The following is a 55,364-nucleotide window of genomic DNA, read 5'->3' on the forward strand; positions in this document are numbered from 1 at the left end:
GTCAGTCTGCTGGCGTTCGCGGTTTACGCGATCTTTCCCATTACCGCCGCGTTCACGGCGCTGGCCGCACTGCGAACCGCCGCCGGTGGGTATGAGCACCTGACCACCACGCTGCGCGACCTGCCGGAAATCGATCCGCCCTCCCGCTCGACCGGGGGCGCCGTCGATTCGCCGCGGGGCCAGCGCACCGGGCCGCTGGTCGAGTTCGACCGTGTGGTGTTCTCCTACGGCGCGGTCCGGGTGCTCTCAGACGTCTCCTTCACACTCGGACACGACCAGATCACCGCACTGATCGGGCCGTCCGGCGCGGGAAAGTCGACCATCCTGTCGCTACTGTGCCGCTTCCACGATCCCGACGGCGGGACGGTCCGATGGGAGGGTGAGGACTTCCGCAGCATTCCCCTTGCCGAACTGCGTGGCAAGCTCGGGCTTCTGGAACAGGACGCACCCGTCTTGCACGGCACCATCCGCGACAATCTGCTCATCGCCGACCCGAACGCCGACGACGACGATCTGTGGCGGGTCCTCAAGCAGGCCAACGTGGCCGACGAAATCGCCGGTCTCCCTGGCCTGTTGGACACCCCCGTTCTGGAGCGCGGCCGCAGCCTTTCCGGTGGGCAGCGCCAGCGTCTTGCCCTTGCCCGTGCATTCCTATCGCGGTCGCAGCTCATTCTGATGGACGAGCCGACCGCGCATCTCGACCGCGCGAACGAATACGACGTGATGACCAACCTGCTGCTGGCGCGCGGCACGCGCAGTGTGCTTGTGGTGGCACACCGGCTTTCGACGGTCACCAATGCCGACCAGATCCTGGTGCTTGACGACGGCCGGATACAGGCGACGGGCAAGCATGCCGAGCTTTTGCGGATGCCCGTCTACCGCGAACTCATCGAACACGAACTCGAGGAGCAGTAGAGGCGATGTGCTGACCGGAGTCGCTCGATTCGCCATCGCCGCCCCGCGCCGCGTCATCGCCCTCGCCGTGCTCGTCATGATCGGTACCGCGGTCTTCGGCATCCCCGTGGCCAAATCACTGTCTGCGGGCGGCGGCCTCGATCCGGGTGCCGAATCCTCGCAGGCATCCGCGCTGCTCTCGCAGAAGTTCGACCAGGGCGACATGACCATGCTCGTCACCGTCACCTCCGATACCGGTGCGCGAGGACGACGGGCCAAGACGGTCGGCTCCGATATCGTTCGGCGCCTGCAGGACTCGGCTGTCGTCGGACAGGTGCAGTCAGCGTGGACGGAGCCGCCCGCCGCCGCGCCCTCGTTCATCAGCAGGAACGGCAAGACGGGATTGATCGTGGCCGCCATCACCGGTGGCGAGTCCGATGCTCAACGGAACGCAAAGCGGCTGTATGACGAGCTCGTGCACGACCGGGACGGCGTCACGGTCCGTGCCGGCGGGGATGCCACCGTTTACTGGCAGGTCAACGCGCAGACCGAGAGGGATCTGCTGTTCATGGAGGCGCTTGCGCTCCCGCTGAGCTTCCTCGTGCTCGTCTGGGTCTTCGGCGGCCTGGTCGCCGCCGCGCTGCCGGTGGCCATCGGCATCTTCGCGATTCTCGGCGCCATGGCGTCACTGCACGCAATTTCGCTGTTCGCCCACGTGTCGATCTTCGCGCTCAACCTATGCGTTGCAATGGGTATGGCGTTGGCCATCGACTACACCCTGCTGATTCTCAGTCGGTTTCGAGATGAGTTGGCGCAAGGGCAGACTCGTGACGTAGCGCTGATCCGCACGATGGCCACGGCAGGCCGAACCGTGATGTTCTCGGCGATGACGGTCGCGCTGTCGATGGCGACACTGGTGATGTTTCCTCAGTACTTCCTGAAATCCTTCGCCTACGCGGGCGTCGCCGTTGTCGTTTTCACGGCGGCAGCGTCGATGGTCGTGACGCCTGCGGCCATCGTGCTGCTCGATGATCGACTCGATTCGTTGGACATGCGCCCGTTGATGCGCAAAGCCTTCCGGCGACCGGAGCCGGAATCCGTGCCCTTCGACCATTGGTTCTGGTACCGATGGACGAAATCAGTTATGCGCCATGCGGTTCCGATCACCGTTGCCGTGGTCGTACTCCTGCTCCTCGTCGGCACGCCCTTTCACGACGTGCGGTGGGGCTTTCCCGACGACCGGGTTTTGCCTGCGTCGGCGTCCGCGCGTCAGGTCGGCGACCAGTTGCGCGACGACTTCGCAGGCGGCGGCGCCCCCGCCGTCACCGTCGTACTCCCGGATGCCCCCGGTCTGAGTCGCTCAGGTCTCGACGCCTACGCAGCGGCGCTGTCTCTTGTATCCGACGTCTCGTCGGTGTCATCACCCGGCGGCACATACGTCGAGGGCAGACGGGCAGGACCGCTTTCGGCGCCCAGCGGCATCAAGGACGACAGCGCTTTCGTGACAGTGGCCAGTACCGCACCGCTGTACTCCGCCGCCTCATCCGATCAGCTCGACCAGTTGCGCGCCGTGCCGACCCCGTCCGGCAGAACGGTGCAGCTGACCGGCGCCGCGCAGAGCAATCTGGACAGCATGCATGCGATCGCGTCGCGTCTGCCCATCGTGCTCGTTCTCATCGCACTGATCACCCTCGTCCTGGTGTTCCTGCTGACCAACAGCGCGATTCTGCCCGTCAAGGCGGTGCTGACGAACATCCTGTCGCTGGCCGCGGCGTTCGGTGCGGTGGTCTGGGTGTTTCAGGAGGGGCACCTCGGCGCGCTGGGCACCGCGTCGACCGGCACGCTGGGAGTGCAGCTGCCAGTGTTGCTGTTCTGCATCGCCTTTGGCCTCTCGATAGACTACGAGCTGTTTCTGATATCCCGGATCCGGGAGTACTGGCTTGCGTCACATCGCGGCTGGGGTGCCAGCGACGAGAGCGTCGCGCGAGGCGTCGCCCACACCGCGCGCGTGATCACCGCCGCTGCGCTGATCATGGTGATCTCTTTTGCGGCGCTGATGGCCTCGCAGGTATCGGTGATGCGGTTGTTCGGGTTCGGGCTGACGGTGGCGGTGCTGGTCGACGCCACGCTCGTCCGGATGCTGCTGGTGCCCGCGCTCATGCATCTGCTCGGCCGGGCCAACTGGTGGGCGCCGGGACCGCTGACTCGGCTACATGACCGTGTGGTCAGCCTGCTGCGAAGTCGGGGCAGAGATTCGTCGTTGCCGCGCTGACGAAGAGCGTGCCCTGTCCGCTTGGGAGCGCGAAGATCTCTTCGGCCCGCGACATTTCATCGAGAACCGAGGTGCCACTGCGCAGTTCGTCGCAGACCTGGTATCCCGCTCCCACCGTGTCGTCCGCGTTCGCCCCGGGGATGTAAACGTTCAAGGTCGCCAACTCGTCGAGAAACACGTCGCGTGGCTCAGCGGATGCAACGGGAGCCCCGGCCAAGGCAGCCAAGGTCACTGCAAGCGCAGCCGGTCCCAGCGCCATACGATTCAGAGCCATCGAGGTGACCTTTCGTGTCGCCGCACGTCCATCTCGTGCGACCACCCGAAATGTAAGCCAGCGACGCCGGAGGAGATATCCGGTGTTTCCCTACATATTTCTTGACGCCGCCGTTCGCGTAGTACTACTCACCCGGCGCGGCCCGCGCTTGGGCATGCTTGACCCATGCCGTTCACCACGTCAGTCCCCGACGCCCGCTCGGTAGCCGAGACCACCAAGCCCGACCGAGACCGCGCCGTCGACGTCGCCCGGCTCTTCGCACTGGTCATCGTGATGTTCGGGCACTGTGCACTGCTGCTCGCCACGATCGACTCGAGCGGTCTGCGGATCGGAAACCTGCTCGGCGAGGTGCCTGCACTGGCCCCGATCACCTGGGTTGTGCAGGTCATGCCGCTGTTCTTCCTGGCAGGCGGCGCCGCGGGCGCATACGGCTGGCACGAAGGCACTCAGTGGGGAACCTGGCTGTTCAGTCGGGCGCAGCGACTGTGCCGTCCGGTGTTCTGGTATCTGGCCTTCTGGACGCTCGGTCTCCTTGTCACGTCGATGATTCTCGGCGCGGACTCCGCGGCGGGACTCGGTGCGGAGTGCGTCGCTCTGCTCTGGTTCCTCGGTGTCTACCTGGTCACGCTTGCGTTCGTACCTGTCCTGACACGAATGCGGACGGGGCGCGCCGTCGCCGTCGTGGTGGCGTCGCTTCTCGTGGTCACCGCACTCGGCGACGGGGTGCGGATCGCGAGCGGTATGCAGATGTCGGGCGTGGCCAACTTCCTGATCGTCTGGCTGATCCCGGTGGCGATCGGGGTGGCCTATGCTCGCCGGCTGATCAGGGTCCCTGCCGCACTCGCGGTGGCGGCTTCCGCGTTCGCCGCTCAGGTGCTGCTTGCGGTCTTCGGCCCGTACGAGGTCTCGTTGGTCGTCACCGGGACAGAACACATGTCCAACACCTCCCCGCCGACGCTCCTGCTTGCGCTGCACTGCACCTGGATGTCGTGTGCATTCGTCGCCGCTGCGGGCCTCGTGCGGCGATGGGCTCAGCGGCCGCGTGTGTGGCAGTTCGTCGCCGTCGGAAACGGGGGAGCGATGACCCTTTATCTATGGCACATCCCCGCGATCGCGGTGGCGACCTTTGCGTTGCACGCGGTGGGACTCGACGCCTACCACGTTGATGCACAGGGGTTTTGGGGCATGTTGGCGCTGCGGGCAGTCGTCTTTGCGGTGGTGATGGCTGCGGCGTTCTTTCTGTTGTCGCCGCTCGAACACCGTCGGCTTCCGTGGTGGGACTCTGCGGTCCGCGCAACCGGTGTCCGGTCCACGGTTGCAGGCGTGTTGATCTGCCTCGCCGGTGTCGCGCTCGTGCTGCTTGCCAAGAATGGTTTGGACGGTGTCACGGGTTACACGACGCTCGGTGCGTTCCTGGCCTGCGCTGGGGCGGCGCGGGTGAGCGCCGGTGGGCCGGCCCGGTCGACATAGCGGGCGCTTTAGCCATTTCAATCAGTTCCGTAGGGGGCTGGGCGACACTGTCCAAGTGGCACAGGTCGGACAAGTCATCGAACACCCACTCACCGGCGAGCGCGTGACGTTCCTCGAGACTGCCGCCAGCACGGACGGAGAGAAACTGCGCATCCAAATAGAGATGGCGCCGGGCGGAGCGGTTCCGGGGAGCCATTGTCATCCCGGTGCCGAGGAACGATTCGTAGTCACGGCAGGCAGGGTGCAGATGAAGCGCTCCGGTAGGACATCGATCCTCGACGTGGGCGAGGCCGTGGTTGTGCCTGCAGGGCAGGGGCATACGTGGGGCAATCCGTTCGACGAACCTGCCGCGATCGCAGTCGATTTGTATCCAGCGCTTCGCATGGAGACGTTTTTTGAGACATTGTTCGGCCTTGCCTCGGATGGACTGATCAGCGAGCGGACGAAGCTGCCGAGTTTCCTGCAGGCGGTGCTTCTGCTTCACGATTTCCGTCCCGATATCCACACCCCGCCCGGGGTCGTCGGCACGCCGGTACGCGGACTCGCCGCGATGCTGGCCCCGTTGGCGCGTGCGCGGGGTTATCAATCCGTCTACCCGAAATACAGCGCGCCCGACGCACCGTGAATTCGACCTGCATGTTGACGGTCACGTAAGCATTCCGGATCGGTAACCGCTTGCCCAGTCGGGATGCCAGCCGGGATCACTCGAACTATGCTCCCGTCCAGTGGCCGTTCAACGCGAGCGGCGACGCCGGTTCGACGAGGGCGGGACCCAGCGATTGCGAACAGTAATGGGGCTGTCGAAGACGTCGACCAGTATCGGGTGGGTCCTGGTCGACGGACTTGACGTCGCAGGGCATCCGCTGGACCACGACGCCTTCGACATCACCGATGCGAGCACGTCCGCGCCGGTTGCTACCGCGCGCCGCGTGCGCGATATCGCGACGGCGAGCGGCTACACCGTCGACTCTGTCCACGTCACCTCCAGCGGTAATTTGTCGTCGCTTCGGGATGCGTTGACGGAGGCGGGTTTCGGTGACGTGGTGCCCATATCGCTGGCTGAGGCCACCCGGGCGTGGGCGATGGATGTCGGCCGCGCCAACGATCAGCGGACGATAGCGGTATGCATACTCGGCCAGGACTCGGCTTCGCTGTCGGTGGTCGACACTTCCAGCGGTGCAATAGAAGCCGCGACGACCACCGCGTCTCGTGACTGCGTGGCCCTGTCAGTCTGGCTGAACTCCTCATTCGGTCTCAACGGACCGCAGCCGGAAGCGCTCTACCTCATCGGATCCCGTTCCCAGCTCGGTGCGATCTCCGGTCCGCTCGGCTCGAGCCTCTCGATTCCGGTCGTGGCGACGCATGACGCGCAACTGGCCCTTGCCAGCGGTGCGGCAACCTCGACCGTGCGGCACATCGAACAGTTTGCGGCGGTCAATCGCTCCGGGTTCGCTGCCCAGGCAAGGACTCTCACGGTGGTGGCGGCGGTTTCAGTCGTCTCGCTGTTCACACTGTCCTCTGCGGGGAGCCCGGTCACTCTGGCCGAGAGAAGTGTCGCGCAGCCGGCGCCGCCACCTGCGGCCCTGCCCGATGAGATCCCACCCGCTGCTGCGCCACTCCCACCGCCAGAGGTGCTCCCACCTGCGCAGGCCGCGGCCGCAGAGCCGATGACAGAGGCACTGCCCGCGACGATTTCCGAACCGGTGACAGAGGCACCGCTCGCGACGGTTCCCGAGCCGTCAGCGGTCACAGCCGACCCCGTTGCGCCCGAAGGCGTGCCTGCAGCAGTTCCCGAAACTGTAGACGTCGCGCCGCCGGTGGAACACCTCCCCGACGTGCAGTCCCTCGAGCACATCCCCGAGGCGCAAACCGCGGTGGCGCCCGGGCCGGCCGCTCCTGTCCCGCCTCCGCCGCCAGACCCCCTTGCCGAAGTGCTGAGCCCGCTGTTCAGCGGTCTGCCGTGAGCTAGCGGCGGCCCGCGACAAACGTGGCTGCCTCGCCGACCATTCCGTTCACCGGGTAGAGCGCATGCGCAAAGCTCGGGCCACCACCTGGGGTGCCGTCGCAGATCGTGTCACCTTGAGCGCACAGCTGGATCGTCTTCGCCGTATAGGCGGGGCCGATCGTGATCGACGGCGCGCCGTATTGGCTGGTCCACGCCGCCGACGGCTTACCGAACAGCGCCACCGCAGCGACATGGTCGGCGACCTCGAGCGGCAGCGGCTGCGGAACGAAGGCTGCGGGGATCCCTTCCGGCACTTCGGCCGAGGTCACGAATCCCGCCACTGCGGCGCCCTGCGAGTAGCCGCCGAGCACGATCCGGGTATCCGGGCAGGCGGCCGCCGTGGACTGGACGCGAGCGCCCGCGTCCCTGATTCCGTCGACGACGGTCTGCGCGAACTCCGTCGTGTCGTTGAAGTTTCCGCTGGCGGCGTAGTTGACCGGATACACCGAGACCGACTTGCCGCCCGCCTCAGAGCGCAGTGCGTCGACGAACGACTGCCCGACGCCGCCGACCCCGGGCGGTTCGCCTGTGCCGCGGGCGAAGATCACCTCGAGGTCGGAACACGGCTCGGCGGATGCGGACGGTACCGGTGCGCCCAACAGCCCCGCGCATACGGTCGCGGCCGCGACACCGATCACCTTGCTGACGTTCATGGGTCCTCCCCGCGTTTGATTCGCTGGGAGTACCCAACTCGGCTATGTCTATATCCGGCCCGCGGCAAAAGCAGCGGCGTCCTTGACCATTCCGGTCTGAACATATGCGCCGTGAGCCCGCATGTCCCAGCCGCCCTGAAAGCAGATCGGATCGTTCGGTACGCACATCTCGATCGTCTTGGCCGCGTACAGCGGGCCGACCGAGGGCAACGGACCGGGCGAAAGGCTGTCGGCGAACGTGCTCCTCGCGCCGCCGAACTCGGCTGCGGCCGCCACGTTGTCGGCCACCTCGGCCGGCATGTAGGTGGTGGCCAGATCGACAACCGCAGCGCCTTGTGAATATCCGCCGAGCACCATCCTGGTGTTGGGGCAGTTCGCCGCCATCGCCTGGACGTGTGCGCTCATATCGTCACCGCCTGCGGGGGTACTCCGCGCGAAATCGTTGCTGGCCGGGTAGTTGACTGCGTAAACACCGACCGAACGGCCACCCACCTGCGATCGGACGGAGTCGACGAAGGCCTGCCCGATCCCTCCGACACCGGGCGGCTCGGTGGTTCCCCTTGCGAAGACGACCTCGACGTCGGGGCACGGCGCAGCGTCTGCAACGGGTGCAGCGGCGGTGGAAAGGGGCAATGAACCAACCGCCGCCGCGACCGCACCGATGATGCGGGTGGCCCGTCCCGGGTGCTTGAACTTCATGCTCGTATGTCGCGCGAGGACACGAAGATGTGACACCGGCCCGACCGACGTCGTGCATGCGTGCGATCGCGGTTCGGCCGCCGAACAGCTACCGCGGACTGAGCCGGAACACGGGGATGGATCGGCCGGCCCTTGCCGTTTTCTCGCGATAGTCGGTGAAGCCGCCGTAGTAGCCCTCGGCGAGGCCGAACAGCCGGGTGTATTCGCCGGGCTCGATGACTTCCTCGGCCAGGAAGGCCTCGTCGCCGAGCCGGCACTCAGGATGCGCGACCAGGTTGTGGTACCACTGCGGGTGCTTGTCGCCGCCGTAGTTCGAGGCCATCACGATCACGTCGCGCCCGTCGTGGAAGTACGCCACCTGTGCCTCGCGCACCTGGCCGCTCTTGGCGCCCGTCGTGGCCAGCGTCGCCGAAGGCACGTTGAACATGCCCCAGCTCACCCTGCCCTTGGTGGCCCGGTTGAGCCACGGGTCGGTCTTTGCCGCGAAGCGTTTGCCGACGAGCTGGCCGAACCGTGATCGTGCGGAACGATTCAACAGGCGAACGGCCACGGAGGGCCTGCGCGTGGGGTCGATGTGACGCAAAGGCACGAGAAGACCTTATGCCGTGTGGACGCCCCGGTACGCTAACCGTCGAAGCCGGTCCATAGCGGAGGGGACGAAGAATGAAGCTGATGGCTGCACTCGTACTGGCCTGCGGGGTTACCGCTGCGCCGCTGGCGGCCGCCGGTACAGCATCCGCGCTGCCAGGAACGTGCGACGGCGTCGACTGCGTCCCCTACGTGAACCGCAACATCACGCCCGCCGACCCTTGCCAGTTCAAGTCCCGGTACCCCCTGGGTCTTGACGCGACGGGCAACACGTTCGTCTGCTCCGCGACGAACCAGTGGGTGCCGGTGGCCCCGCTCATCGGCGTTCGCACGATGCGGGCGCCGTGCGACGAGAAGGTGCCCGGTGTCGCGCAGACACCCGCGGGCCAGCTGATGAACTGCGAGGGTCAGGCCTGGACCGCGTATAACGATGTGCTCTATTACGGCTGACCGGCCGCGCGCGGAATAGATGCGGCGGTATCAGCCGCCGTTGGAAACGGGATTCGACGACAGCGTGATGATCTGTCCGTTCTTCCACACGCACCACCGCCCGCCCCAACCGGTGGTCCAAACCACGGGCTCACCCAACCAGTAGTCGGCGGGTTTGCGCGGCGCCCAGTCCGGAACGGGATCGCCGACCGCGGCCCACGGCGGATTGGGCGGCGGGGGAGGATCCGCGCTTGCCGAAGCGGCGCCCACAAGAATCCCCGCGGCCAGCCCGCCGGCGACTGCGAAGGCAGGCAGTGCCCTGGCGAGGATCACGTCCAATCCCAGACCGTCGGATCGTTCGGAGGGTAGTTCATGCACACGTCGGTGCCATGGGCGGCGACGCCCTTGTTGTTGAAGAACAGCTTCGCCCAGTTGCCCCAGTGAGTCGCCATCTGCTCGTAGTAGACGTTGGTCGCCGTGTCCTCCGAATACTGGCGCCGCCCCGCGTAGTCCAGCGAGAAGAACCAATAGATGCGATCGCGAGCGGCATCCTGAACGTCGACCGGCCTGTTGTGATAGTCGATCATGTAGCGCTGGTAGTAGATCGGGTCGGTGTCACGTGTCGCGGCCATGTACTGGTCGACCGTGCAGGTGGTCTTGAGTATCCGGTTCGGGATCGGATAGTCGTCCGTCGCGTCTGCTGACGCGACCGCTGGAATCGTCATTGCGACCATGCTCATCGCGGCCGCCGCGATGCTCGCCTTTCCCAACATCTCTTGGTCCCTTCGCTACTGCTCGGCTGCCAACGGTGGTCCCACCGGCGCAGGCGGCGTGTCCGCCCCGGGCGCCGGGTGTGCCATTTGGGTGAGAATCGGCAACTTTTCCGGACAGTACGTCCGATACGCAGCACCAAGGAACTGATACGCCTGCTCGGTGGTGGTGTCCTTGTCCAGCTGCCGCTTGACGAATTGCGCGGACTGGTTGGCATCGTGGTCGAGGTTGTTCCACAGCCGCTTGCACGCGATCTTGCCGATCCAAGCGTTGTAGTCCTTCTCACCGTAGATGCCGTAGATGTGCAACTCGTTGTAGAAGTCGGTGTCCGGGTCGGCATGCGCAGGTATTGCCATTGCGAGCGCGGGCACCGCCAACGCCATTGCCGCCACGACGGTCGAAGCGAGCCGTTTCGTCATCATCATCGTCACCTACCTAGTTCGGACTTATTGGGCCCGTAGGGCTTTCGTCGTGTGCGTGCCTGCCGGGCGCGGAACCGACCGGTTCCGTTTCAGTCTTGGGTGCCGGCCACGGCTCGGGGACCGGTCGTTGACGCACCCGTTGCGGCCACCAGAACCATTTGCCGAGCAGCGCCGCGATCGACGGCGTCATGAACGACCGGATGATCAGGGTGTCGAACAACAGGCCGAGACCGATGGTGGTGCCCACCTGGCCGACGACGCGAAGGTCGCTGACCACCATCGACATCATGGTGAACGCGAAGACGAGCCCGGCTGACGTGACTACCGAACCGGTTCCACCCATTGCCCTGATTATGCCCGTGTTGATGCCCGCATGGATCTCTTCCTTGAACCGCGAAACCAGGAGCAGGTTGTAGTCCGATCCCACCGCCAACAGGATGATGACCGACATCGCGATGATCATCCAGTGCAGGTGCATGCCGAGGATGTACTGCCAGATCAGCACCGAAAGGCCGAAGGAGGTGCCCAACGACAGCAGCACAGTGCCGACGATCACCGCGGCAGCAACCACCGCACGGGTCAACAACAGCATGATGATGAAAATCAGGCACAGCGAGGCGATTCCGGCGATCAACAGGTCGAAATTCGAGCCGTGCTGCATGTCCTTATAGGTGGACGCGGTGCCCGCCAGGTAGATCTTCGAGCCTTCCAGCGGTGTGCCCTTGATGGCTTCGAACGCGGCGTTTCTGATCTGATCGATGTGCGAAATGCCCTCAGGCGAAGCGGGATCGTGCTCATGGGAGATGATGAACCGGACCGCCTTGCCGTCCGGTGAGACGAACATCTTCAGCCCGCGCTGGAAGTCGGGGTTATCGAACACCTCGGGCGGCAGATAGAACGAGTCGTCGTTCTTGGACGCGTCGAATGCCTGGCCCATCGCAGTCGAGTTCTCCTGCAGGGCCTTCATCTGATCCTGCTGACCCTTCTGGCTCTGGTACATGGTCAGCGTGATGTTCTTCATGTTCTTCATCGTCTCGATCATCGACGGCATGATCGCGACGAGCTGCGGCATCAGGGTGTCCAGCCGCTCCAGCTCTGGCACCAGTTGCTGGACGTCATCGGTCAGCACGTCGATGCCGTCAAGTGTGTCGAAGATGGCGCGTATCGAATGGCAGACCGGGATGTCGTAGCAGTGCGGTTCCCAGTAGAAGTAGTTGCGGATCGGCCGGAAGAAGTCGTCGAAGTCGGCGATGTTGTCCCGGACTTCGCCGATGTCGACGGCCATGTTCTTGGTCTTCTCGACCATGGCGTGCGTGGTGTCGGCCATCTGCTGGGTCAGGCTCTGCATCCGCGTCATCGTGTCGATGGTCGTTTGCATGTCGTTGGCCTGGGTCAGCATGTTCTCCATGACCTTGTCCATGTAGTCCTGGTTCATCTGCTGGGTGGTGCCCTGCATGCTGATCTGGAACGGAATGGACGTGTGCTCGATAGGTGTGCCGAGCGGACGGGTGATGGTCTGCACACGACCGATACCGGGAATGTGGAAGACAGCCTTGGCAATTCGGTCGACGACGAGCATGTCTGCTGAGTTGCGCACATCGTGGTTGGTCTCCACGAGAAGCATCTCCGGATTCATCCGTGCCTGCGGGAAATGGCGGTCGGCGGCGGCGTATCCGACGTTGGCAGGGATGTCGTCCGGCAGGAACTCGCGGTCGTTGTAGCTCGGCACGTAACCCGGCAGCGCAAGCAGGCCGACGAGCGAAAGCGCGATGGTGGACACCAGAATCGCTCCGGGCCACCGCACCACGGCGGCACCGATCTTGCGCCAGCCGCGTACCTGCGTCGTCCGCTTCGGGTCGAAGAGTCCGAATCGACTGCAGACGGTCAGCAGTGCCGGTGCCATGGTCAGCGCGGCGATGACAGCGACGAGCATGCCGATGGCCAACGGGATGCCGAGGCTCTGGAAATACGGCAGCCGGGTGAAGTGCAGGCAGAAGGTGGCGCCCGCGATGGTCAGGCCGGAGCCGAGGATGACGTGGGCGGTGCCGTGATACATGGTGTAGAACGCGGTTTCGCGGTCCTCACCATTGTTTCGTGCTTCGTGATATCGGCCGACGAGGAAGATCGCATAGTCAGTCCCCGCCGCGATCGCCAACGTCGTGAGCAGGTTGACGGCGAATGTCGACAGGCCGATCAGTTCGTAGTAGCCAAGCGTCGCAACGATTCCGCGGGCGGCCGCCAGCTCGACGAACATCATCACGAGGACGAGCAGCACCGTCACGATCGAGCGGTAGACGAACAACAGCATCACGAAGATCACAGCGATGGTGATCATGGTGATCAGCTTGATGCTGGAGTCGCCTGCGTGATGCTGGTCGCTGGTCAGCGCGGCGGGCCCGGTGACATACGCCTGCAATCCTGGCGGTGCCGGCGAGCTGGCCACGATGTCGCGGACGGCGGCGACCGACTCGTTCGCGATGGTCTCGCCCTGGTTTCCCCTCAGGTAGAGCTGGACGTAGGCGGCCTTGTTATCGGCGCTCTGCGATCCGGCCGCGGTCAGCGGATCACCCCAGAAGTCCTGGATGTGCTCGACGTGTTCCTTGTCCGCTTCGAGCTTGTCGATCAGGCCGTCGTAGTACTTGTGGGCTTCATCGCCGAGCGGCTGGTCACTTTCCAGGACGATCATCACCGAGCTGTTGGAGTCGAATTCCTGGAAGTCCTTGCCGATGCGCTGCATCGCCTGCATCGACGGCGCGTCGGTGGGTGCCAACGACACCGCGTGGGCCTCGCCGACCGTTTCCAGCTGCGGCGCGATCACGTTCACCAGCACCACGAGTGCCAGCCAGCCAAGCAGGATCGGCACCGAGAAGAGCCGGATGAACCGAGGGATTATCGGATGCGCGCCGATGTGCGTGTTGCTCATGCGGACTTCACCAGGCAGAACGTCTGAGCGTTCAGGCCGTCGGTCTTATTCTCGTTTTTCACCACGCCGTCCACGGTGATCCGGCAGCTGATGGTGTCGCCGTCGCTCTGCGCGACAATGTTGGGGCTGGAGGCCGGGGCGGTTGTGGTCAGCGTCAGCGACCATGGCAGCGGCACGTTCACCGCCTTCTGCGGCTGGGCGTCCAGGTCGAGGTAGTTGATGGTGGCGATGGCTCCTGGCACTCCGTCGATCTCGTACTTCACGACTTTGGGATTGAACGGCGCCGGGTCGTTGACCAGGCCTGCGCCGGGCCTGGTCAGCTCCGTTTTGCCGAACACGCCGCGCAACCGGTCGACCATGAAGAAACCGAGCAGAACCACCGCGATGATGAGCAGCGGAACCCAGGCGCGCCTGACCGTCTTCAGCACGGGAAGCCTCGCCGGCCGCACGCTAGGGTGACGATTTCCACCCGACCCATTCAACTTCTCCCTAAGATGTTGGCCCCTGCTTAACTTAGCCCATATAACTTCTCCTGGCGCAACAGGCTAGCGCAAAGTTTCCGGGCCCCCGCCGCCTACCTGGCGAATCCGCAAAAATCCGCGGCGAACCGTCGTAATCTTCGGCCTAGGCCGGGGGCGTGGCCAAGGGAGGCAGCGATGGCCTTCGTCGAAAATTGGTCCGGCGGTTTGCTCCGCCGGTTGAGTCTCGCGGCGCTGGGCGCCGCACTGCTGGCCGGCGTCTGGGGGCCGCAACCAGCGGCGGCGTTCTCGAGTGTGCCCGTCGAACAGCTCACCGTCCCGTCGACGGCGATGGGCCGCGACGTGCGCGTCGAGTTCCTCGGCGGCGGCGAGGGCGCACCCGCGTTGTACCTGCTGGACAGCATGGAAGCCGGCGACGACTTCAACGGGTGGGATATCAACACCCCCGCGTTCGACTGGTATAAGGACTCCGGGATATCGGTCGTCATGCCGGTCGGCGGGAAGTCGAGCTTTTACAGCAACTGGTATGCGCCTGCGGCCGGGAACGGCGGAACGTACACCTACAAGTGGGAGACGTTCCTGACGCAGGAATTGCCTGCCTGGCTCGCGACCAACAGGGGCGTGCCGCAGACGGGAAACGCGGTCGTGGGGTTCTCGATGGGCGGTTCCTCGGCGCTGATCCTGGCCGCCTTCCACCCTCAGCTATTCATCTACGCCGGATCCATGTCGGGCTTCCTGAATCTCTCGGCAGACCCTGGCCAGGTCGGCATCGCGATGATGTGGAACGGCGGCTTCAGCCGCGAGGCGATGTGGGGTCCGCCGGGTGACCCGGCATGGGCCCGCAACGATCCCACCGTCCAGGCAGGCAGGCTGGCGGCAAACGGCACGCGATTGTGGATCTACTGCGGCAGCGGCAGACCGACCGATCCCGCTTTGGCCAGCCCGGACGCGCCCATCGGCGGCCTCGGCTTCCTGGAGGGAATGGCGATCGACTCCAACCACGCCTTCGTCGACGCCTACATCGCCGCGGGCGGAAACAACGGCGTGTTCAATTTCCCCGACGGTATTCACGCCTGGGGTTATTCAGGCCAACAGCTACAGCAGATGAAGCCGGACATCCAGCGGGTGCTGGGTGTCACACCCGCTGGATGATCTACGACAACCGTTCCCGCAGTGAGCGTTTCAGGACCTTGCCGTAACTGTTCTTCGGCAGTTCGTCGATGAACTCGTACCGTTTGGGGCGCTTGAAGCGCGCGATACGTTCGAGCAGGTGCACATCCAGCTCGGCAGGCTCCACGTCGCCGACGATGTAGGCGACAACGACCTCACCCCATTCCTCGTCCTTCGCGCCGACCACGCCGGCCTCCACCACGCCGGGGTGTTCGAGCAGCGCCTCTTCCACTTCGCGCGGATAGATATTGCTGCCGCCGCTGATCACCACGTCCTTCGACCGGTCGCGCAGCGTGAGGTAACCGCGCTCGTCGAACGAGCCCATGTCTCCGGTGTGCAGCCAGCCGTTCTGCAGAGTGGCGGCGGTGGCCTCGGGGTTTCTCCAGTAGCCCGCCATCACGACGTCGCCTCGGCAGACGATCTCGCCGATCTCGCCGATGGCGGCCCGGCGGCCGTCGTCGCGCAGCACCGCGACGTCGACGCCGGATCGGGCGTGACCGACGGATCCGAGGATGGTGTCGTCGGCGCCCATGTGGTCGCTTCGGCGCAGTCCGGTGATCGTCATTGGCGCCTCGCCCTGGCCGTAGAGCTGGACGAAGATCGGGCCGAACGCCGCCATCGCCTTTTTCAGGCTGTCCACGTACATCGGGCCGCCGCCATAGACCACCGTGCGCAGGTTGCGGGGACATGGCCTGCCGGTTTGCACAAGCCGTTGCACCATCGTCGGAGCAAGGAAGGCGCTGCAGCCAGGATGACGATCGCAGAGATCGAGGAACTCCTCGGGCTCGAAGGCGGCCGACGCCGGTATCACCTGCCGCGCCCCGCGCAACACATAAGGCGGAATGTAGAGGCCCGATCCGTGCGACATCGGTGCACCGTGTACCAGGCTGCAGTTCTCGTCCGGTGAATCGAAATCCGCGAGATGCGCGACGGTCATCGCCATCAGGTTGCGATGCGACAACATCGCGCCCTTGGACCGTCCGGTGGTTCCGCTGGTGTAGAAGAGCCACGCCAGCTCGGCGGGATCGGTTGAGGGCGGTTCCGCCGGTTCGGCGGCCAACCTCGACCCGTAGGGCTGCGCGCCGATCACCTCGAGGGGTGTGTCGGTCACCGGCGCCAGGTCGGCCGCAATCTTCGGCGAGGCGAAAAGCAGTGCGGCACCTGCATCGTCGAGGATCTGCTGCATTTCCCGCGGATGCAACTTGTAATTGATCGGCAGATACACGCACTCCGTCGCCCACACGCCGAACATCAACTCGATGATCTCGGGACTGTTCTCGCTGGCGACCGCGACGCGCGCCCCGGGGCCGAGCCCCCGTAGCGAACCCGCCAGTCGCAATGACCGGTCCCGGAGCTGGGCCCACGTAAGCAGTTGCTGCTCACCGCGATACACCGCGCCGCGGTCGCCGAACCGAGCGGCGGCCTGATCGAGCAGGGTGAAAAGGTTCAACGCGCCACCCAGTCCGAGTTCAGCGCGAAGTCGGACAGGTACTTCGTGGAGCTCCAGCCACCGTCGACGACGATCGTCTGGCCGTTGATGAAACCGGCACCGTCGGAGCACAGGAACGCCACCGTGCTCGCGATGTCGTTCACTTCGCCCAGCCGCGGGTACGGCGTCATCTCCGTGTTGATCTTCTTGAACCGGTCGTCCTCCAGCCGCTGGGCGACCATTGGCGTCAGCGTGACGCCCGGCGCGACTGCGTTGCAGCGGATTCCCTGGGGGCCGTATTGGCAGGCGATGTGCAGGGTCAGCGATGTCAGACCGCCCTTTGCCGCCGAATAGGCGCCGCCACGCAGACCGCCGACCACCGCAAAGGTCGAGGTGATGTTGACGATCGCCGAACCCGGCCGCATATGCGGTATCACGTCCCGCGCCAGCCGGAACGGCGCACGCAACATCAGGCCGAGGAAGTAGTCCAGGGACTCGTCGTCGGTCTCATGCAGCGGCTTGGGACTGCCGACCCCCGCGTTGTTGACGAGGAAATCGATGCGCCCCCAACGCTGCACGGCAAGGTCCACTATGCGGGCGGGCGCGTCGTCGGCGGTCAGGTCGACGGCTATGGTCGCCACCCGCTCGGCGTCGCCGATCGCCTTCTCCAAGTCAGCGAGCCTGTCAACGTCGCGGCCCGTGCCGACGACGGCCATACCCATCTCCGCGAGTTTGGTCGCACACGCGAAGCCGATGCCGCTGCTCGCGCCGGTCACGATCGCTACTGGCATACTCATTCATCCACTTTCGTCAGGGTCGCCCGGATCTGATGCTTCAGTACCTTGCCCGCGTCGTTCTTGGGCAGGCTGTCCCAGATGACTACTTGTTCAGGAACTTTGAACTTCGCGACGCCGTAGTCGGCGAGAAAGTCGCGCAGGCTGTCAACGCCGGGGCCGGGGGAGGCCTTGGGCACGATGACGGCGCACGCACGCTCTCCGGTCCTCGCGTCGGGTAGTCCCACGATGGAGATCTCGACGATGTCCGGATGCCCGGCGAGGATGTCCTCGATTTCCTTCGGCGCGATGTTCTCGCCGCTCCGGATGATGATGTCTTTGGCCCTGCCGGTCACCACCAGGTAGTCGTCGTCCACCCATTGCGCGAGGTCGCCGGTGCGGAAATATCCTTCGTCGTCGAATGCGTCGCGCTCGTCGTCGGGGTTGCGATAGCCGACCAACATCTGAGGACCGCGGGCATGAATCTCGCCGGACCCCGGCGGGGCGGCGTCATTGGCGACCAGCTTGATGGTCGCAATTCCGGGTCGCCCGTCCGTGTCGGCCGCGTAGTCCGGATCGGTCGGCGAGCCGACCGTCGTGACGGGCACCTCCGTAGAGCCGTACACCCGTGTCACGACGGCGTGATCGAAATACGCTGCGGCCCGGCGAATCAGCGGCGGCGACACTGAGGCGCCACCGCAGATGAACACCTTCAGGTCGGGCAGCCGGGTATCGGCGCGCTCGGCCGCTGCGAGCAGGCCTTCCAGGAACGGCGTCGCGCCCGCCATGTGGGTGCAGCGCTGCGAAGCCATGATCGCCACCGCTTCGTCTGGATCCCAACGGTCCATCAGCACGGCCGTGGTGCCCAGGAGAACGGGGCACTCGAATGCGTAGATGGATCCGCCGATATGTGCGATCGGCGATGGCACCAGGAACTTGTCGCCGGGGTCGATCAGCCAGTGGTCACGGAGCTGGCAGATCAGCGCGTGGATCGAGTCATGGCTGTGCAGAACACCTTTCGGGCGGCCCGTGGTACCCGAGGTATACAGGATCATCCGCACGGCGGCGGAGTCAAGCGAAGGGATCTCGGTTGTGTTCTGCGTCTGCTCGAACAGCGCGCTGTACGCGGTGTGATCACCAGCGTCGCCGCGAACGACGACGACCTCGGGCGGGCAGTCCAGCTCGGCGGTCACCCGGGCCACCATCGCGCGATAGTCGTGCTGGCGGAACTCGCTCGGCACAAAGACCATTCGGCTGTCGACGTCGTCGAGGATGAAGGACAGTTCGCGGTCGCGGAGCGAGGGCAGTATGGGATTGACCGCGATTCCCGCCATCGTCGCCGCCAGGTAGACGACAGCGGCCTCATGCCAGTTCGGCAACATGAAGGACACCACGCTGCCGGTCGGCATCCGTGACAGCAGTGCCTTCGCCAAGGCGCGGGCCTGCGCGTGCAGCGTTTCACAGTCGAGGTGGATATCGCCGTCGACCAGCACCACGCGTTTCGGTGTGAGCCGTGCGGCTTCGACTAGCGAATCGGCCAGAGTGGGCATGTCATCAGCCTCTGACCCGCCGCATGGTCATCGAGTGGCGGAACCGCGACGCGGGGTGGGTGTTGACGGTGACCTGCGCGACCTCGCCGTCGGACGTCTTGTAGGTGCGCTGCACCTCCAACGCGGGTGAACCGGGCTCGGTTTTGAGGCCGTCGGCGAGAGCGGACGAGATCAGCACGGCGGCGATCTCCTGGTCCACCTCGACGATGCTCACGCCGAACAGGTCCTCGATCAGCGGGAAGATTGGTCCGGTATGGCGCTGCAGGAGCCTGCCGACCGCGGCGAACGCCCTGTTGATGTAGTACTCGGTTCGGCAGAGCGGGAATTCGACGGCGTCGGACTGCCTGAAACCGCGGACGGTCAACCACTCTTCGCCGCTGCCGAGTCCGGTGCGGGCGGCAACGTCATCGTCGAGCCGAACCATGTTCATGGATTCGATCGCGAATCGGGCCTCGGTCGCGAAGGCCACCAGATCGTTGATCGACATCACGTCGTAGGCATCCGACGTCGACCGCGGCACGACGAGCGTGCCTGTTCGAGGGCGCGACGACACCAGGTTGTCCTCGCGTAACCTGCGCAGCGCCTCCCGTACGGTGTAGCGGCTGACCGAGAAGCGTTCGCACAGTTCGTGTTCGGTCGGCAGTTGTGAGCCAACCGGGTACACGCCGTCGACAATGTCCTTACGCAGGGCACGTGCGACCTGAATGTAGCGGTGATCAGCAGGGGATGTCTCGGTCATTCCCATCAACCCGTCAGGCACTGCGACGCAGCGCCAGCACGCTGCCGTCGGCGTCGGCCGAAACATACAGAGCGCCATCGGCTCCCATCGCGATGCCGGCGAACGGGCCCTGCGGCCCGGAGAACGGCGGCATCCCCTTGAGCGGCTTTGGCTCGACGCCGGGCGGGGGGCCGACCGGCAGACCGGACGCGATCGTGGTGCGGGCCTTTGTGTTCAGGTCGAACAAGACGACCTCCTTGGCGCCTGCATCGACAACGTAAAGCTGACCGTCCCGCACCAGAATGCCCTGCGGTTGCGCCAGGCCGTCCACCACGACGTCGTAGCCGGAGCCGGTCAGCATCACGATGCGACCGGCGCCTGATTCGGCGACCAGCGCCCGCCCGTCGTGATCGAAGGTGACACCGACGGGATCGTGCAGGCCCGATGCCAGAGTTTCGAGATTGCCCGACTGCAGCGCGTGAACCCGGCCGGTGCCGAGTTCGGCGAACACGATCACCCCACCCGGTCCGATCGCGACCCCGTAGAGCTGATCGAAGTCGGCTGCCAGATAGTCGGTCTCGTTCGATGCGGGCCGGTATCGAGCGACTTGGCCGCCGGAGGTGGTGACGACGAACTCACCGTCACCGGCTGGTGCCAGGCCGCGCAGGAAGCCCGGATAGCCCGGCGAGAACAACATCCCCACCGTCTGCAATGAACCGTCGGGTGTCACCACATAGAAGTACGTGCCGTCGGCGACGTACAGCCGGCCGTCGCCGCCGACGGTGAGATCCATCGGCCAGTTCAGCCCGCCGGGCAATACGGCGCTGGTTTCGCCGCCGCTGAGTATCTCGGTGATCTCGCCGGTGAAGTTCGAGACGAACAACCTGCCATCGGCAAGGGCAAGGTTGTCCAGGCCGGGCGCCAGCTGGGCCAGCAGGGTCCGCTCGCCGCTGCGCGGGTCGATGCGAAGCACCTGGCCGCTGGCGACCTGACTGGACACGATGTAGCCGTCCGAGTCGAACTTCACCGCGTCGGGCACACCGAGGTCGCAGGCAACGCGCTGCGGCTCACCGCCCTCGGGATCTACCCGCCAGATCTCGTTGGCCGTCATCAGCGGGTAGTACAGCAGCCCGTCGGGCCCGACCTCCATCGCGTTGGGGGACGGCAGGTTTTCCAGAAGAATCCGCTGAGCGCCGGTGGCCCTGTCGAGTTCCATCAGCCGCCCACCGTCGCGGCATTCGTTGATGAACAGCCGCCCCTGGTGCACGGTGATGCCGTTCGCGCACGGTAGGTCATCGCGCAGGACACGGCTGCGGCCGTCTCGGCGCAGCGCGCTCACCCGGCCGTCCATCACCTCGGTGGCGTAGAGGGTGCCGTCCTGATCGAAGGCCACGTCGTCGGGCGCGATGATGTCGCCGCCCTTGGCGCTGATGGTCTCGAGCCTGCCGCTGCCCACATCCAGCGCGCTGATCTGGCTGCCGGTCACCTGCGCGATATAGACGCGACCGTCCGGACCGGTGCGCAGCCCGTTGGCGCCGAACAGCCGGCTCGGTGCCGTCAGGCGTTTCAGCTGCCATCCGTCGGCGGCGATCGGGGCGGGTGCGGCGTAGCGGGCGTCGTTGCGCGACGTGCTCATGGCCTCGGACGTTATCAAGCCTGAATAGTCCAGACAATAGCCTTCGGAAGACCACACCAGCCCTTGACGTCCGGATTGTGGCTGCGGAATAGTGTTCTTCAATATGCAGAGGATCGTATGTTGTCCGGACAATTAGTGCCATGACTAACCTGCTGGAGCTCGACGGCCGCATCGTGGTGGTATCTGGTGCCGGCGGTGGTGGAATCGGCACGACGGTGACCCGGATGGTCGCCGAGGCGGGCGCCACGGTCGTCGCGGTCAGCCGGTCCAAGGAGAACCTGGACGAACACGTTGCGCCGCTGGGCACGCAGGGCCTCTCGGTCATTCCCGTGGCGGCGGACGCATCCACCGACGAAGGCATCGCGGCGGTTCTCGACCGGGTCCGTGGCACCCAAGGTGATCTCTACGGGCTGGTGAACGTCGCAGGCGGCGCCGAGCCCGCGACGTGGATGCCGTCGACCCGGGTGAGCAGGGAAGACTGGCGCGCACTTTTCGCCGCGAACCTGGAAACGGCGTTCTTCATGAGCCAGGCGGTGGCGAACGAGATCAGGCGCAACCAGAGTGCCGGCTCGATCGTCTCGATCTCCTCGATCAGCGGGATGAACACCGCACCGTTTCACATCGCCTACGGCACAGCCAAGGCTGCGATCGTCGCGATGACCAGGACGATGGCTGTTGAACTGGCACGGCACAACATCCGCGTCAACGCGGTTGCGCCAGGCGTGACGGCGACGGCTGCTTCTCTCACCTATACCGGTGACGACCCCGATCGGGATCATCAGGCGATCGCTATGGGACGACGCGGAACACCGGAGGAGCAGGCGGGCGCCGTCCTTTTCCTGTTGTCGGACCTGTCGAGCTACATCACCGGTCAGACATTGCTGGTGGACGGCGGCCTTGACCTGAAATGGACACACCTCGGGGCGGACAACACGTCACTGTTTCTGAAGGACGAGTCCTTCAGGGCGGCGATCAAGGAGATGTGATGACGGATATCGAAACCTCTGCCGCTGAAGAACTTTCGGAGCCGATGACGATCGGGGTGCAGGCGTACGTCTCGGAGGACTATGCGCGCGCCGAGCGGGACAAGCTGTGGCGCAAGGTGTGGCAACAGATCGGCCGGGTCGAAGAGATCCCGGAGATCGGCAGCTACCTCACCTACGACATCCTCGACGACTCCATCATCGTCGTCCGCACCGGACCCGACGAGTTCACGGCCCACCACAACGTCTGCATGCATCGTGGGCGCCGGCTGGTCGACACTCCCGACGGCGCGAAGAATGCCCGCGGTCGCGCCAGAAAGTCGTTCGTCTGCGGATTCCACGGCTGGACATACGGACTCGACGGCACCTGCACCCACATTCGCGAGCAGGACGACTGGGCAGGCAAGCTCACGGCGCGCAATACCCACCTCGCGGCCGTTCAGGTCGACACCTGGGGCGGCTGGCTGTTCATCAACATGGACCCCGACTGTGAGCCGCTGGCCGACTACCTGTTCCCGGCCGCCAAGATCCTCGACCCCTTCGGGTTGGAGAACATGCGCTACAAGTGGCGCAAGTGGCTCCATTTCGACTGCAATTGGAAAGTCGCGATGGAGGCCTTCAACGAGACTTACCACGTGTTCACCACCCATCCCGAGTTCAACAAGTTCGGTGAGTTCAAGGGCTGGGCTAAAGCCCAGGGCAGGCACAGCAACATCGGCTACGACGCGCCAAAAGGCATGGACGAGACAAAATCCAAGATCCGGCTCGGCACCGGTGACCCCCGCATCTCGACCGCCGAGATGCAGGTCTACACAATGGAAGAGACCAACGCGACCACCACCCAGACATTGGTGAACGCCGCCAAGCGGCTCGTCGACGAACTTCCGGAGGGCACTCCCGCCGACGAGGTGCTCGCGCACTGGCTTGCCTCGGCGCGCCGAGACGACGAAGCCCGTGGCGTCGTCTGGCCGACGATCCCGCCCGATATTCTCGGGCAGAGCGGGACCGCGTGGCAGATCTTCCCCAATTTCCAAGTCGGGCAGGGGCTGACGAGCGCGCTGTGCTACGCGGCGCGGCCCGACCCAAGCTATCACCCCGACAAGTGCATCTTCGAGGTAGCGGTGTTGGAGCTCTACCCGAAAGGGGAGGAGCCGCATACGGAGTGGGAGTACACGCCAAAGGACTCACCGAACTGGCGGTCGGTGCTGCCCCAGGACTTCTCGAACATGGCCGCGGTGCAGCAGGGCATGAAATCGCTCGGCTTCCCCGGCACCCTGCCCAACCCGTATCGGGAACGCAGCACCGTCAACCTGCACACACAGCTGGCGAAGTACATGGGCACCGGCGAACCACGAGAGCTCTGAGGAGAACACCGACAGATGACCATGTTCGACACCTGCGGTCCGACGCAGACGCCGGATGACGTCGATATCGACGCCTTGCGGGAGAAATACTCGCAGGAGCGGAACAAGCGGCTACGCCCGGAGGGATCAGAGCAGTACCTGGAACTCAAAGACGATTTCGCGGAGTTCGCAGAGGTCGATCCGCACACGCCGGTGACACCTCGCGCCCCGATCAACGAAGACATCGAGGTGGCTGTGTTGGGCGGGGGCATCGCAGGCCTGCTGGCGGGTGCCTACCTCAAGAAGGCCGGCGTCGACGACGTGCACGTCATCGAGATGGCAGGCGACTTCGGCGGTGTCTGGTACTGGAATCGCTTTCCGGGGATTCAGTGCGACAACGACGCCTATTGCTATATCCCGATGCTCGAAGAGCTCGACTTCATACCGTCGAAGAAGTACGCCGACGGTGCCGAGATCTTCGAGCACTGCAGGCGGATCGGCAAGCATTTCGGACTCTACGACGGTGCGATCTTCTCCACCCAGGTAACCACGATGCGTTGGGACGAGGAAATCAAGCGATGGCGGTTGGCCACCAACCGCGGCGACGACATCAGGGCCCGCTTCGTCGTCATGACGCAGGGTTCGTACAACCGACCCAAGCTGCCCGGCATCCCGGGGATCGCCGACTTCAAAGGACACGTCTTTCACTCGGCGCGTTGGGATTACGACTACACCGGCGGAGACGCCACCGGTGGACTGCACAAGCTGGCGGACAAGAACGTCGCACTGGTGGGAACCGGCGCGACGGGCGTGCAGCTGGTGCCGCATCTGGGCCGGGACGCCAAGCACCTCTACGTTTTTCAACGGACCCCGTCCTCGGTGGACATGCGAGGCAACGAGCCGACGGATCCGCAGTGGGCGGCATCTTTGCAGCCCGGGTGGCAGGAGGAGCGCAAGCGCAACTTCCATCGCTGGTCCCCGTTCGAGGGTGTGGTCTTCGATGCCGCCGATCAGGTGTGTGACTTCTGGACCGAGTTGGGCCGCAACACGACGGCGAGAATCGCCGCCAGCCCGGATCCGGCATCGCTGACGATCGAACAGGTGATGGCCATCCGGGAGGAGGAGGACTACAAGGTCATGGAGCGCCTTCGGCGCCGGGTCGCGGACCTCGTCGAGGACCCGGAAACGGCTGAAGCGCTCAAACCGTACTACCGCTTCATGTGCAAGCGGCCGTGCAGCAACGACGAATACCTGCCGACATTCAACCGACCGAACGTCACGCTGGTCGACGTGGCGGAGTCCAAGGGGGTGGACAGGCTCACCGAGATGGGCATCGTAGCCAACGGCGTCGAGTACGAAGTGGATTGCGTGATCTTCGCAAGCGGCTTCGAGATCTCGACGGAGATCAGCCGGCGGTACGCGATCGACGCCATCGAAGGCCGAGACGGACTCTCGCTCTTCGACCACTGGCGGGATGGTTATAAGACACTGCACGGGATGACCAGCCGCGGCTTCCCGAACCAGTTCCACACCGGGTTCATCCAGGGTGGTGTCTCGGCCAACACCACGGCGATGTTCGAACAGCAGGCCGAACACATCGCCTACGTCATCGCCGAGGCGGTGAAGCGGAAGGCCACCACCGTCGAGCCGAGCCGGGAGGCCCAGGACGCCTGGCTGAACACCATCCGAGAGCTCGCGATCGACACCTCTGCGTTCGATCTTTCCTGCACCCCCGGCTATTACAACAACGAGGGCAGCGGTTTCGGCGAAGGAGTCAGGTCGTTCCTCGGTGATTACTTCATGGCGGGCTTCTACGTTTTCGACGACCTGTTACGGCAGTGGCGCGACAAGGGCGACCTCGACGGACTCGAGCTGAAGAACATGAATGACTGACTCGAGATTCGACGGGCGAGTAGCCGTCGTCACCGGAGGCGGCCGCGGGCTGGGCCGCACCTACGCCCTTCTGCTGGCGTCTCGTGGGGCGAAGGTCGTCGTCAACGACCCCGGCGGAAGCCTGGCCGGTGAAGGCGCCGACGGCGGACCCGCACGCGACATCGTCGACGAGATCACCTCCGCGGGTGGCGATGCGGTTGTCAGCACCGAGTCGGTGGCCTCGCCGGAGGGCGGCAAGGCGATCGTCGAGACGGCCATCGACCGTTATGGACGTCTCGACATCCTCGTGCACAACGCGGGCGTCGTTCGGCGGGCTCCGCTGAAAGAGATGTCGTACGAGGATTTCGAGGCGGTCCTCGATGTTCATCTGCGGGGTGCGTTTCACGTTGTCCGGCCCGCGTTTCCGGTCATGTGTGACGCGGGCTATGGGCGCATCGTGTTGACCTCATCGATCGGCGGCCTTTACGGAAACCACGATGTGGCGAACTACGCGGCCGCCAAGGCGGGGATCCTGGGTCTGTCCAATGTGGCCGCGATCGAAGGTGCCGCAAACGGTGTCAAGAGCAACGTCATCGTGCCTGCGGCGGTCACCAGAATGGCAGAAGGCATCGACACGTCGGCGTACCCGCCGATGGGCCCCGAACTCGTGGCACCGGTCGTGGGGTGGCTGGCACACGAAAGCTGTTCCATCACAGGCGAGATTCTCATCGCGCTTGCCGGGCGGGTGGCCAGGGCGGTCGTCGCGGAAACGCCCGGCGTGTACCGGCCGTCGTGGTCCGTTGCCGACATAGGTGAACACATCTCGGCGATTTGTGATGCGTCGGATCCCGTTGTCTTCCCCGTCGTGCCCGACGGTCACGGCGACCACATTCGGTACAGCTTCGCCATGGCGGCACAAGGAGCGGTCCATGGCTAGTCGAGGTCCGCTGGCAGGCGTGCGGGTCGTCGATCTCACCGCGATGGTGATGGGCCCGTACTGCACTCAGATCATGGCCGACATGGGCGCCGACGTCATCAAGGTCGAACCACCCGAAGGGGACAACACCCGCTACATATCGGTCGGCCCCGCGCCAGGGATGAGCGGGGTCTACATGAACGTGAACCGAGGCAAGCGGGCCATCGTGCTGGACCTGCGCGCCGAGGACGGAAAAGCCGCGCTGCAGGCGCTGATCCGAACCGCCGACGTGTTCATCCACTCGATGCGGTCAAAGGCGATCGTCAAGCTTGGCTTCGGCTACGACGACGTCGCCGCCATCAATCCTTCGATCGTCTATACGAACTGTTACGGGTACGGCAGGCACGGTCCCAACCGCGACCTGCCCGCCTACGACGACACCATCCAAGCCGAATGCGGGTTGCCCGCCGTCCAGGAGCAACTGACCGGCGAAGCCAACTTCGTCGGCACCATCATCGCCGACAAGGTCGCAGGCCTGACCGCCCTCTACGCCACCACGATGGCGTTGTTCCACCGCGAGCGAACCGGTGAGGGCCAAGAGGTCGAGGTCGCCATGTTCGAGACTATGGCGTCGTTCATGCTCGTCGAACACGCCAACGGCGCCATGTTCGACCCGCCGCTCGGGCCAGCGATCTATCCGCGCACGGTGGCGCCGAACCGACGACCGTATCGCACCAAGGACGGTCACATCGCGGCGCTGATCTATAACGACAAGCACTGGAACGCGTTCGTGGGCGCCGTGCGGCCGGCGTGGGCCACGGAGTTGTACGCGACCCTCGAACTGCGTGCGAACGACATCGACACGGTGTACGGCCTGGTGGCCCAGACGATGCTGGAGCGCACGACAGATGAGTGGATGGCGTTGTTCCGTGAGCTGGAAATCCCCGCGGCGCCGTTGAACACACCCGACGCGCTGTTCGACCATCCGCACCTGAACGCCGTGGGATTGTTCGAAACGGTGGACACGCAATACGGACCCGTGCGGATGCCCGGTGTGCCGACCTGGTTCTCGCGGACACCGGGCCGGATCGCGGGCCCGACTCGCGAACTTGGCGCCGACACCGCAGAGGTGCTCAAGGAGCTCGGACTGGAAAGGGGCGTCTGTGGATTTTGAAATGGGGCCCAAGGCCACAGAACTCCGACACGAGCTGCGTGAGTTGGTGAAAAGTGAAGTACCGGAAAACTTTCTGGGTGCCTTCACCGACGACCCGGCCGATCTCGAGACGGCCCAGCAGTTCTGCCGGACGCTGGCGGAACGCAACCTGCTGTGCTTGTCATGGCCGGAGGAGTTCGGCGGCGGCGGGGCGACGGCGTGGGAGCAGACGGTCGTGCGCGAAGAGATGTGGGCCCATCACGAGCCACGCGGCGCCCAGTACATGGGCGTCAACTGGGTCGGCCCGATCATCATGCGGCACGGCACCGAGGAGCAGCAGCGCAAGCACCTGCCGCCGATCGCGCGCGGCGAGGTGATCTGGTGTCAGGGGTTTTCCGAGCCGGAGGCGGGTTCCGATCTCGCATCGCTGCGTACCACCGCGCGACCCGATGGCGACGGCTGGTTGGTCAGCGGCCAGAAGATCTGGACCTCCTACGCCACGATGGCGCAGTGGTGCTTCCTGCTCGCACGAACCCACAGAGGCGAGAAGAAGCAACAGGGGCTAACGATTTTCCTTGTCCCGATGGACGATCCGGCGATCCAGGTCAGACCGATCCGGACCATGCTTGGCCCCCATCACCTCAACGAGGTGTTCTTCGACGAACTTCGGGTGACCAGGGACGACGTGCTCGGCGAGGTCGACCTCGGCTGGTCCATCGTCGGTGAAGTGACGTCTTTCGAGCGCGTCGGCATCGCCAGGTATGCGCGGTGTGAACGGCTGCTTGCGGCGGCACCGACTGTTCTCGGCGACCGTTGGGAGGACCTGCCCGCCGAGTTGCGGGGCCGTTGGGTGCGGATGCTGACCCACTGCCGCCGCGCCCGCCTGTTGGCGTACCGCGTTGTGTCGCTGCAGAGCACCGGGCGAGTCGAACCCGGGGACGCCGCCGCATACCGGATCGCGGTGACGAAGCTGGATCAGGACAGCGCCGAGGTGCTGATGGACATCGCCGCCGAAGTGCCCCCCGACGGCCCGCGCGGTGAATGGTTCCTTGGCGAGGTGGAGGACCACTGGCGGTATTCGCAGGCCTCGACGGTGTCGTCCGGCAGCATCGAGATGCAACGCATCCTGCTGTCCCGTGCCCTGCTGGCGGCGGCCAAATGATCCTCGATCTCGGCGAGGACGCCAAAGAATACGGGCGCCAAGCGCTTCGGGCGTTCGAGGCAGCGGGCGGCGACCAGCTCGTCCAGCAGGCCGAGGCCAAGCCCGACACCAGGGAGGTGCTTGCTGGCCCGGTGCTGAACGAACTCGGCGCATGGGAGCTGGATGCCCGCACCGACTCCGACGGTCTTGAAGCCGCCGCCGCGCTGTGCCGCAGCGCCGGCTACTGGGCGCTGCCGTATCCGGTCGCCGAACGCCTTGCCCGGCCCGTGGATCTCGACACCGACGGCCTCATCGTGGTGGCGCCGAACCGACCCGCAGGTGCCGTCGGCGGAGTCGAGACACGTTGGACGACGGTGACATTGGACGGTGCGCGAAGCACGGTCGTCGGCCACGGCGTCACCGGCCCCGCGTTCGTCACCACGCTGGAGCTCACGGAGACAGACTCCGAAGGGGCGGGTGACGTGGCACTCGGACTCGTGCTGCCGTGCTGGACGTTGCTCGGCATGCTCGACCGTGCCCTCGAGCTGACCATCGCCCACGTCAGCCTGCGTAAGCAGTTCGGGCAGACATTGTCGGCCTTCCAGGGGGTCCAGTTCCAGCTCACCGACGCCGAAGTGGAACGCAGCGGGCTGGAGATCCTCGCCAAATACGCCTTGTGGAGCGCCGGTTCATCCAAGCCGGAAGCCCTCGTCGATGCTCTTGCGCTACGGATGTCGGCCATCGAGGCGGCGGACGTGGTCTTCCGGGTGTGCCATCAACTGCACGGCGCGGTCGGATTCTGCGACGAGACCACGCTGTCCTGGCTTTCCCGCCACAGCCAGCCGCTGCGGCGGTTACCGCTGGGACTGTCGGCCACCCGCGACGAGCTGACCCGCCGAGCGGGCAGAGGTGGTCTCAGGGGGTTGTACGCGTGACGGCCCGAAGACGAGCGCGAGTGAGGATCGCTGGGCCCACGCCCGCAGGGCAGGGGACGAGGAACGAGCGAGGACCGGTGGGCCCACGCCCGCAGGGCAGGGGACGAGTGGGAATCGAGGCAGACAGCACCGATCTCGACCGGTTCCGCGCCGACGTCCGTTCCTGGTGTGAGGAGCACATCCCACCGGACTGGCGTGCGACCCAGACCGGGGTGAGCGACGAGGAATTCGCGCGGTTCCAGAAGGCGTGGTTCGCCGAGCTGCACGCCGCGGGCTACGCGGTGCCGCACTGGCCTTCGGAGTGGGGCGGTGGACTGCCGGTCGCCGAGCAGATCGTGTTGTACTCCGAGCTGGCGGCCCACGACGCGCCTCGGCTGGTGCTGGCGTTCGTCGGCATCCACCACGCCGCATCGACACTGCTCGTCGCGGGCACCGACGAGCAGCGCGCCAGACATCTGCCCGCAATCCTCGACGGCGAGATCTGGGTGCAGGGGTTCTCCGAACCGGAGGCGGGCTCCGACCTTGCCGGCCTGCGGACAACGGCACGCAAGGACGGTGACGGATACATCGTCAACGGCCAGAAGCTGTGGGCCAGCGGAGGCAAGCACGCGGACTGGTGCCTGCTGCTGGCGCGCACCGACCCGGAAGCGCCCAAGCGAAAGGGCATTTCGTACTTCCTTCTGGACATGACCACGGCCGGCGTCGAGGTGCGGCCCATCCGCAACGCGATCGGCGATTCGCACTTCTGCGAGATCTTCCTCAACGACGTCCGAATTCCGGCCGCCAACCTGGTCGGCGCGGAGAACGCCGGATGGCAGGTGGCCCAGGCGACCCTTGGCGCCGAGCGCGGCATGACGATGCTGGAACTCGCCGAGCGCCTCGGCAATGCGGGCTTCCGCTGGCTTGTCAAGTTGTGTCCCATCGACGACCCCGTCGTCGCCGACCGACTTGCGCAGTTCGAGACCGAGATCACCGGGTTGCGCGGGCTGTGCAGGCGGCTCGTGGAGAACGCCGAGGCAGGCACCACGGGACCCGCCGATGCGTCCATCGTCAAGCTGTACTACAGCGAACTGTTGCAACGGATGACGAATTTCGGCGCCGAGATCGCCGGCCTGCCTGCACACACCGAACTCGTGAAGTCGGCATCCAGCGGCTGGGAATCCGGCTCGTGGATGCTGGATTTCATCGGCTCATGGGAGTGGACGATCCCGGGTGGATCGAGCGAGATTCAAAGGACGATCATCGCCGAGCGTGGTCTTGGGCTGCCGCGAGAGCCGAGTGCGGTCTGATGGCACCCGAATTCGAGGAGTTTCACGCCGAGCTCCGATCCGTTGCGGGTGACCTTCTCGCCAAGGATCGCGCGGTCGAATGGCAGGCACTTGTCGACGCGGGCTGGGTCGGCCTTGAAGTGCCCGACGAGTTAGGCGGGGCGGGAGCCACGTTCGCCGAGGTCGCCGTGATCTGCGAGGAGATGGGCCGCGCCGCCAGCGCAAGCAGCTACCTCGGCAGCGCGGTGCTCGCAGTCAGCACCTTGAATGCGTTGCAGCCCAGCGACACCCGTGACCGGCTTCTCGCCGATGTGGCGTCGGGTGCCATCCGGCTGGCCGTTGCGGTCGAATCGTCGGACTTCGTCCCCGACGCCGAGGGCGCCGACCGGGTTCTGCTGGTCACCGACGACGGCGTCGTCTGCGCAGCTGCGACGGTGACACCGCGACCGGTACTCGATGAAACCCGCCGGCTGGCGACGGTGTCGGCGACGCCCGGTGCGGGCGACGTGATGCAGTTTGACGGAAGCCCGACCGACGCGCATGCGCGACTCCTTCAGCGTGCCGCTGTCGCGATCGCCTGCGACAGCCTCGGCCTATCCGAGGCAATGCTTTCCGCGACCGTGGGGTACGCAAAGGTGCGCCACCAGTTCGATCGTCCGATCGGGTCGTTCCAGGCGGTGAAGCACGCGTGTGCCGACATGGCGGTCACGCTCGCGGTGGCACGTCAGCTCGTGGGCGCGGCGGTCGAGGCCGTCGCGGAGGGCCGACCGGACGCCGGGGCCTGCGTCGCGATGGCCAAGTCCTACGCCTGCGGCTCGGCAGTCGACCTCGCAGGCAAGGCCATGCAGCTGCACGGCGGCATCGGTTACACGTGGGAGAGCGGCATCCACGTCTATCTGAAGCGCGCCGCCCTCAACCGTTCGCTGTTCGGGTCACCTGCAGCTCACCGCCGTGAACTAGCCAAACGTTATCGATAACAAGGAGTTTCGTCATGGGCATCCCGGTCTACAAACGCATCCTCGACCTCTTCGAGGCCGAGGGAGTCAACACGCTGTTCGGCATTCCCGACCCGAACTTCGTGCACATGTTCGCCGAAGCCGACGCGCGGGGCTGGTCGGTGGTCGCGCCGCACCACGAGCTGAGCGCGGGGTTCATGGCGGAGGCCGCGTCGCGTATGACGGGCAAGCCCGGGCTATGCATCGGCACGCTTGGCCCAGGCGTGGCCAACATCTCCGGCGCGATGATGTGCGCGCTCGTCGAGAACTCGCCGGTGATCTTCCTTGGCGGCCAGCGGGCCCGCATCACCGAGCGCCGGGTACGCCGCGGGCGTATCCAATTCGTAGCGCAGGAGGGCCTTTTCACGCCTTCCGTGAAATACAGCAGCTCGATCGAGTATCCCGACCAAACCGACGAGATCGTCCGCGAGGCGATACGTCGCGCCATGTCCGGCACGCCGGGCCCGTCCTATATCGAGTTCCCGTCGCACGTGATTCTTGAAGAGCTTGACGTGTCGGATCCGTTGCCGCCCAGCCGGTATCGACTGGTTGGTCAGGGCGCTGGAGCTCGCGAGGTCGCCGAGGCCGTGAAGTTGATCCAGGACGCGAAGAGTCCGGTCCTGCTGGTCGGTCACGGCGTGCACACCTCCCGTACCGGGCCCTCGGTCAAGGAACTCGCCGATCTGATGAACTGTCCGGTGATCCAGACCTCGGGCGGCACGTCGTTCATCCCTGGCCTCGAGGAGCGCACCTTCGCCTACGGATTCTCGCCTGCCGCTGTCGAAGCGGTGGTGGCCTCGGACCTGTGTGTGGCGCTCGGGACGGAGCTGGGGGAGCCCAGCCATTACGGCAGGACCAGGCACTGGGCGGCCAACGACGCGAATCGCAAATGGGTGCTGGTCGAACAGGATCCGGTCGCGATCGGCGTGAACCGGCCGATCGACGTCCCGCTCGTAGGTGACCTCCGAGGCGTGGTGCCGCAGCTGGTGGAAGCGCTGCGGGAGACGCCGAGGCAACCGTCCGCCGACCTGGACCGGTGGATCATCCAGGATGCCGAGGAGCTCGCGCAGTTGGCGGAAAACGCGCCGACGGGCAGGACGCCGGTCCACCCGGCCCGTTTCATCGTCGAGGCCACCAAGGCCTTTCCGCAAGACGGCATCATGGTGCGCGACGGTGGCGCCACGGTCATCTTCGGTTGGACCTACTCGCAGGCCAAACCCCGCGACGTGATCTGGAACCAGAACTTCGGCCACCTCGGCACCGGGTTGCCCTACGCCGTCGGCGCCTCGGTCGCCGAGGGCCGTAAACGTCCGGTGATGCTGCTGACCAGTGACTCGGCGTTCCTGTTCCACATCGCCGAACTCGAGACGGCGGCGCGGGAGAACCTGCCGCTGGTCTGCGTGGTCGGGGTCGATCACCAGTGGGGGCTCGAGGTCGGCGTCTACAAGCGCACGTTCGCCCAGCCCTCACCGCAGCCGGGTGTGCACTGGAGCAAGGACGTGCGCTTCGACAAGATCGCCGAGGGCTTCGGCTGCCACGGCGAGTACGTGGAGAAGGAAGACGAGATGGGACCGGCCATCGAGCGAGCCTTCGCCAGCGGCAAGACCGCCGTCGTGCATGTGTGCATCGACCCGAAGGCGAACTCCGAGGAGATGCCGAAGTACGACGAATTCCGGACGTGGTATGCAGAAGGAACCCAGTGAGACCGCGGTCGAACCGCGAATATAGAGAGGTGAGACCATGCGCGAATATCTGAAGTTCTACATCGACGGCCAGTGGGTTGACCCGAGCGAGGCCAAGACGCTTGACGTGGACAACCCGACCACCGAGCAGGTGTCGGGCAAGATCGCGATCGGTACCGCGGCCGACGTCGACAAGGCGGTCAAGGCCGCGCGCAAGGCGTTCGCGACGTGGTCGGTCAGCACCCGCGAGGAGCGGCTGGACTTGCTGGCGGCGATCGCCGCGGAGTACCAGAAGCGGTCCGGTGATCTCGCCGACGCGGTGCACGAGGAGATGGGCGCGCCGCCGTCACTCGCGGCAGGTCCCCAGGTGATGCTGGGGCTCGGGCACCTGATGGGCGCGATCGACGCTTTGAAGAACTTCTCGTTCGAGGAGCAGCGCGGGTCGACGCTGATCCTCAAGGAGCCGATCGGCGTCTGCGGCCTGATCACGCCGTGGAACTGGCCCATCAACCAGATTGCCTGCAAGGTGTTCCCGGCGCTGGCCACCGGCTGCACCATGGTGCTGAAGCCCTCGGAGGTGGCCCCATACTCGGGCCAGATCTTCACCGAGGTGATGGACTCGGCGGGGGTGCCCGCGGGCGTCTACAACATGGTGTTCGGCGACGGTCCCGGTGTGGGAGCGGCGATCTCCAGCCACCCCGACATTGACCTGGTGTCCTTCACCGGCTCGACTCGCGCAGGCGTCGACGTCGCCAAGAACGCGGCCGCCACCGTCAAGCGGGTTACCCAGGAGCTCGGCGGCAAGAGCCCCAACATCGTCATCGACGACGAGAAGTTCGCCGAAAGCGTCACGGCAGGCGTGTCAACCATGATGGTCAACTCCGGCCAGAGCTGTAATGCGCCGTCGCGCATGCTCGTTCCACGAGACCGCATCGCGGAGGCGGCTGAGATCGCCCGCGGTGTGGCCGAAGCGGTCGCGGTGGGCGATACCGAGAACAAGCGGGCGATCGGTCCCGTCGCGTCAAAGGTTCAGTTCGACAAGGTGCAGGGCCTGATCCAGAAGGGAATCGAGGAGGGCGCGACGGTGGCGGCGGGCGGACCGGGACGGCCGGACGGGCTCGACACCGGATACTACGTGAAGCCGACCGTGTTCTCGGATGTCGACAACGACATGACGATCGCCCGCGAGGAAATCTTCGGCCCTGTGCTGTGCATCCTGCCCTACGACGATCTCGACCAGGCTGTCGACATCGCCAATGACACGGAATACGGTCTGGCGGGCTATGTTTCGGCCGCCGACATCGACGCCGCCCGCACACTGGCGCGTCGGATCCGGGCCGGCCAGGTCGCGATCAACCACGCCTTCGACCTGAACACTCCGTTCGGCGGCTACAAGCGAAGCGGAAACGGACGCGAGTGGAGCGAGTTCGGGTTCGAGGAGTACCTGGAGATCAAGGGCACGCTGGGTTACGCGCCCGAGAACGCCTGACTCACGTCGCCTGCGCGGCGCGGTGCACCGCGTTGACGATGCCCGCATACCCGGTGCACCGGCAGAAGTTGCCGGAAAGGCCCTCGCGGATCTCTTCGTCGGTGGGCTGCGGGTTATCGCGCAGCAGCGCGGTGATCGACGTGACGAAACCCGGTGTGCAGAAACCGCATTGCAGCCCGTGGCACTCGCGCAGAGCGGATTGCACGGGTGACAGCTCGCCGTCCTCGCCTGCGATGCCCTCGACGGTGGTGACCTCTTGGCCGTCCACCTGAACGGCGAAGATCAGGCACGCCCGCACCGCCTGACCGTCGAGCAGCACTGTGCACGCGCCGCACGCGCCGTGCTCGCAGCCAAGGTGCGTGCCGGTGAGGCCGCACTTCTCGCGTAGGAAGTCTGCGAGCGTCATGCGGGGCTCGACCACATGCCGGTGCGCGCGTCCGTTGGCGGTCAGCCCGACCGGGACCTCATGCATGGATCGCCTCCGCTTCAGATGTCTGCGCCTGCCGGATAGCCGCGGCCCATGCCCGTGTCACCATCGCGGCGCCGACGCGCGACCGGTAGTCGGCCGAGCCTTGAAGATCGGCGGGAATGTCGGACAGGCCGCTCATCGCCAGCCTGCCGACTTCCTCGGCGGTGGCGGCATGGGCAGCCTGGCCGACGACGGCGACCTCGGCGGCCGTGCCCCGAAGCGGCGTCGAACCAAGCCCGAGCAGCCCGATACCGCATCGCGCCACCCGGTCGTCGCCGTCGAGCTGTACGGCGACCGTCGCACCTGCGATCGCGAAATCGCCATGCCGCCTGGCAAATTCCTCGACCGCGAAGCCCGACCGTCCGCCCCACACCGGGAACCGAACGGCGGTAAGGACCTCGTCGGGGGCCAATGACGTCTCCCACAGGCCGGTGAAGAACTCGGCGGCCGGAATGTGCCGCCGGCCCCGCGATGACGTCGCCTCCATCGTCGCGTCGAGCGCGAGCGCCACCGCGGCGTACTCCGCAGCGGGATCGGCGTGCGCGATCGCCCCGCCCAGGGTGCCCCTCGTCCGGATCTGGAAGTGCCCGATGTAGGGCGTCGACAACGTCAGCAGCGGAACCGATTCGGCCACCTCGTCGTCCATACCGACCAGCGAGTGTGGCGTCCCGGCAGCGACCACGAGTTCGTCGTCGTGCCGCTCGATGTTTTTCAGCTCATCGATCCGGGATATGTCGATCAGGTTCTCGAAGTACGTCAGCCGCATGGCGAGCATCGGCACCAGGCTCTGGCCGCCCGCGAGGATCTTCGCGTCGTCGCCGAACTCGCCGAGCATCTGCACCGCCTCGGAGACGGTGTCGGGGCGGTGGTACGCGAAGGCGGCCGCTTTCATGAACTCAGCAGCCGGGCCAGGGCGGCCTGCAGTTCGTCGGCAAGGTCGGCGGCGGGATGGGCACGCTTGCGTCTGCCCAGCAGGAAGCCGACCGCCATGCCCGCGGCGACCGCGGCGATCGCTGGCGCGTATCGCTTGGCCATCGGCACCGCAACGACTTTCAGTAGATCGACCGAGTCGCCGCCATCGGGTGCGGCTGTCGCGACCGCCGCGGCAGCCGTCGACGATGCAGTACCCGCCGGTGCCGCGCCGCCGAGCAGATCGGCCTCGAGGTTCCTGGCGAACTGGCCGATCAGGTTCGTCGAGACGTCGGCAAGCACACCACGCCCGAACTGGGCGGCCTTGCCTGAGATGGTGAGGTCGGTGGTGATGGAAACGGTGGTGGCGTCGCCCTCGTCCTTCAGCTGCGCGGTGACTAGCGCCGTGGCGTTGCCGCTGCCCCTGGTTTCCTTGCCGCTCGCCTTGATGACCACCCGCTGGGCCGTCTGGTCCTTCTCCTGAAACGACGCATCGCCCTTGTAGGACACCGTGATCGGGCCGACCTTCACCTTCACCGCACCGGTGAAGTCGTCGCCGTCAACCGAAAGGAGTTGGGCGCCGGGGATACACGGCGCCACCCGCTCGACATCCGTGAGTACCTGCCACGTCCTGGCGGCGGGCACCGCGACCCGGAATTCGTTGTTCAGCTCCACCTTCAGTGGTCCTTTCCGGAGGTGCCCGCATCGGCATTCTGGCTGGTTTTGGCTTCTTCGATCAGGCCGACGATGGTGGCGGGGCTTGCGGGCAACCGGGTCAGTGTCACGCCAAGCGGGGCCAGCGCGTCGTTGATGGCGTTGATGACCGCGGGGGTCGAGCCGATCGCACCGCCTTCGCCGCAGCCCTTGTATCCGCCGACGCCGGGACCGGGGATCTCGACGTGGCCATACTCGATCGCGGGCACCTCGGTGGCGGTCGGCAGCAGGTAGTCGACGAATGTCGACGAGAGCGGGTTCCCGTTGTCGTCGTAGACCATGTTCTCCAGCAGGGCGCCGCCGATGCCCTGCACCGTGCCGCCGGCGATCTGTCCCTCGACCACATTGGGGTTGATCATCGGCCCGACGTCCTCGCTGACGATGTAGCGGGTCAGTGTGACATGGCCGGTGTCGACGTCGACTTCGCAGGTGCATGCGTGGGTTGCGTTGGCCCAGTGGATCATTGTTTGCGAGGTGAACCGGGCGGTGGCCTCAAGCGTCGCCGCCATACCCGGGGGCAGCTTCGCCGGCTCGTAGTACGAGCGATAGGCGAGGTCGGCGAAGCTGACGCCCTTGGCTTGGTCATCGCGGACGCGGGCTTGTGAGTTTGCGAGCTCGATGGCGGTCTCGTCGACATCCAGGCGGTGCGCGGCCATCGCGATGATCTGCTTGCGCAGGATCGTGCCCGCCTCGTTGACCGCACCCGCGGTCATCGGCCCGCTGCGGCTGCCCTGTGTGCCCGCTCCATACGGTGTCACCGCGGTGTCGCCCTGGATCGTCGAGACATCGGAGATGTCGGCGCCGAGCGCGTCGGCGGTCAGCTGAACCACCGTCGTCTCGATGCTGTTTCCGGTCGATCCGCCGTTGACATAGACGTTGATCTTGCCGGTCGGCTCCATCCGGATCGTCGCACCCTCTGTGGCGAGGTGGCCGGTCGCGGCGCCTGTCGGCTCGATGTAGGCGGAGAACCCCAACCCGATGTAGCGGCCCTCGGCGAGCGCGTCGCGCTGCTCCTTGCGAAAACCCTCGTGGTCGAGGATCTTGACGGCCTGTTCGAACGTGTCCGCGGGTGCGACGTGCTCGTAAGGCATGCCGTTGGGGTTGAAGTAGGGCATCTCGTCGCCGCGCAGGATGTTTCGGCGGCGCAGTTCGACGGGGTCCATGTCCATCTTCCGCGCCGCGATGTCGAGAAGTATTTCGCGGGTGAGGGTTTCGTACTGCCACGGACCACGGTAGGCGGCCAGCCCTGCCGTGTTGGAGAACACCGTCTTGTAGTTGAAGCTGGCCTTGGGAACTCGGTACGGGCCGGGGAAGAACATCCCGATCGCCGCCGTGGTGAGCACCGGGTAGGGCGTCGGGTAGGCACCGATGTCCTGCACGAAGTCGATGTCAGCGGCGAGGATGTTGCCGTCCTTGTCGAAGGCCATCCGAACGTCGCCGTCGACGTGGCGGGCCTGGCCGGCGGACATCAGGTTCTCCCGGCGGTCCTCGATCCACTTGAGCGCGCCCGACACTTTGTGGGCGGCCAGCATGATGCACATGTCCTCACGCATCGGGACGACCTTCTGGCCGAACCCACCGCCGGTGTCGCGCATGATGACCCGGACGCTCTGCGCTGGGATGCCGAGCAGTCGGGCGGCGAACGCGCGCAGTTCGTGCGGGGTCTGAGTCGATGCCCACATCGTCAATTCGCGCGAGGACGCTTCCCACTCGGCGACCAGGCCGCGGGTCTCGATCGGGACAGGTGCGTGGATCTGCTGGTATACGTGGGCCGAAGCGACGTGCGCGGCCGACGAGAAGGTCTCCTCATCCGGCGGCGCTCCGGCCATTCCGCCTGCAACGTTGTCGGGGTAGGCCTGGTGAACCACGACATCCGAGTTGACGGCTTTGGTGAAGTCGGCGACGGCAGGCAGTGGTTCGTAGTCGACGTCGACGAGTTCGACCGCGTCCTCGGCGATGTAGCGCGACGCCGCGATGACGAGCGCGACCGGATCGCCGACGAACTTCACCTCGCTCTCGGCCAGCGGCGGGCGCGGCGTATCGGCGATGTCCTTGCCCGCGACGGCGTGCCAGGCTTCTCGAACGAGCGGGTTCAGATCCTCGGCCACGAACACCGCTTGTACGCCGGGCAAGGCCAGCGCCGCCGATGTGTCGATAGCGTTTATCCGCGCCTTGGCAAAAGGACTGCGGACAAAGCAGGCGTGCAGCATACCGGGCCGCGAGACATCGTCGACAAATGTTCCATGCCCGGTCAGGAGGCGGGTATCCTCCACGCGCGGGATACGCGCCCCCGCGTATCTGGCTGCGACGGCTTCAGTCATGGCAAACACTCCAATCCGTCGTCGATGGGCCGCTACGACAGGCTGCTAAGCAGTTGCTCAGCGAGCCTACCGGATAGGAGATTCTCGCTAATCAGCATATGACATTCTCGCGGCCGGGCGGATTAGATTGTGCACCGTGGGACGGTGGATCACGAAGGTCGAACGCGAGCTCTCCGAAGACGTTCCCGGGCCGCCGGACGCCGTTCGCGCGTTCTACGCCGACCTGGACAACATCAAGCTGGTGCATCCTCTCGTGGCGTCCGTGCGGACCCTGCACCGCAGCGAGACCTCCGACGGCTATGTACAGACCTACCGGGTCAGCGACCGGATCCCGCTTGGGCCGCTGCGCCTGCGAACGAGTTATGTTGCCCGGCTACATGTTCCGGTGAGCGGTGCGGTGTCCTCGGACGCCCGACAGTTCCCTCGAGTGCGGCTGCGCGGCTGCGTTGCCTTCGAACCGACACAGTCGGGCACTCGCATCGTCGAGAGGGTACAGATCGAAGCGCCGCGGCCACTGGCGGCGGTGACCATCCGCAAAGCGGTCGAGGCGCACACCGAGATGCTCGCCGGAATCCGGCGACGGTTCGAGGAGACCGAGAATTAGGCCTGGCTATGTCGGCAGACGTCGGCCTATGTCGGCCAGAACCCGCTGCCGGTGAAGAAGCCCGGCTGCCAGCCCTGGTCGGCCAGGCACAGAAGGGGACGCCCGTCGGGGGCCTGCGCGGCGGCCTGGTCGCCGGGGCATGGGCTGCCGATTTCCTGGACGCCGTGGATCTCCGGAGAGATCACCCAGAAGCCGGTGTAGACCGGCGGCCATTGGTTCGGGATCCAGTGGCATTGCAGCGGCTCGCCGCCGCGACCGCGCCCGAACGTGTTGATCTCGAAGTTGTCGCATGGGGCCGAGAGGCGGGCCTCGTAGTTCATGAACGGCACGTCGGAGTCATAACGAGCCGGCTCGTCGAAATAGAGATTGTCGTTCGGATCGCCCATGGCGACCGGCGCACCGCCGATGGCGACACATGCCGCCGCAGCGGTGACGACTAGTCGGAGAATCATTGGCCCCACCTTCCACGCCAGAGCCTAACGGGCGAACCAAGGACTGTTAAGAGTTTGGGTCCTAATTGCCGGGGTAGTTCCACGTCATGGCCCCAGGCGACGATGAAAAGAGCGAAGACGACGTACAGAAGGACGACAAGGTCGCGAGCTCGCGGGCGGGTAAGCACGGCGAGGACGGCAGTTATGTCGGCGAGTCGTCGTCCGACGACGCGATCGACGTAGGGGAGACCGGCGCAGAAGCGCGCAGCGAAGAAAACCGCCGCTGATCCGCCCTGCGGGACCGCCGCCCCGGCATATGTGTCAGTAATTGCCGGGGACATGAGACGGTAGAGGTCTATGGATGGCTATGAGTACGTCACCTACGAGGAATTCGGCAGGCGGTTCTACGAGATCGCCGTGACCGAGAAGCGCGTTGGCGACGCGATCGGCGCGATCGCGGGTGACGAGTTCGAGATGGGGCCGATGGGTCAAGGCCCCGGGAAGATCGCCAAGGTCACCGCGAAGGTGCGGATACAGGAGCCGAAAGTCACCCGGTCTGGCGGGGAGATGATCACGTTCGCGATCCGCATCCCGCTGGAGATCGACATGGTCATCGACCTCCGCATCGACAAACCGAAGTTCATCGTGTTCGGCGAGATCGCCTTGACGGCGACCGCGCGAGCCGCCGAACCTCTGCTGCTCATCCTCGACGTTCAGAAGCCTCGACCTTCGGACATCGAGATCCATGTCACATCGAAATCCCTACGGGCAGAGCTATTGCGGATCGTCGCCGGTGTCGACGACGAGATCCGGCGGTTCATCTCCGCGCACGTGGCAGGCGAGATCGACAGCCCCGAATCGGTCAAGGCGAAGGTCATCGACGTCGCCGAACGACTCGACGCCGCGTGGACAGGCGTCTAGCGCTACTTCTGCAGCGTGAACTGGACGACGTCGACCTGGCGGTCGCGGAACATCTTCGCGCAGCCGGTGAGGTATTTCATGTACCGCTCGTAGACCTCTTCGGACTGAATCGCGATCGCTTCGTCCTTGTGCTCCCGCAGAGCGGCCGCCCACAGGTCGAGCGTGCGCGCGTAATGCGGCTGCAGCTCCTGCTTGCGGGTCAGCGTGAAGCCGCCCTCCGCTGCGCGGTCCTCGACCATCGGCACCGACGGCAACCGTCCGCCGGGGAAGATCTCGGTCATGATGAACTTGATGAACCGGGCCAGCTCGAACGTCAGGGGGATGCCGAGTTCCTTTGCCCGCGCCGGATTCTCGCCGACGATCGTGTGCAGCAGCATGACCCCGTCGTCGGGCAGCACGCGGTGGGCCATCTTGAAGAAGTCCGGGTAGCGGTCGTGGCCGAAGTGCTCGAACGCACCGATGGACACGATGCGGTCGACCGGCTCGTCGAACTGTTCCCAACCCTGTAGCAGCACCCGCTTGGTGCGCGGGCTGTCCAGCTCGTCGAACTTCTTCTGGACGTGAGCGGCCTGATTCTTCGACAACGTGAGGCCGACGACGTTGACGTCGTAGCGCTCGATGGCCCGGCGCATGGTGGCACCCCAGCCGCAGCCGATATCGAGAAGCGTCATACCCGGTTCGAGCCCAAGTTTGCCCAGCGCCAGGTCGACCTTTGCCAGCTGTGCCTCCTCGAGCGTCATGTCGTCGCGCTCGAAATACGCGCAGCTGTACGTCCGCGACGGATCGAGGAACAACGCGAAGAAGTCGTCACTGAGGTCGTAGTGTGCCTGCACATCCTCGAAATGTGGCTGCAGGTCACCGCCCGCTTCTGGTGATTCAGGCATCTTCTCAGCGTAGTTGACGTACCGGTTAGCCCCTAATCGGTGGGTCATCTACGATGCTGCAGATGCGCAGACTCACCGGGCCGATTGGGCTGATCACCGTGTTCGCTGGAGTGACCGCCACGACCGCGCTGCTAGCGGCGCCGGCCCAGGCCGACCCGGGCACGGACGCGTTCCTCAATGCGGTGTCGGGCGCGGGCCTCGGCGGCACCACCGACCCTTCCAATCTGGTCGCGGTCGGACAGTCCGTCTGCCCGATGTTGGCCGAGCCGGGGCAGAACGCCGCCGATGTTGCCGCGCAGGTCGCCGACACGACAGGCATGTCCCTCGGTGGCGCGAACATGTTCACCGGCCTTGCCATCTCGTTCCTCTGCCCGCGGGTGCTGGAGTCGGTCGGCAACGGCGAGTCGCCGATCCCGCTGGGACTTCTCGGCTTCTAGCCGACCAAACTGTCCAGCTGCGGGCGCTTGGGCTCGCGGCCGTCCCCGCTGGATATGCCCCGCGCGTGGTGCCACATCCACGGGGCCAGCATGTTCTTGGTCCACAGAAGTTGCGAATAAGTGCGCGAGCGAAGCGTCGACTGCGCCGAAGTAGCGCTCGCTTGCACCCAATCATGGTTGCTGCCAGGAAGATCCAGCGCTTCTGCGGCTGCGGCGGCGAACAGGATGTGGCCCTTCGTCGACCCGTGCACCCGATCGTTGCTCCAGGTGTCCGGCTGGATCATCGATGGCGCGCCGTAGAGGTCGACGAGCTTGAACCCGTGGCGGTCGGCCGCGGACCTGATGGCCTCGTTCGTGCGCAACACCCGCGAGGTCAGGACCCTGCCGATCGGCACGATGCGCGCGATGTCGGGAAACGTGGTGGTCACAACGGTCGCACCGGACTGCGCGAGCTGCCGGTGCATCAGGTCCAGATCCGCCAGTGCGCGATCGAAGAGCAGTCCCGGGCGGGTGATGTCGTTCATACCGACGCAGATGCTGACCAGGTCCGGTCGCATCGCGAGCGCCCGGGGGAGTTGGTCGTCGAGCACATCGCGGATGCGGCGGCCGCGGATGGCCAGATTGGCGTAGCGAAGGCCTGGATGCAGCTCGTCGAGCATCGTGGCCAGCCGATCGGCGAAGCCCACGATCCCGGCGGAATCGTTTCCATCCCATAGCCCCTCGGTCTGGCTGTCACCCAGGGCGACGTAACGGGTGTACACGCCGTGCGACATGTGCGTGACTCTAGCGGCCGAACCGGGTCAAGTTGAGGGGTCGGCCCACCACACTGAGCTGGTTGACGATGTCTTCGAGGCGCGTGCGCGGGACGTCGACGCGCCATTCCTGCAGAGTCCCAGACAGGCACAGCTTGTCAGGCTCAATGGTGATGTCCGTCAACTGAAGTCCATGCGGAAGCTCCGGCAGGTGTACGGGGTAGGAGGGCGTGCGATCCGGCAGCCGCATGCGCTTGCTCCGTAACACCAGACCGCGTGGCTTCAACCACAGCGTGGATCCGTCGAGTACCGCGTCGACCTCGAGGTGTCCGAGCCCGGGTCGGCGGGCGAGCCGAAGCCGGGCGACGCCATCCTCGCCGATCTCACCCGCCAGCCTGGGGGCCGCAAGGCGGAACAGATTCTCGAGTGCGTCCGCGGGAAGCTCCACCGTCAGGTCGACGGGCGCCGCGATCAGTACCGGCGGCGCGGACGGCCGGAGATGCACGTTGTGCAGCACGGCGGTGGCACGATCCAATCTGTTGTCGTCCCAGCGGATGTCGCACGCCGCGAGCCGGACGTCGCTGAGTTGACCGACAGCTAGCCCGCGGGCATCGAGACGAGAGTCGAACTCGGTTACGGTCAGCGTGATGTCACCTTCGTCGAGCCGAACCGACAATTCGCGTCCGACCACCAGCCGGCGAAGTGTCATGAACAACGTCCGGTAAGCGGCGGCCGCGCCGGAGTTCACGGGTGCGACGGCGGCCATCGACCACAACGTGGCAAGCATGTCGAGGGGCCGGAACGGATCCCAGCGGCGCAGCGGTCGCGTCATGACGTCAACCATCCTCGCATTGGCCGGTGTCGGCCCAAAACTGAGGGTTTCAGCGCACACGGTCGGCTTGCCGAGCTGGATCGTCTTCTCGACGAGCTCATCGGCACGCTCAAACAAGGCCGCAGCTATACGTTCTCGTGACTCGACCGCCTCAGGGGATGAAGCTGTTCAACAGGGCGCGCATCGACTTGGCCACCGCGTGTCGTGTCTTCACCGGGTTGGGGGAGTTCGCGATCAACATCGCGCCGCGCGTCAGGGCGCCGAGCAGCAGCCTGGTCGCGGTCTCCGGGTCGTCGATCTGGATCGTGCCCGCCTTGGCGGCTGCCTTCAGCGACCCGACGATGACGGCGTAGGCGTATTGCTCGTCCAGCTCGGTGTAGCGGGCCAGGCCGAGCACGGCCGGGCCGTCCAGCACGAGGATTCGTTGCACATCGGGCTGCAGGACACCGTCGAGAAAGGCATCGAAGCCCAGCGCCAGCTCGTCGAGGCCGTCCTTGGCACCCTTCGCCGCCTCTGTCGATGCCGACATCATGTCCATATGCGCCTGTACGAAGACCGCCTCGAAAAGTGCTGTCTTGGTGGGGAAGTGGTGGTAGAGAGCGCCGGTGGTGACCCGTGCCTCACGGGCCAGGTCCTCCACCGACGTACCGCGGAAGCCGTTCTCACCGAACAACCTGCGGCCCGCAGACACCAGTGCACCGCGGGTCTGCGCGACCTGTTCGGCGCGCAGGGACGACGGTTCTGAAGACGCGGGCATTGCTCTCGCATTCCGGAGTGAAGGGACCAGGCCAGCCTATTGACATAGTAGCGATATGTGAAATAGTTGCCCTATGACTTCAGCCCCCGTCCGCATCACCGGTCCGGCCGAAGACGCCCGTCGCACGCACAAGCAAGCCAAAGACGCACTGCGCGCCGCCGTCGCCAGGACTGCCGAACTCCTTCGGCGCGTCGACCCTGCGTCTCCTGTGCCGGGGCTGACCTGGACCGCGGCCGAGACAGCGGCGCACATGGCAGGCGAACTGCGCGACTACGCCCTTGCGCTGAACCGACACACCGGCGGCTACATGACGCATGCCAACCGTCCGATGGAGACCCCGTCGCGAATGAGCGCCGTCGTGAACGCCCGACAACTGACCGAAGTACCGGAGCGGGACACGGGCCGCCTCGCGGTGGTGCTCACCGAGGCGTCGCTGGCCTATCTCGCCGCCGCCGACGCCGCGGACGAGTCGGCGGCGATCCCCACCGCCAACGGCCTGCTGCTCAGTCCCCCGACGATGACCAGCCTGCTGTTGGGTGAGCAGGTCGTGCACGGGCTGGATATCGCCAGGGCGGCGAGCACTCCGTGGGACATCGAACCGCGCGACGCACTGCTGGTCATTCCCGGCGTCCTTTCCGTCGCGCCCGAATACCTGCGACCGTCCGCCGCTGCTGCGCGGGTCAGCTTCGAGCTACGAATTCGGGGCGCGAACCAATACCGAATGGCGGTCGACCACGGAACCGCCGTCGTCACGGCCGCGGGAGCGAAGCCGGACTGCGTGATCACCGCGGACCCGGTCGCGTTTCTGCTTCTCGGCTACGGGCGCATCTCGCAGTGGGGGCCGATCATGCGCGGCAAGCTCCGGGCCGGCGGTAGAAAGCCCTGGCTGGCAATGAAGTTCACCACACTGTTGGCCAGCCCGTAGCGACCCACCCCGTACAGTTGGGGTGTGTCGTCGGTCGTCATCGTCGGTAGCGGCTTCACCGGATTCGAGTGCGCCCGCCGGCTGGTTCGCCAACTACGCAAGCACGACGCGTCGGTCGACATCTCGATCATCTCGCCGGTCGACTACATGCTCTACACGCCGCTCTTGCCCGATGTCGCCGGTGGCCTCGTCGACGCGCGTTTCGTCACCGTCCCGTTGGCGAACTCACTGCATGGCGTGCGCGCGGTGCGTGGCCGGGTGGACAGCGTCGATTTCGATGGCCGCACGGTCACCTACACCGATCCCGAAAAGCGATCGCGCAGCCTGCCGTGGGATCGGCTCGTGCTGACGCCGGGCTCAGTGACCCGACTGTTCGACATCCCCGGTTTGGTCGAGCACGCGCGGGGTTTGAAGTCGACGGCAGAGGCGGTCTATCTCCGCGACCACCTGCTCGAACAGCTCGAGCTGGCCAACATCGACGACGATAAGACCCGGATCAAAGCCAGGCGCACCGTCGTCGTCGTCGGCGCCTCATACTCGGGGACCGAGCTCGTCGTGCAGCTTCAGGCGCTGGCCGACACCGCAGCAAAGCAGATGGGTTTCGAACCCGCAGACGTGAGGTTCGTCCTGCTGGATCTGGCCGAGCAGGTGATGCCCGAGGTAGGGGAAAAGCTGGGTGCGCGCGTCAGGGGAGTACTTCACGAACGGGGCATCGACGTGCGGCTCGGGGTAACCCTGAAGCAAGTGCACGCCGACCACGTTGTGCTCACCGATGATTCGCGGATCAACACGCGCACCGTGGCATGGGTGACCGGGGTAACCGGCGCCCCGTTGATCGAGCGTCTCGGACTGCCGACCGAGCATGGTCGGCTTTCGGTGCAGGCCGACCTGCAGGTGCCCGGCCATCCCGACGTGTTCGCCGCCGGTGACGCCGCAGCGGTTCCGGACCTGACGCAACCGGGCAAGATCACGCCGCCGACCGCGCAACATGCGATACGCCAGGGAAAGGTGCTTGGCCACAACGTCGCCGCCAGCCTCGGATACGGCTCGCCGAAGAAGTACAAGCACCGGAACATGGGCCTCGTCGTCGACCTCGGTCCGCACTACGCCGTCGCCAATCCACTGAAAATCCCGCTTTCCGGATACGCGGCGAAGCTGGTGACAAGGATGTACCACCTCTACGCCATGCCGCGCTTCGTCAACCGCTGGGCGGTGTCACTGGCATATCTGACCGATGTGCTCTTCGACAGATCCGTCGTCTCGGTCGGTCTGTCCACCCAGGATGACGCCCGGTTCTCCACCTCCGAAGGGATCCCGCTCCCGAAGGCCGACTGACCGCCCGCACGCTCGCGGCGGGTGTGAACCGCCGCGGATCGGGAATCCCGACACGATGGCTACCTATCGCGTACTGAATCCAAGAGGCGACGTCGTCGACACCAAGGACATCGAGAGCGCCGGCGACGCGCACGCCTGGTTCGTCGATGAGAAGGCGGACAACTCCGAACTCGGCTGGCGGATGGAGGTCAAGGGCGACGACGGCGATTGGGCCTTCTTCGACGACACCGAGGGTGACAGGAAGTGATCAGTCCTCGCCGGTGACGTACCACTTGCCGATCGGCGGCGCATGGCTGCTGCGCACACGCAGATACCGCGGTTCCTCGACGGCGAACGCCGGATAGTCACCCAGGTAGCAGCTCTCACCGGTCTTGATCTTGGTGACTGTCTGCGTGGCCCGGTCGTATGCGACTGTTCCGTCGTCGTCCAGGTCGAGGCGCCATCGCGGCTCGAAGTGGTTATCGCTCATATCAACTCGCGACAGTCAGAGTGACGTTGTTTAGCGACACGGCAACGTCGGTGGGCAGGATGTCGACGAAGGTCGGCTGATCCCGGACGGCTTCGCCGCTACCGATGATGTGGGCCGGGAAGTTGCCTGCACATGGAAAGTTGTTGCAGCGCAGCCAAAATCCGGGTGGGCTCAGATACGGATACATGCTCGGCGACTGGTCGACGCGATACCTGCCCGCCGGGATGCTGGCGGTAGCCCAGCCTTCCGGCGCCTCGGCGCCGACGCCGAACACACCGTTGCTGCCATACGTCACCGGGTCGGCGTTGGCCGGGGCCGCGGCGACGAGGCTCGACAGCAGCGCACCCGCCGCCAATGCGGACCTGACGCGGTTCACCGTCTCACCACACCCGGATGTAATCGATGAGCATCGCAGGCGACACCGAGCCGAAGTTCGGGTCACCGCCGCCAGGGCCCCCGACCGCGAGGTTGAGCATGGTGAACAGCAGGTAGCCGGGATCGTTGAACGGCCACGCGCCGTCGATGGGACCCGCAGGAACGGAGAAGTACGGCGGCCCTGCGAAGTCATCCATCCAGAACTTGAAGCCCTTCTCGTCCCACTGGCAACGGTAAGTGTGCCACTCGCCATCAACCGGCCACCTGTGCGCATTCCAGGTCTTACCGTCGGATCGGGCGTGCACCGCGGTACCGGGAGCCCACAAATCGTTGCCGTACCACTCCACGATGTCGACTTCTCCGTCGGGCAGAGGGCCTCGGCCGTCGGTCGTATCCTCGATGTTCACCAGCCAGTACGCCGGCCAGAGGCCCGGGGCCTGCGGCAGCTTTATCCGGGCCTCCCAAGTGTGGTTGATCCCGATCTTCATCTTGCTCTCGACCCGGCCGGTGAAGAACGTGTCGCCTTCCTTGGTGGCCCGCAGGGCGAGGTTCCCATTGCCGTCCAACGACACGTTGCGGCGATCGTCGCGGTAGAGGCCAAGGACCGGCGGTGTAACGGGCTCGTTCCAACTGACCACGGTCCACTTCGACAAGTCCGGCGCCGCGCCTGCCGGGCCGTCGAAGTCATCGGCGAAAATGATGGGCGGTGGGGCGGCATCCGGCCCAGGCGTGATTGGCTGATCTGGCGGTTCGGGGTCGGCGAATGCAGAGGGGAGAGCGGCCGCGGCCGCCAGTGCGGCGGCCCCGGTCATAACCATCATGCTGCGGCGGTTAATCACGTGCACAGGAGCACCTTAGCGCCGGGTTTAGATGGATTTAACTAGGCTGTCGCAAATGCCGAGACTGAGCGCCGGGGTACTGCTGTACCGCGTTATTGACGGGTCCGTAGAGGTCCTGATTGGGCATCCGGGTGGGCCGTTCTGGGCGAAAAAGGACGACGGGGCATGGTCGATTCCCAAGGGGGAGTACACCGATGGGGAAGACCCGTGGCGGGCCGCCTGCCGCGAATTCGAAGAGGAACTGGGCAAGCCACCACCCGACGGACCGCGCGTCGACATTCCGCCGCTGCGGCAGCCGAGCGGAAAGATCATCACCGCGTTCGCGGTGCGGGGGGACCTCGACCTTGACGGCACGGCCAGCAACACCTTCACCGTCGAATGGCCGAAAGGCTCGGGCAACGTCAGGGAGTACCCGGAGATCGACCGGGCGGACTGGTTCTCGGTGGTTGAGGCTCGGTCGAAGCTCCTGAAAGGTCAGCGGCCGCTTCTCGATCGATTGATGGATGCGGTCGGAGACGCCGAATCGGGCGGGTCTCAATAGCATTGATCGTGAGCGCTCGCCCGTGTATCCGCCAGCCGGATCGCGTTCGCAAGTATTCGTCGTCGTAGCGCAGATGCCAGACCAGGTCGGTCACCTGCTCGTCGGCGATGCTGAAATGGTGTGCGACGCATGTGATTCGGCCCAATGCATAGTCGGGATCCGAGCCGGGGGCATAGACCTCGCCGACGATCGCGTGCTGGGTGCGCGCGAGACCGGATAGGGCCGCCATGGCGCTGCGCACGCCGTCGCGACCGCGGTGCCTGCGGACAGGATCGAGAGATCTCGGTGGGTCGGGCAGCCGTAATTCGGCTGTCTCGCTGAACAACTCGACTACATCGCCGAAGCGGCGATCATCTACCGCGGCAGCGTAGAGGTGAACGAGGTCAGCCAGCGCCAACCGATCTGCTACGGCCAGAGTCATGTCGTCATGTGTCGCTCAGGTGCCGCCTTCGTTGCTGGCCCGGATTGCCTCGCGGCATTCCCTGCGGGTCTTGCCGGTTTCCTGCATGCAGACCCGCACCGGCGCTTCCTGCTCGAGCGGCAGTGGCTCGTCTGTGACATCGGTGGTGACCGTGACGGTCGGCGCGGGAACCTCGCCCTGGCTCGTCGACCAGATCGAGGCGCCGGTGGACTCCAGGGTGGAGCAGTAGACGGTATTGCCGTTCGCCGTGATAGCGCTGCCGCCCACCGGCGAACAATCGGCCCCGACGACGGCAGCCGAAGGGGTTGCCTGCGCAGAGGCGGTGACCGTCGTCGTCGACGGTGACGGTGACGGAGGCGGCGGCGGTGACTCGGCGCGGGGAGCGGTCGCAGGCGGCGGCGACGGCGGCGGGGTGTAGTCGTCGTTGAGAAGCTTCTCTATCTCGCGGAACTGGATCAGCACAAGGACGATGGCCACCAGCAGCAGCGCGGCCAGTATCGCAGGCACGATGATCGCAGGACGAAGGTATTTGCGGCCCGGCGGTTGCTGCGCTTCGTGTCTGCCCCCGCCTCTAGTCGTGGTCGCGATGGGGATCGACGCCTCGGTCTGGTCGATGTCGGCGGCGGGCTCCATCCCGAGCCGATGGGCCAGCGCCCGCGCGAAGTCCATGCAGCTGACGAACCGGTCCTTCGGGTCCTTCGACAGCGCCTTGCCGAGGACCGGGTCGAGCGCCGACAACTCGGGACGCTTGTCGGCGAGCGCCGGTGGTGACGCGGTGAGGTGCTGGCTGATGACCACCGTCGGGTTCGAGTGGTGAAACGGCGGCGAACCGCTCAACAGATGAAACGCGGTCGCCGCCAACGCGTACTGGTCCGCGCGTCCGTCGAGGTCTTCGCCCATCAACTGTTCCGGCGCGGCGTAAAAGACCGTACCGACCGTCATATTCGTCGCGGTGAGGTTGTTGGAGTCGTCGACGCGGCGGGCAATACCGAAGTCACCCAACAGAACTCGTTGACCACCGTCCGCGGGATCACTCAACATGATGTTGGCGGGCTTCACGTCGCGGTGCAGCAGGCCCTGCTGATGCGCATAGTCGAGAGCCTCTGCGACACCGGTGACAATGTTGAGTACATCCTCCTTTGGCATGCCCTTCGGGTAGCGGTTGCGGAGCAACTCGGCCGCATCCGTGCCGTCCACGTAGTCCATCGAGATCCAGATTTGGCCGTCCACGTCGCCGCGGTCATGAACGCCGACGATGTGCGGGTGCCACAGGGTCGCGGCGAGGTCGGCTTCCCGGTCGAATCGCCGCCGGTACTCGTTGTCGGCGCAGACGTCATTGCGCAGCACCTTGAGGGCATCGCGGCGCGGCAGACGGGGGTGCTCGGCCAGGTACACGTCACCCATGCCCCCGGACCCCAACAGCCGCACGATGGTGTAGTCCGCGAAGGTCTGACCAGCGGCTAGCGGCATGGCCGAATAGTACAGACGGACTACAAATCGAGAGTGAGTCGCTCCCCGTTCGCGGCCCGCGATATGCAGACCAGCATCATGCCGCCGGCCCGCTCCGGCTCGGTCAGCAACGTATCGCGATGGTCGACGGCACCGGCGACGACCCGCGTCCGGCACGTCCCGCAGAACCCTTGCTGACATGAATAGGGCGCCGCGACGTTCGACCGCCGCAAAGCCGTGAGCAGCGTCTCATCGGCGCCGACGAAGACCTCCTGCCCGGTCGAGGCGACCGACGCCGTGAACGCCCTGCCGTCGACGACCGGTGGCGCGGCGAATCGCTCGAAATGAAGCTCAACGTTGTCGCGCCCGGCCAGCCCGCTTCTGATCGCCGTCAACATCGGCGCCGGTCCACACGCGTAGACAGTTGTGCCGTCGATGCAGTCGCTGAGCAGGTCCGCCGCGGTCGGCACGCCCATGACGTCGTCGGTGCGGATCTCGACGCGGTCGCCGAAGCGGCTCACCTCGTCGATGAACGGCAGGCTGTCGGTGCTGCGGCCCGCATACAGCATCGACCAGTCCACGCCGAGATGCTCGGCCCGCGCCAACATCGGCAGAATCGGCGTAATGCCGATGCCGCCCGCGATGAACCGGAAACGTTGCGCGGGGGAGCCGTAGCCGGGGACGGTGAGCGGGAACGCGTTGCGCGGACCGTGGGTGGTCAGCTCGGCGCCGACCGGCAATCCGTCGTGCACCTCGATCGATCCGCCGCCGCCGTCGACGATCCGGCGCACCGCGATCCGGTAGGTGTCGGTGTCGGCCGGGTCCCCGCACAGCGAGTACTGGCGCAGCCGGCCGCTGGGCAGCGTGATGTCGAGATGTGAACCGGGATGCCACCGTGGCAGCGCTCGGCCATCGGCGGCTGCCAACGTCAGCGCTATCACGTCATGGTCATGGGCCACCACCTCGCGGTCGACGACCGTCAGAGCGATGACGCGATTCGGCTCCGGCGGCGGCTTCATCTTCCTGAAGGCACCCGAGACCGCCCAGAGCGCCGAAACGGAGGCGTCGGCGATGCCCAGCACGACGTCGTGGCGTCGACGGCCCGAAATGCTTGGCGGCGCCTGGCGGTAGCGGTCGAGCCGCCCCATCAAATGTGTGCCGCGCGAGCCGCGGGGGAGCTGGCGAGGTAGGCCACCGCCTGTGCCGTCGAACCCATCTCCTCCGGGGTGAAGCCGGGCCGGAAGTACATCGCGGTGTTCGAGCCGAACAGCTTGCGGTACCTGGGCAGCAGGCCGAGCTTCGAGTCCCGCATCCGCAGCCGGTTGAACCGCCACCAGCCGATATCGGTGTTCGGGTCGGATTTCACCAGGAACCAGGATGTGCGCTGAAAGAACACGAAGATCGCCACCACCGCCATCGACATGGCCCGGATCCGGTCGAAGTAGCTGTCGTGGAAGTAGACCGCGACGTCGTGGGCGACGCTGCGATGTTCGACCTCCTCACTGCCGTGCCAACGGAACAGATCGACCATCGTCGGGTTGGCACCGTGTTCGTCCCACGCGCAGTTCAACGCGAAGTCGCCCATCACGGCGGTGTAGTGCTCGATCGCTGCGATGAACCACAGCCGGTCGCACAGATGGTTGAGCCGACGCTTCGGGTCGGTGGACCTGCTCGGCGCGAGCGTCTTGGAGAAGAGGAACTCGATCTGTTCGAGCATCGGTTTGGGGTCGATGCCGTTGACGACCATGTACTCGTGCAGCATTTGCTCGTGCACGTCGGCGTGTGTCGCCTCCTGGCCGATGAAGCCCCGCATGTCCTCGGCCAACTGCGGGTCCTTCACCAGCGGCAGCGCTTCGTTGAAGGTGTCGACGAACCAGCGCTCGGCGGCGGGCAGAACAACGTTGAGCAGGCTGACGACATTGGACGCGACGGGATGTCCTGGTATCCAGTGCAGCGGGATGCCGGTGGCGTCGAAGTGCACCTTACGTGCCTGGATCTGGACCGGCCCGGGATCGACTTCGTGGTCGAAACGGCGTGGTCGCAACATTGCGGCTTCCTCCCCTGCAGTGTGCTGGGCTGAGTCTACGGCCATTGGACATTAGGTGGGAACGCAGGTTTCAGATAGCTGCGCAATGTCAATATGACCGTCATGGCGGGGTTGGGCGACGCACTGAACTGGGCTAAAGAGCAGGTGTCGACGCGGGTGCCGAAGGCCGACCTCGACCAGCGCGACCCCGACTACATCCGTGAGCAGTTGCCAGGGCTTTGGCTGCTTGCGTCGCTCTACTTCCGGGCCGACGTCCGCGGTCTCGACCGGATCCCATCCGACGGGCCCGTGCTGATGGTCGGCAATCACAGCGGCGGAAACCTTCCGCCGGACACATTCGTGTTCACGCTGGCGTTCTGCTCGTACTTCGGCGTCGAACGGCCGTTTTATCAACTGGCGCACAACCTCGTCGTCTCGATGCCCGGTCTGGGATCGCTGCGAAAGTTCGGCACCGTCGCCGCCAACCACGACAACGCCACGCTCGCGCTGCAGTCCGGCGGGGCGTTGCTGGTGTACCCGGGCGGTGACTACGAAGTGTTTCGGCCGTCGTGGAAGCGCCACGAGGTCGACTTCGGCGGTCGCAAGGGGTACGTGAAGCTGGCTCGGCAGGCCGGTGTGCCGATCGTGCCGATCGCCAGCGTCGGCGGCCAGGAAGCTGCGCTCTTCCTCGACCGTGGCCAGTGGCTGGCCAAGCTGCTGAGGGTCGACAAGATGGCCCGCCTGAAGAGCGTGCCCATCCTGTTGGCGCCGCCGTGGGGCCTGGCTGTCAGCGACATGGTGCCTCGACTGCCGCTGCCGACGAAGATCGCGATCGAGGTGCAGGATCCGATCGACGCCGCCGACATCGCCGCCAGCGACGACGGCGTCATCAACGACAAGGTGCTAAGCAGCCTGCAGGCCGGGGTGGACAGACTGGCGGCGGATCGACGATTCCCGGTGATCGGCTAATGCGGCTGCAGAGGCGGGTCGAGATCGAGGCCGACCGCGACGCCGTTTGGAAGCGCGTCAGCGACCCGGCCTGCTATCCAGAGTTCATGGCCAACCTCGAACGCTGGGACACCGAGAGGGACGGACCGGTCGGTGTCGGCGCCCGCTACACCGGACATTGGAAAATCGGCTCGGTGCCGGTCGGCGGCGTGATCGAGGTCGTCGAATACGACGAGGGTCGTGACCTGGCCTGGATCGGCATCACCGGGATCACCCAGCGTGGCCGTTTCCGCCTTCGGGACGGCCCCGACGGCAGAACGCGAGTGACCTTCCGGATGGCCTACGAAGCGCCGGGCGGATTGCTCGGCGTCATCGCCGACTGGGTCGCGGCGCGTCAGGTCGGTCGGACCATGACGCAGACGCTGGAGAACCTGCGAAACCTTGCCGAGGCTTAGCCGGCGGGAGGAGCCGCAGGCGCGATCGGAACCTGCTCCGGCCGCAACGTATTTCCGCCGACCGCGCCAGGAGCGCCGCCGGAATTCAGGCTGCCATTCTCGGCCATCTCCTGGGCGGCTTCCTCTGTGCAGTCGAGGTTCATCTGCATCTTGCCGCTGCCGAGCATCTTCTGGCTGGCCACCATGCACTGCGCCTGTGGCAGATCGCTTCCAACCGAACCACCGAAAGTGGTGCTCAGGCCCATTCCGTGCAGGATTTTCACGGCCTTGTAGTACGGCTCGCCGATCACGTTCATCTGGTTCGGGTTCGCCGGGTCCGCGCTGGCGAGTCCCGCGTTGAGCAGGCCGATCGTGCTCGCGGCGACCGCCGCGGCCCCCACGACGATGAGCTTTTTCACGTGATCTCTCCCTAACTCGGTGCGCTGCGAACATATCGCAGCCGGGACATTTGTGAAACCGGTGAACAAGGGCCCAGTGTTACACCTGGGGGTTCACCGCCGCCCGCAGTGCCTCACAGAGCGCGGCCGCGCGAGGGTCGGTGAACACGTCCTCGAGCAGGAGACGACGCCCGTCCGGGCCGCCCAACGGGATCCGCCAGTTCGGATATTCGTTGGAGGT

59 protein-coding genes and 1 pseudogene (2 of these 60 cut by a window edge) are annotated in these 55,364 nt (G+C 65.6%); 28 read left to right on the forward strand and 32 right to left on the reverse strand.

Annotated features, from left to right (window positions below; genetic code table 11):
* A protein-coding gene (locus tag D6M19_RS20930) for an ABC transporter ATP-binding protein (RefSeq protein ID WP_123027184.1) crosses the window boundary here: on the forward strand, nt 1-915 show its 3' portion. Its footprint begins 795 nt before the window's first position; 915 of the gene's 1,710 nt are visible here — the last part of the coding sequence; the start codon falls outside the window, past its left edge; it ends in the stop codon at nt 913-915.
* Between the two features lie 7 nt (nt 916-922).
* Nucleotides 923-3,166, forward strand: a complete 2,244-nt coding sequence (locus tag D6M19_RS20935) for an MMPL family transporter (protein WP_123027185.1) — start codon at nt 923-925, stop codon at nt 3,164-3,166.
* Here the strand turns inward: D6M19_RS20935 and D6M19_RS20940 are convergent.
* Nucleotides 3,120-3,440 carry a DUF732 domain-containing protein gene (locus D6M19_RS20940; protein ID WP_164478604.1) on the reverse strand — a complete coding sequence of 107 codons (321 nt, stop codon included), beginning with the start codon at nt 3,438-3,440 and terminating at the stop codon, nt 3,120-3,122. The genes D6M19_RS20935 and D6M19_RS20940 overlap by 47 nt on opposite strands.
* Nucleotides 3,441-3,605: 165 nt before the next feature.
* Between D6M19_RS20940 and D6M19_RS20945 the strand changes: the two genes are divergently transcribed.
* From D6M19_RS20945 to D6M19_RS20955, 3 genes are all read left to right on the forward strand, one after another.
* Nucleotides 3,606-4,910, forward strand: a complete 1,305-nt coding sequence (locus D6M19_RS20945) for an acyltransferase family protein (protein WP_123027187.1) — start codon at nt 3,606-3,608, stop codon at nt 4,908-4,910.
* A 55-nt stretch (nt 4,911-4,965) separates the two neighbouring features.
* Complete coding sequence (locus D6M19_RS20950; RefSeq protein ID WP_234834963.1) at nt 4,966-5,535, forward strand: cupin domain-containing protein; 570 nt, start codon at nt 4,966-4,968, stop codon at nt 5,533-5,535.
* Nucleotides 5,536-5,635: 100 nt separating this feature from the next.
* Nucleotides 5,636-6,874 carry a DUF7159 family protein gene (locus D6M19_RS20955; RefSeq protein WP_164478605.1) on the forward strand — a complete coding sequence of 413 codons (1,239 nt, stop codon included), beginning with the start codon at nt 5,636-5,638 and terminating at the stop codon, nt 6,872-6,874.
* Between the two features lies 1 nt (nt 6,875).
* On the opposite strand, the gene D6M19_RS20960 is transcribed toward D6M19_RS20955, so the two are convergent.
* The 3 genes from D6M19_RS20960 to D6M19_RS20970 form a co-directional block, all read right to left on the reverse strand.
* Nucleotides 6,876-7,568: a cutinase family protein gene (locus D6M19_RS20960; RefSeq protein ID WP_123027189.1), complete on the reverse strand. Its 693-nt coding sequence runs from the start codon at nt 7,566-7,568 to the stop codon at nt 6,876-6,878.
* Nucleotides 7,569-7,616: 48 nt separating this feature from the next.
* The gene (locus D6M19_RS20965; protein WP_123027190.1) at nt 7,617-8,267 is read right to left on the reverse strand and encodes a cutinase family protein; all 651 of its coding nucleotides are present in this window, start codon (nt 8,265-8,267) and stop codon (nt 7,617-7,619) included.
* Between the two features lie 88 nt (nt 8,268-8,355).
* On the reverse strand, nt 8,356-8,856 hold the full coding sequence (locus D6M19_RS20970; protein WP_123027191.1) for a nitroreductase/quinone reductase family protein: 501 nt from the start codon (nt 8,854-8,856) through the stop codon (nt 8,356-8,358).
* 83 nt (nt 8,857-8,939) lie between these two features.
* On the opposite strand from D6M19_RS20970, the gene D6M19_RS20975 reads away from it, so the two are divergent.
* Nucleotides 8,940-9,305 (forward strand): hypothetical protein, encoded by a 366-nt coding sequence (locus D6M19_RS20975; protein ID WP_327389815.1) that lies wholly within the window; start codon nt 8,940-8,942, stop codon nt 9,303-9,305.
* 30 nt (nt 9,306-9,335) lie between these two features.
* Here D6M19_RS20975 and D6M19_RS20980 read toward each other — a convergent pair whose 3' ends face one another.
* From D6M19_RS20980 to D6M19_RS21000, 5 genes are read right to left on the reverse strand one after another with little or no spacing between them, the layout of a single operon-like run.
* Complete coding sequence (locus tag D6M19_RS20980; RefSeq protein ID WP_123027193.1) at nt 9,336-9,617, reverse strand: hypothetical protein; 282 nt, start codon at nt 9,615-9,617, stop codon at nt 9,336-9,338.
* Complete coding sequence (locus tag D6M19_RS20985; RefSeq protein WP_123027194.1) at nt 9,614-10,057, reverse strand: DUF5078 domain-containing protein; 444 nt, start codon at nt 10,055-10,057, stop codon at nt 9,614-9,616. The genes D6M19_RS20980 and D6M19_RS20985 overlap by 4 nt, the downstream gene beginning before the upstream one ends.
* Nucleotides 10,058-10,072: 15 nt before the next feature.
* Nucleotides 10,073-10,477: a DUF732 domain-containing protein gene (locus D6M19_RS20990; protein WP_123027243.1), complete on the reverse strand. Its 405-nt coding sequence runs from the start codon at nt 10,475-10,477 to the stop codon at nt 10,073-10,075.
* Nucleotides 10,478-10,490: 13 nt separating this feature from the next.
* The gene (locus tag D6M19_RS20995; protein WP_123027195.1) at nt 10,491-13,400 is read right to left on the reverse strand and encodes an MMPL/RND family transporter; all 2,910 of its coding nucleotides are present in this window, start codon (nt 13,398-13,400) and stop codon (nt 10,491-10,493) included.
* The gene (locus tag D6M19_RS21000; RefSeq protein WP_164478607.1) at nt 13,397-13,825 is read right to left on the reverse strand and encodes an MmpS family transport accessory protein; all 429 of its coding nucleotides are present in this window, start codon (nt 13,823-13,825) and stop codon (nt 13,397-13,399) included. Before D6M19_RS21000 ends, D6M19_RS20995 begins: the two co-directional genes overlap by 4 nt.
* 231 nt (nt 13,826-14,056) lie before the next feature.
* Between D6M19_RS21000 and D6M19_RS21005 the strand changes: the two genes are divergently transcribed.
* The gene (locus tag D6M19_RS21005) at nt 14,057-15,031 is read left to right on the forward strand and encodes an esterase family protein (protein WP_123027197.1); all 975 of its coding nucleotides are present in this window, start codon (nt 14,057-14,059) and stop codon (nt 15,029-15,031) included.
* A 1-nt stretch (nt 15,032) separates the two neighbouring features.
* On the opposite strand, the gene D6M19_RS21010 is transcribed toward D6M19_RS21005, so the two are convergent.
* The 5 genes from D6M19_RS21010 to D6M19_RS21030 are packed head-to-tail and all read right to left on the reverse strand — an operon-like array spanning nt 15,033 to nt 21,155.
* Nucleotides 15,033-16,499 (reverse strand): acyl-CoA synthetase, encoded by a 1,467-nt coding sequence (locus D6M19_RS21010; protein WP_123027198.1) that lies wholly within the window; start codon nt 16,497-16,499, stop codon nt 15,033-15,035.
* Nucleotides 16,496-17,269, reverse strand: coding sequence for an SDR family NAD(P)-dependent oxidoreductase (locus tag D6M19_RS21015; protein ID WP_123027199.1), 774 nt, complete (start codon nt 17,267-17,269; stop codon nt 16,496-16,498). Before D6M19_RS21015 ends, D6M19_RS21010 begins: the two co-directional genes overlap by 4 nt.
* Before the next feature lie 2 nt (nt 17,270-17,271).
* Entirely contained in the window at nt 17,272-18,801 is a 1,530-nt protein-coding gene (locus tag D6M19_RS21020) for an AMP-binding protein (RefSeq protein ID WP_123027200.1), read from the reverse strand.
* 4 nt (nt 18,802-18,805) lie between these two features.
* The gene (locus tag D6M19_RS21025; RefSeq protein WP_123027201.1) at nt 18,806-19,540 is read right to left on the reverse strand and encodes a GntR family transcriptional regulator; all 735 of its coding nucleotides are present in this window, start codon (nt 19,538-19,540) and stop codon (nt 18,806-18,808) included.
* Between the two features lie 13 nt (nt 19,541-19,553).
* Entirely contained in the window at nt 19,554-21,155 is a 1,602-nt protein-coding gene (locus tag D6M19_RS21030) for an SMP-30/gluconolactonase/LRE family protein (RefSeq protein WP_123027202.1), read from the reverse strand.
* 140 nt (nt 21,156-21,295) lie between these two features.
* On the opposite strand from D6M19_RS21030, the gene D6M19_RS21035 reads away from it, so the two are divergent.
* From D6M19_RS21035 to D6M19_RS21085, 11 genes are all read left to right on the forward strand, one after another.
* Nucleotides 21,296-22,141, forward strand: a complete 846-nt coding sequence (locus tag D6M19_RS21035; protein ID WP_123027203.1) for an SDR family NAD(P)-dependent oxidoreductase — start codon at nt 21,296-21,298, stop codon at nt 22,139-22,141.
* Nucleotides 22,141-23,502, forward strand: coding sequence for an aromatic ring-hydroxylating oxygenase subunit alpha (locus tag D6M19_RS21040; protein WP_123027204.1), 1,362 nt, complete (start codon nt 22,141-22,143; stop codon nt 23,500-23,502). Before D6M19_RS21035 ends, D6M19_RS21040 begins: the two co-directional genes overlap by 1 nt.
* Nucleotides 23,503-23,517: 15 nt before the next feature.
* Complete coding sequence (locus D6M19_RS21045; RefSeq protein WP_206428585.1) at nt 23,518-25,374, forward strand: flavin-containing monooxygenase; 1,857 nt, start codon at nt 23,518-23,520, stop codon at nt 25,372-25,374.
* A complete protein-coding gene (locus D6M19_RS21050; RefSeq protein WP_123027205.1) occupies nt 25,367-26,290 on the forward strand; it encodes an SDR family NAD(P)-dependent oxidoreductase in 924 nt (307 codons plus the stop codon). Before D6M19_RS21045 ends, D6M19_RS21050 begins: the two co-directional genes overlap by 8 nt.
* Complete coding sequence (locus D6M19_RS21055) at nt 26,283-27,443, forward strand: CaiB/BaiF CoA transferase family protein (RefSeq protein ID WP_123027206.1); 1,161 nt, start codon at nt 26,283-26,285, stop codon at nt 27,441-27,443. Before D6M19_RS21050 ends, D6M19_RS21055 begins: the two co-directional genes overlap by 8 nt.
* Before the next feature lies 1 nt (nt 27,444).
* Nucleotides 27,445-28,584 (forward strand): acyl-CoA dehydrogenase family protein, encoded by a 1,140-nt coding sequence (locus tag D6M19_RS21060; protein ID WP_123027207.1) that lies wholly within the window; start codon nt 27,445-27,447, stop codon nt 28,582-28,584.
* Entirely contained in the window at nt 28,581-29,498 is a 918-nt protein-coding gene (locus tag D6M19_RS21065; RefSeq protein WP_123027208.1) for an acyl-CoA dehydrogenase family protein, read from the forward strand. The genes D6M19_RS21060 and D6M19_RS21065 overlap by 4 nt, the downstream gene beginning before the upstream one ends.
* A gap of 107 nt (nt 29,499-29,605) precedes the next feature.
* A complete protein-coding gene (locus D6M19_RS21070) occupies nt 29,606-30,787 on the forward strand; it encodes an acyl-CoA dehydrogenase family protein (protein ID WP_234834964.1) in 1,182 nt (393 codons plus the stop codon).
* Nucleotides 30,787-31,743 (forward strand): acyl-CoA dehydrogenase family protein, encoded by a 957-nt coding sequence (locus D6M19_RS21075; RefSeq protein ID WP_123027209.1) that lies wholly within the window; start codon nt 30,787-30,789, stop codon nt 31,741-31,743. Before D6M19_RS21070 ends, D6M19_RS21075 begins: the two co-directional genes overlap by 1 nt.
* A gap of 14 nt (nt 31,744-31,757) precedes the next feature.
* Nucleotides 31,758-33,464, forward strand: coding sequence for a thiamine pyrophosphate-binding protein (locus D6M19_RS21080; RefSeq protein ID WP_123027210.1), 1,707 nt, complete (start codon nt 31,758-31,760; stop codon nt 33,462-33,464).
* A 37-nt stretch (nt 33,465-33,501) separates the two neighbouring features.
* Entirely contained in the window at nt 33,502-34,932 is a 1,431-nt protein-coding gene (locus D6M19_RS21085) for an aldehyde dehydrogenase family protein (protein WP_123027211.1), read from the forward strand.
* A gap of 1 nt (nt 34,933) precedes the next feature.
* On the opposite strand, the gene D6M19_RS21090 is transcribed toward D6M19_RS21085, so the two are convergent.
* Genes D6M19_RS21090 through D6M19_RS21105 form a run of 4 tightly spaced genes read right to left on the reverse strand, consistent with a single transcriptional unit; the run spans nt 34,934 to nt 39,345 of the window.
* Nucleotides 34,934-35,404 (reverse strand): (2Fe-2S)-binding protein, encoded by a 471-nt coding sequence (locus tag D6M19_RS21090; protein ID WP_123027212.1) that lies wholly within the window; start codon nt 35,402-35,404, stop codon nt 34,934-34,936.
* Complete coding sequence (locus D6M19_RS21095; protein ID WP_123027213.1) at nt 35,397-36,293, reverse strand: FAD binding domain-containing protein; 897 nt, start codon at nt 36,291-36,293, stop codon at nt 35,397-35,399. The genes D6M19_RS21090 and D6M19_RS21095 overlap by 8 nt, the downstream gene beginning before the upstream one ends.
* Nucleotides 36,290-36,985 carry an SRPBCC family protein gene (locus D6M19_RS21100; RefSeq protein WP_123027214.1) on the reverse strand — a complete coding sequence of 232 codons (696 nt, stop codon included), beginning with the start codon at nt 36,983-36,985 and terminating at the stop codon, nt 36,290-36,292. Before D6M19_RS21100 ends, D6M19_RS21095 begins: the two co-directional genes overlap by 4 nt.
* A 2-nt stretch (nt 36,986-36,987) precedes the next feature.
* Nucleotides 36,988-39,345: a xanthine dehydrogenase family protein molybdopterin-binding subunit gene (locus D6M19_RS21105; RefSeq protein WP_123027215.1), complete on the reverse strand. Its 2,358-nt coding sequence runs from the start codon at nt 39,343-39,345 to the stop codon at nt 36,988-36,990.
* 136 nt (nt 39,346-39,481) lie between these two features.
* Between D6M19_RS21105 and D6M19_RS21110 the strand changes: the two genes are divergently transcribed.
* Nucleotides 39,482-39,949 (forward strand): SRPBCC family protein, encoded by a 468-nt coding sequence (locus D6M19_RS21110; protein WP_234834965.1) that lies wholly within the window; start codon nt 39,482-39,484, stop codon nt 39,947-39,949.
* Nucleotides 39,950-39,975: 26 nt separating this feature from the next.
* Here D6M19_RS21110 and D6M19_RS21115 read toward each other — a convergent pair whose 3' ends face one another.
* Nucleotides 39,976-40,401, reverse strand: a complete 426-nt coding sequence (locus D6M19_RS21115) for a hypothetical protein (RefSeq protein WP_123027216.1) — start codon at nt 40,399-40,401, stop codon at nt 39,976-39,978.
* A gap of 86 nt (nt 40,402-40,487) precedes the next feature.
* Between D6M19_RS21115 and D6M19_RS21120 the strand changes: the two genes are divergently transcribed.
* Both D6M19_RS21120 and D6M19_RS21125 read left to right on the forward strand, forming a co-directional pair.
* On the forward strand, nt 40,488-40,667 hold the full coding sequence (locus D6M19_RS21120; protein WP_123027217.1) for a hypothetical protein: 180 nt from the start codon (nt 40,488-40,490) through the stop codon (nt 40,665-40,667).
* A 70-nt stretch (nt 40,668-40,737) separates the two neighbouring features.
* A complete protein-coding gene (locus D6M19_RS21125; RefSeq protein ID WP_123027218.1) occupies nt 40,738-41,301 on the forward strand; it encodes a hypothetical protein in 564 nt (187 codons plus the stop codon).
* Nucleotides 41,302-41,303: 2 nt separating this feature from the next.
* On the opposite strand, the gene D6M19_RS21130 is transcribed toward D6M19_RS21125, so the two are convergent.
* Nucleotides 41,304-42,185 carry a cyclopropane mycolic acid synthase family methyltransferase gene (locus D6M19_RS21130; RefSeq protein ID WP_123027219.1) on the reverse strand — a complete coding sequence of 294 codons (882 nt, stop codon included), beginning with the start codon at nt 42,183-42,185 and terminating at the stop codon, nt 41,304-41,306.
* Nucleotides 42,186-42,247: 62 nt separating this feature from the next.
* Here D6M19_RS21130 and D6M19_RS21135 point away from each other — a divergent pair, with 62 nt between their 5' ends.
* Nucleotides 42,248-42,622, forward strand: a complete 375-nt coding sequence (locus tag D6M19_RS21135) for a DUF732 domain-containing protein (RefSeq protein ID WP_123027247.1) — start codon at nt 42,248-42,250, stop codon at nt 42,620-42,622.
* Here the strand turns inward: D6M19_RS21135 and D6M19_RS21140 are convergent.
* The 3 genes from D6M19_RS21140 to D6M19_RS21150 all read right to left on the reverse strand — a co-directional run bounded on the left by D6M19_RS21140 (nt 42,619) and on the right by D6M19_RS21150 (nt 44,963).
* The gene (locus D6M19_RS21140) at nt 42,619-43,395 is read right to left on the reverse strand and encodes an SGNH/GDSL hydrolase family protein (protein ID WP_123027220.1); all 777 of its coding nucleotides are present in this window, start codon (nt 43,393-43,395) and stop codon (nt 42,619-42,621) included. The genes D6M19_RS21135 and D6M19_RS21140 overlap by 4 nt on opposite strands.
* Before the next feature lie 10 nt (nt 43,396-43,405).
* Nucleotides 43,406-44,206, reverse strand: coding sequence for an LmeA family phospholipid-binding protein (locus tag D6M19_RS21145; RefSeq protein WP_123027248.1), 801 nt, complete (start codon nt 44,204-44,206; stop codon nt 43,406-43,408).
* A 151-nt stretch (nt 44,207-44,357) separates the two neighbouring features.
* On the reverse strand, nt 44,358-44,963 hold the full coding sequence (locus tag D6M19_RS21150) for a TetR/AcrR family transcriptional regulator (RefSeq protein WP_123027221.1): 606 nt from the start codon (nt 44,961-44,963) through the stop codon (nt 44,358-44,360).
* Nucleotides 44,964-45,036: 73 nt separating this feature from the next.
* Between D6M19_RS21150 and D6M19_RS21155 the strand changes: the two genes are divergently transcribed.
* The 3 genes from D6M19_RS21155 to D6M19_RS21165 are packed head-to-tail and all read left to right on the forward strand — an operon-like array spanning nt 45,037 to nt 47,470.
* Nucleotides 45,037-45,888 (forward strand): maleylpyruvate isomerase N-terminal domain-containing protein, encoded by an 852-nt coding sequence (locus tag D6M19_RS21155; protein ID WP_123027222.1) that lies wholly within the window; start codon nt 45,037-45,039, stop codon nt 45,886-45,888.
* Nucleotides 45,889-45,912: 24 nt separating this feature from the next.
* A complete protein-coding gene (locus D6M19_RS21160) occupies nt 45,913-47,223 on the forward strand; it encodes an NAD(P)/FAD-dependent oxidoreductase (RefSeq protein WP_123027223.1) in 1,311 nt (436 codons plus the stop codon).
* A 55-nt stretch (nt 47,224-47,278) separates the two neighbouring features.
* Nucleotides 47,279-47,470, forward strand: coding sequence for a hypothetical protein (locus tag D6M19_RS21165; protein WP_123027224.1), 192 nt, complete (start codon nt 47,279-47,281; stop codon nt 47,468-47,470).
* Here D6M19_RS21165 and D6M19_RS21170 read toward each other — a convergent pair whose 3' ends face one another.
* The 3 genes from D6M19_RS21170 to D6M19_RS21180 are packed head-to-tail and all read right to left on the reverse strand — an operon-like array spanning nt 47,471 to nt 48,903.
* Nucleotides 47,471-47,692, reverse strand: coding sequence for a hypothetical protein (locus tag D6M19_RS21170; RefSeq protein ID WP_123027225.1), 222 nt, complete (start codon nt 47,690-47,692; stop codon nt 47,471-47,473).
* A gap of 1 nt (nt 47,693) precedes the next feature.
* Complete coding sequence (locus D6M19_RS21175; protein ID WP_234834966.1) at nt 47,694-48,068, reverse strand: hypothetical protein; 375 nt, start codon at nt 48,066-48,068, stop codon at nt 47,694-47,696.
* 4 nt (nt 48,069-48,072) lie between these two features.
* Entirely contained in the window at nt 48,073-48,903 is an 831-nt protein-coding gene (locus D6M19_RS21180; RefSeq protein ID WP_164478608.1) for a glycoside hydrolase family 16 protein, read from the reverse strand.
* Nucleotides 48,904-48,961: 58 nt separating this feature from the next.
* Between D6M19_RS21180 and D6M19_RS21185 the strand changes: the two genes are divergently transcribed.
* On the forward strand, nt 48,962-49,447 hold the full coding sequence (locus D6M19_RS21185) for an NUDIX hydrolase (protein WP_206428586.1): 486 nt from the start codon (nt 48,962-48,964) through the stop codon (nt 49,445-49,447).
* A gap of 28 nt (nt 49,448-49,475) precedes the next feature.
* Here D6M19_RS21185 and D6M19_RS21190 read toward each other — a convergent pair.
* The 4 genes and pseudogenes from D6M19_RS21190 to D6M19_RS21205 form a co-directional block, all read right to left on the reverse strand.
* Nucleotides 49,476-49,868: pseudogene (locus tag D6M19_RS21190) on the reverse strand (nuclear transport factor 2 family protein); the annotation flags it as partial.
* A gap of 15 nt (nt 49,869-49,883) precedes the next feature.
* Complete coding sequence (locus tag D6M19_RS21195) at nt 49,884-51,338, reverse strand: serine/threonine-protein kinase (protein WP_123027228.1); 1,455 nt, start codon at nt 51,336-51,338, stop codon at nt 49,884-49,886.
* A 20-nt stretch (nt 51,339-51,358) separates the two neighbouring features.
* The gene (locus D6M19_RS21200; RefSeq protein WP_123027229.1) at nt 51,359-52,465 is read right to left on the reverse strand and encodes a PDR/VanB family oxidoreductase; all 1,107 of its coding nucleotides are present in this window, start codon (nt 52,463-52,465) and stop codon (nt 51,359-51,361) included.
* The gene (locus D6M19_RS21205; protein ID WP_123027230.1) at nt 52,465-53,364 is read right to left on the reverse strand and encodes a metal-dependent hydrolase; all 900 of its coding nucleotides are present in this window, start codon (nt 53,362-53,364) and stop codon (nt 52,465-52,467) included. The genes D6M19_RS21200 and D6M19_RS21205 overlap by 1 nt, the downstream gene beginning before the upstream one ends.
* Nucleotides 53,365-53,466: 102 nt before the next feature.
* Here D6M19_RS21205 and D6M19_RS21210 point away from each other — a divergent pair, with 102 nt between their 5' ends.
* Complete coding sequence (locus D6M19_RS21210) at nt 53,467-54,312, forward strand: lysophospholipid acyltransferase family protein (RefSeq protein WP_123027250.1); 846 nt, start codon at nt 53,467-53,469, stop codon at nt 54,310-54,312.
* Nucleotides 54,312-54,746, forward strand: coding sequence for an SRPBCC family protein (locus tag D6M19_RS21215; protein WP_123027231.1), 435 nt, complete (start codon nt 54,312-54,314; stop codon nt 54,744-54,746). Before D6M19_RS21210 ends, D6M19_RS21215 begins: the two co-directional genes overlap by 1 nt.
* Here the strand turns inward: D6M19_RS21215 and D6M19_RS21220 are convergent.
* Nucleotides 54,743-55,144 carry a hypothetical protein gene (locus D6M19_RS21220; RefSeq protein ID WP_123027232.1) on the reverse strand — a complete coding sequence of 134 codons (402 nt, stop codon included), beginning with the start codon at nt 55,142-55,144 and terminating at the stop codon, nt 54,743-54,745. The genes D6M19_RS21215 and D6M19_RS21220 overlap by 4 nt on opposite strands.
* 79 nt (nt 55,145-55,223) lie before the next feature.
* Nucleotides 55,224-55,364: the end of a 4-alpha-glucanotransferase gene (gene malQ, locus D6M19_RS21225; protein ID WP_123027233.1), read on the reverse strand. Its footprint extends 1,995 nt past the window's final position; the window shows 141 of its 2,136 coding nt (coding positions 1,996-2,136); its start codon lies off the right edge, out of view — the gene reads right to left on this strand; its stop codon occupies nt 55,224-55,226.

This window comes from Mycolicibacterium stellerae, assembly GCF_003719305.1.
Lineage (GTDB): Bacteria > Actinomycetota > Actinomycetes > Mycobacteriales > Mycobacteriaceae > Mycobacterium > Mycobacterium stellerae.

Excerpts from the sequence above, each read along its gene's own strand:
- D6M19_RS20940 (WP_164478604.1), bottom strand. The coding sequence starts at position 3,440 with ATGGCTCTGAATCGTATGGCGCTGGGACCGGCTGCGCTTGCAGTGACC.
- D6M19_RS20945 (WP_123027187.1), top strand. The coding sequence starts at position 3,606 with ATGCCGTTCACCACGTCAGTCCCCGACGCCCGCTCGGTAGCCGAGACC.
- D6M19_RS20960 (WP_123027189.1), bottom strand. The coding sequence starts at position 7,568 with ATGAACGTCAGCAAGGTGATCGGTGTCGCGGCCGCGACCGTATGCGCG.
- D6M19_RS20965 (WP_123027190.1), bottom strand. The coding sequence starts at position 8,267 with ATGAAGTTCAAGCACCCGGGACGGGCCACCCGCATCATCGGTGCGGTC.
- D6M19_RS20975 (WP_327389815.1), top strand. The coding sequence starts at position 8,940 with ATGGCTGCACTCGTACTGGCCTGCGGGGTTACCGCTGCGCCGCTGGCG.
- D6M19_RS20985 (WP_123027194.1), bottom strand. The coding sequence starts at position 10,057 with ATGTTGGGAAAGGCGAGCATCGCGGCGGCCGCGATGAGCATGGTCGCA.
- D6M19_RS20990 (WP_123027243.1), bottom strand. The coding sequence starts at position 10,477 with ATGATGACGAAACGGCTCGCTTCGACCGTCGTGGCGGCAATGGCGTTG.
- D6M19_RS20995 (WP_123027195.1), bottom strand. The coding sequence starts at position 13,400 with ATGAGCAACACGCACATCGGCGCGCATCCGATAATCCCTCGGTTCATC.
- D6M19_RS21005 (WP_123027197.1), top strand. The coding sequence starts at position 14,057 with ATGGCCTTCGTCGAAAATTGGTCCGGCGGTTTGCTCCGCCGGTTGAGT.
- D6M19_RS21015 (WP_123027199.1), bottom strand. The coding sequence starts at position 17,269 with ATGCCAGTAGCGATCGTGACCGGCGCGAGCAGCGGCATCGGCTTCGCG.
- D6M19_RS21020 (WP_123027200.1), bottom strand. The coding sequence starts at position 18,801 with ATGCCCACTCTGGCCGATTCGCTAGTCGAAGCCGCACGGCTCACACCG.
- D6M19_RS21025 (WP_123027201.1), bottom strand. The coding sequence starts at position 19,540 with ATGACCGAGACATCCCCTGCTGATCACCGCTACATTCAGGTCGCACGT.
- D6M19_RS21030 (WP_123027202.1), bottom strand. The coding sequence starts at position 21,155 with ATGAGCACGTCGCGCAACGACGCCCGCTACGCCGCACCCGCCCCGATC.
- D6M19_RS21035 (WP_123027203.1), top strand. The coding sequence starts at position 21,296 with ATGACTAACCTGCTGGAGCTCGACGGCCGCATCGTGGTGGTATCTGGT.
- D6M19_RS21040 (WP_123027204.1), top strand. The coding sequence starts at position 22,141 with ATGACGGATATCGAAACCTCTGCCGCTGAAGAACTTTCGGAGCCGATG.
- D6M19_RS21045 (WP_206428585.1), top strand. The coding sequence starts at position 23,518 with ATGACCATGTTCGACACCTGCGGTCCGACGCAGACGCCGGATGACGTC.
- D6M19_RS21050 (WP_123027205.1), top strand. The coding sequence starts at position 25,367 with ATGACTGACTCGAGATTCGACGGGCGAGTAGCCGTCGTCACCGGAGGC.
- D6M19_RS21055 (WP_123027206.1), top strand. The coding sequence starts at position 26,283 with ATGGCTAGTCGAGGTCCGCTGGCAGGCGTGCGGGTCGTCGATCTCACC.
- D6M19_RS21060 (WP_123027207.1), top strand. The coding sequence starts at position 27,445 with ATGGGGCCCAAGGCCACAGAACTCCGACACGAGCTGCGTGAGTTGGTG.
- D6M19_RS21065 (WP_123027208.1), top strand. The coding sequence starts at position 28,581 with ATGATCCTCGATCTCGGCGAGGACGCCAAAGAATACGGGCGCCAAGCG.
- D6M19_RS21075 (WP_123027209.1), top strand. The coding sequence starts at position 30,787 with ATGGCACCCGAATTCGAGGAGTTTCACGCCGAGCTCCGATCCGTTGCG.
- D6M19_RS21080 (WP_123027210.1), top strand. The coding sequence starts at position 31,758 with ATGGGCATCCCGGTCTACAAACGCATCCTCGACCTCTTCGAGGCCGAG.
- D6M19_RS21085 (WP_123027211.1), top strand. The coding sequence starts at position 33,502 with ATGCGCGAATATCTGAAGTTCTACATCGACGGCCAGTGGGTTGACCCG.
- D6M19_RS21090 (WP_123027212.1), bottom strand. The coding sequence starts at position 35,404 with ATGCATGAGGTCCCGGTCGGGCTGACCGCCAACGGACGCGCGCACCGG.
- D6M19_RS21095 (WP_123027213.1), bottom strand. The coding sequence starts at position 36,293 with ATGAAAGCGGCCGCCTTCGCGTACCACCGCCCCGACACCGTCTCCGAG.
- D6M19_RS21105 (WP_123027215.1), bottom strand. The coding sequence starts at position 39,345 with ATGACTGAAGCCGTCGCAGCCAGATACGCGGGGGCGCGTATCCCGCGC.
- D6M19_RS21115 (WP_123027216.1), bottom strand. The coding sequence starts at position 40,401 with ATGATTCTCCGACTAGTCGTCACCGCTGCGGCGGCATGTGTCGCCATC.
- D6M19_RS21120 (WP_123027217.1), top strand. The coding sequence starts at position 40,488 with ATGGCCCCAGGCGACGATGAAAAGAGCGAAGACGACGTACAGAAGGAC.
- D6M19_RS21125 (WP_123027218.1), top strand. The coding sequence starts at position 40,738 with ATGGATGGCTATGAGTACGTCACCTACGAGGAATTCGGCAGGCGGTTC.
- D6M19_RS21130 (WP_123027219.1), bottom strand. The coding sequence starts at position 42,185 with ATGCCTGAATCACCAGAAGCGGGCGGTGACCTGCAGCCACATTTCGAG.
- D6M19_RS21135 (WP_123027247.1), top strand. The coding sequence starts at position 42,248 with ATGCGCAGACTCACCGGGCCGATTGGGCTGATCACCGTGTTCGCTGGA.
- D6M19_RS21140 (WP_123027220.1), bottom strand. The coding sequence starts at position 43,395 with ATGTCGCACGGCGTGTACACCCGTTACGTCGCCCTGGGTGACAGCCAG.
- D6M19_RS21145 (WP_123027248.1), bottom strand. The coding sequence starts at position 44,206 with ATGACGCGACCGCTGCGCCGCTGGGATCCGTTCCGGCCCCTCGACATG.
- D6M19_RS21150 (WP_123027221.1), bottom strand. The coding sequence starts at position 44,963 with ATGCCCGCGTCTTCAGAACCGTCGTCCCTGCGCGCCGAACAGGTCGCG.
- D6M19_RS21155 (WP_123027222.1), top strand. The coding sequence starts at position 45,037 with ATGACTTCAGCCCCCGTCCGCATCACCGGTCCGGCCGAAGACGCCCGT.
- D6M19_RS21165 (WP_123027224.1), top strand. The coding sequence starts at position 47,279 with ATGGCTACCTATCGCGTACTGAATCCAAGAGGCGACGTCGTCGACACC.
- D6M19_RS21170 (WP_123027225.1), bottom strand. The coding sequence starts at position 47,692 with ATGAGCGATAACCACTTCGAGCCGCGATGGCGCCTCGACCTGGACGAC.
- D6M19_RS21185 (WP_206428586.1), top strand. The coding sequence starts at position 48,962 with ATGCCGAGACTGAGCGCCGGGGTACTGCTGTACCGCGTTATTGACGGG.
- D6M19_RS21195 (WP_123027228.1), bottom strand. The coding sequence starts at position 51,338 with ATGCCGCTAGCCGCTGGTCAGACCTTCGCGGACTACACCATCGTGCGG.
- D6M19_RS21200 (WP_123027229.1), bottom strand. The coding sequence starts at position 52,465 with ATGGGGCGGCTCGACCGCTACCGCCAGGCGCCGCCAAGCATTTCGGGC.
- D6M19_RS21205 (WP_123027230.1), bottom strand. The coding sequence starts at position 53,364 with ATGTTGCGACCACGCCGTTTCGACCACGAAGTCGATCCCGGGCCGGTC.
- D6M19_RS21210 (WP_123027250.1), top strand. The coding sequence starts at position 53,467 with ATGGCGGGGTTGGGCGACGCACTGAACTGGGCTAAAGAGCAGGTGTCG.
- D6M19_RS21215 (WP_123027231.1), top strand. The coding sequence starts at position 54,312 with ATGCGGCTGCAGAGGCGGGTCGAGATCGAGGCCGACCGCGACGCCGTT.